Below are 56,633 nucleotides of genomic sequence, written 5' to 3'. Positions count from 1 at the left end.
CCAAACGGTCCGGTCAGCGAGCCACCGGCAAGGCGTGATCCGAGCTGCGTCTGAGCGCGACGCGACAACAAAGGAAACACCAGTTCCGCGAAGCGATACGCCTCTTCCAGATGCGGATAGCCCGACAGGATGAAGTTGTCGAGCCCGAGCGCCGCGTACTCCTCGATGCGCGCGGCCACGGTCTTCGCATCGCCCACCAGTGCAGTACCCGCACCACCACGCACCAGTCCGACGCCGGCCCACAGGTTCGGCGAAATCTCCAGGTCGGCACGCGTGCGTTTCGCGCCGCCGGCATGCAGCGCGGCCATGCGGCGCTGACCTTCGGAATCCATCTTGGCGAACACCGCTTGCGCCTTGATCACGGTCGCGTCGTCGACGCGGCTGATGAGCGACTCGGCCGCGCGCCAGGCTTCGTCGTCGGTCTCGCGGACGATTACATGCAGCCGGATGCCGAACTTGACGGTGCGACCCTTGCGCGCCGCACGGGCCCTGACGTCTGCGAGCTTCTTTGCGACCTCTGCAGGCGGCTCGCCCCACGTGAGGTACGTATCGACCTGCTCGGCCGCGAGCTCGTGCGCCGCCGCCGACGAGCCACCGAACCACACTGGCGGATACGGCTTCTGCGTGGGCGGGAACAGCAGCTTGGCGCCCTTCACGCTCAAGTGCTTGCCTTCGTAGTCGAAGCTCTGCCCGTCGTGGCTGCGGGTGATGATCTCGCGCCAGATGCGAATGAACTCGGCCGACTGTTCGTAGCGTGCGGCATGGTCGAGGTACACGCCGTCGCCTTCGAGCTCGGACTGGTCGCCGCCCGTTACGAGGTTGACAAGCACCCGCCCGCCGGAGAGCCGGTCGAAGGTCGCGGCCATGCGCGCGGCCAGGCTGGGCTGATGCAAACCGGGGCGCACGGCAACGAGAAACTTCAAGCGTTTGGTCGAGCCGATCAGGCTGGCAGCGATGACCCACGGGTCTTCGCACGAGCGGCCAGTCGGGATCAACACGCCTTCGTAGCCAAGGCTGTCGGCCGCGCCGGCCACTTGCTGCAGGTAGTCCAGGTCGACGGCCCGCGCGCCTTCGGCCGTACCGAGGTAGCGGCTGTCGCCATGGGTCGGCAAGAACCAGAAAATTTGCATCGTCATATCGATTCCGTCTTCACGCGAGGTTGACCGACGCGGCTTCGAGCACGTTGATCTTCTTGGGGATCAGCTTCAGCTCGAAAAAGGTGTCGGCGATCTTTTGCTGCTCGCCGAGGATGGCTTTGGTGATCGGGCCGATGCCGTAGGCGGCGCGGCCCACCGACACATCGACGACCGGCTTCGGCAAGCCCCATAGCGCAGACAGTTCGGTCGCGAGTTCGCCCTTGTTCGCGGCGCCCCACACGTCGATCTTGTTGAGCTCTTCGGTCGCGATGGCGAGCACGTCGGCGTTCTTGGCGACGTAGTCGAGCGACGAGAAGTAATAGCCGCGATTGCCCACCACGCCGCTCGCGTCGGCCAGGATGTGCGCGTCGAGCGACTGTTGCGCGGCGGCCAGGAACGGGTCCCAGATCACCCACGCATCGATAGAGCCTTTTTCGAAGGCGGCACGCGCATCGGGCGGCGGCAGAAAGACGAGGTTGAGGTCGGCGTAGCTCAGGCCCGCCTTCTCGGCCAGTTTGACGACGAAGTAGTGCACGTTCGAGCCTTTGTTGAGCGCGACCTTCTTGCCCTTGAGATCGGCGGCCGTGCGGATGGTCGAGCCCTTCGGCACCAGCACGGCCTCTGCACCGGGCCGCGGCACGGTGGCAGCGACGTAGGCCAGCGGTGCGCCTGCCGCCTGCGCGAAGATGGGCGGCGCCTCACCGACATCGCCGAAGTCGATCGAGCCGATGTTGAGCGCTTCGAGCTGCACCGGGCCGGCATTGAACTCGGTCCACTTGACCGAAACACCCAAGGGCGCAAGCCGCTTTTCGAGCGTGCCGCGGCCTTTCAGGATGTTGAGCGTGCCCTTCTGGTTGCCGATGCGAAATTGGCGCGACGGCGCTTGCGCGAGTGCGGCGAACGACGGCAACGCGATGGCGGCTGCCACGCCCTGCACCAGGCGGCGACGCGGAATGGAAACGGTGGTTGTCATGGGTCGGTTTCTTTCAGGCAAAGGCAGTCCCGCACCGCGCTTGGGCGGCGTTGCGAGACATCTGTAAGGATCGGTGCAGAGGCGGCTGGGATTGCCGCGCCTGCTTGCTTCTGCTCGGCTACTTTTGCTTAGCCGTGTAGATCTGATCGAACGACGCACCGTCGGCAAAGTGCGCCTTGTCAGCTTTGGCCCAACCACCGAAAGCATCGTCGATGGTTACCAAAGTCAGCTTGGGAAACTGCTTGTCGTACTTGGCCTTGGCCTTCTCCGATGTCGGGCGATAGAAGTTGCGGCCGGCCACGTCCTGGCCTTCGTCGGAGTACAGGTACTTGAGGTATTCCTCGGCGACGGCGCGCGTGCCCTTCTTGTCGACGACCTTGTCGACCACGGTCACGCTGGGCTCGGCCAGGATGGAGATCGAAGGCACCACGATCTCGAACTTCTCGGGGCCGAATTCCTTCAACGCGAGGAAGGCTTCGTTTTCCCAGGCGAGCAGCACGTCGCCCACGCCGCGCTGCACGAACGTGATGGTCGAACCGCGTGCGCCGGTGTCGAGCACCGGGACGTTTTTGTAGAGGTTGGCGACGTACTCTTGCGCCTTGGCCTCGCTGCCGTATTTGCGCTTGGCGAACTCCCATGCCGCGAGGTAGTTCCAACGCGCGCCGCCCGATGTCTTGGGGTTGGGCGTGATCACCTGCACGCCTGGCTTGGTGAGGTCGTCCCAGTCCTTCAGGCCCTTCGGGTTGCCCTTCTTGACGAGGAACACGATGGTCGATGTATACGGTGCCGAGTTGTGCGGCAGGCGTTTTTGCCAGTCGGCCTTGACCAGTCCACCGTGCGTGACGAGTGCATCGATATCACCGCCAAGCGCCAGCGTCGCCACGTCGGCGTCGATGCCGTCGATGATTGATCGCGCCTGCTTGCCCGAGCCGCCGTGCGACTGCTTGATGGTCACGTCCTGGCCGGTCTTGGTTTTCCAGTACGCAGCGAAAGCCTTGTTGTAGTCGACGTACAACTCGCGGGTCGGGTCGTAAGACACGTTGAGCAGCGTGACCGGTGCCGCGCCCTGCGCGAAGGCGGGCGATGCCGTCAAGCCAGCGAGGGTGAACGCGCTGGCCAGGCCAGCGCCGAGGGAAAGCTTGATAAAGTCGCGGCGAAATTTCATGGTTGTGCTGCTCACAGGCATATCGGTGAAGCTGCGGATTCTGGAACCGGCATATAGAAACTGGAACGACTGAGTTCTCAGTTCTAAATAACGAAATCAACTAAGGGCGCTCCGCGCGACCCAACCACCCCCGAAGGCACCCCAAATGGCAAGAATGGTCCAATGCGTCAAGCTCGGTAAGGAAGCCGAAGGCCTCGACTTTCCGCCTTACCCGGGCGATCTCGGCAAGCGCCTCTGGGCGAGCGTCAGCAAAGAGGCATGGGCGGCGTGGCTCAAGCAGCAGACCATGCTGGTGAACGAAAACCGGCTCAATTTGGCCGACCAACGTGCCCGTGAATACTTGAAGCGCCAGATGGAAAAGCACTTCTTTGGCGATGGTGCCGACGTGGTTCAGGGCTATACCCCTCCCACCGCCTGACCGCAATCTCCGGCGCGCCCGTCGCATGACCGAACCGGTCGACTGGCGTGCCGACGGCGTTCCGCGCAGCGAGCGCTTCGACGACATCTATCACACGGAAACCGGTGCGCTGGCGCAGTCGCGCCACGTGTTCCTCGGTGGCTGCGGCCTGCCCGAGGCGTGGGCCGATCGGCCGCAATGGGCGATTCTCGAAACCGGCTTCGGCCTGGGTCTCAACTTTCTGACGACCTGGCACGCGTGGCGCGCAGACGAGCATCGCCCGCGCCTGCTGCACTTCGTCTCGATCGAGGCGCACCCGGTGGCGCCGGCCGATCTGGTTCGCGCCGCAGCGGCATACCCGGAACTGGCCGGCATGGCCGAAGCGCTCGCAGCGCAGTGGCACGGCCTGCTGCCCGGCTTTCATCGGCTCACGTTCGACGACGGTAAGGTCACGCTCACGCTCTGCGTCGGCGACGCCCAGCCGATGCTGCGGGCGCAGCGCTTCGAGGCCGACAGCATCTTTCTCGATGGCTTCAGTCCGCAGCGCAATCCCGAGATGTGGTCGGCCGACACGCTCAAGCAGGTGGCGCGGTTCGCGCGGCAAGGCACCGGCGTCGCGACCTGGACGATCGCACGGGCGGTGCGCGATGCGCTGGCGCAGTGCGGATTCACGGTCGGCAAACGCATCGGTCTGCCGCCGAAGCGGGACTGCCTTGCGGGCACGTTCGCGCCGACATGGACCGTGCGGCGACGCGATCCCTTGCCGGTACGGGTCGAGCTGCCGGGGCATTGCGCGGTCATCGGCGCGGGCCTGGCGGGTGCCGCTGTGGCAGCGAGCCTGGCGCGGCGTGGCTGGCGCGTCACCGTGCTGGATGCGGGCGGTGGTTCTGCGGCCGGCGCGTCCGGCTTGCCGGTCGGGCTGCTCGCACCCCACGTGTCGGCAGACGATGCGCTGCTCTCCCGCCTCACCCGAGCGGGCATTCGCGCCACCTGGATCGAGTTGCAACGTTTGCTCGAAGCGGGTGTCGATTGGCGGGGCACGGGCGTGATCGAGAGACGCTCGGATGGCGATGTGAGGGTGCCTGCCGCGTGGCAAGCGGCAGGGCCGAGCGAGTCATGGCCAGCCGATGTCGAACGCCTGCAGCTGAGTGGCCTCCCTGCGGATGCGCCGGCACTCTGGCATGCGCGCGCTGCGTGGGTGCGCCCGAGGAGCCTGGTCGAAGCGTGGCTGAACCAGCCTCCAATCACCGTGAGGTACGAAGCGCGCGTGGAGCGACTCGTGCGCCACGCCGCGTCCTGGCGCCTCGTCGATGCGAGCGGCGACATCTTGGTCGAGGCCGATCGCGTGGTCATCGCGGCCGGCATCGACAGCCGCACCCTCGCGCCTGCATTGCCTTTGCAACCGGTGCGTGGCCAAGTTGCATGGGGCCACGCGCCACACGATGCCGATCTGCCGGACATGCCAATCAACGGCGACGGTCATCTGATCGCGCGCGTGCCGGCAACCGATGCCGAAGCAACCGGTTCGCTCTGGCTTGCCGGCGCCACCTTCGATCGCGACAGCGTCGATCTGGAACCGCACGCATCGGACACCGAACGCAACAGCGATCGGCTGACGCGCCTGCACCCAGGCGCCGCAGCATCGCTCGACGTCGCCGCAGCCAACGCATGGGTCGGCATCCGTTGCGCCTCGTCCGACCGCCGCCCGCTCGTCGGCCCGCTCGATGAAGCAGGCTGGCCCGGCGTCTGGGTCAGCACCGCGATGGGCTCGCGCGGCCTCACCTTCTCCGCCCTCTGCGCCGAACTCCTCGCAGCCCACTGGCACGGCGAGCCACTTCCTTTGCCGACGACGCTGGCAAGGGCGCTCGACACACGGCGCCTCGCCAAGCCGGTCAAGGACTGAGGGTGTAGCGTGAGAATGCGGGATGGCCCTTCGCTACGACATCACCCACACCACCACTTACCGCTACAACAAGCCCGTCACCTTCGGCTTGCACCGGATCATGTTCCGCCCGCGCGACAGCCACGATCTGCGTGTGCTGGCGACCGACCTCAAGGTCAGCCTCGGCGCCAACATCCGGCTGATTCAAGACCCGCATTCCAACTCGGTTGCGCTGGTGCAGCCGCTGGGAGAGGCGACCGAACTAAAGATCGTCTGCTCGTTCACCATCGAACAGGTGCCGTCGCTGCTTGACCAGCTGGTGCTGCACCCGGCGGCGGAGTTCCTGCCCTTTGCCTATTCGGTCCAGGACCGGCTCGACCTCGAGCATTACCTGCGTCCGCACCACGACGACCCGCAAGGCGAGTTGATTCGCTGGGCGCACCAGTTTTTGCAGACCGACGCACCCAACAGCACGCGCGATGTGCTGGCGCGCATGAACGCGCACATCGGCAAGAGCCTGACCTATGCAGCGCGCGATGAAGAAGGCACGCAGACGCCGCTCGAAACGCTCCAGCTCGGCAGCGGCAGTTGCCGCGACTACGCGCTGTTGATGATGGAGGCGGCACGGCGGCTGGGCGTGGCGACGCGTTTCGTGTCGGGCTATCTGTACGACGCAGCGCTCGACTCGCGCGCCATCGAGGCGGCGGCAGCGGGTCCGGCGGCCGGCAGTATCAGCGCCACCACAGGAGCCGGCTCTACGCACGCATGGCTTCACGCGTACCTTCCGGGCGCGGGCTGGGTCGCCTACGACCCGACCAACAATCTGATGGGCAGCGCGCAGTTGATCCGAGTCGGAGTGGCGCGCGATCCGTCCCAAGCTGCGCCCATTGCCGGCAGTTGGTTCGGCGCGCCCGACTCGTACGAAGGAATGACAGCAACGGTCGTCGTGACGCGCCGCCGGCACTGATTTTTCAGGCAGACCACGTAAGGGTTCGATAAAAGTTTCGTAGGACGAAAGGCCGACTCCGCCGCGTTGTCGCGCGCGCGATACCACCTCAGGGAAAGTCCCTGCTCCGTTGATTTTGGTGCGCCATACGCTCACCCCGCCGAACGGCACAACAACACAAAGTACGGAGACATTCATGAGCAAAAAGCGCATCCCGCTTCTCGTCATTGCAACGCTGTCCCTTGCCGCTTGCGGCGGCGGCGGCGGTGGTGGTTACAACGGTCCCCTTCCCATCGCAGCAGCGCCAACGCCTGCACCCGCACCGGCCCCTGCGCCCGCACCTGCCCCTGCACCGGCCCCCGAGGAGAAGCGCCTGCAAGATAGCCGCACTTCGTTTGCACCCTCGCCCGCCGATGCAGCCGCGACGACCTTTGCTGCGCTCGTGGTGGACCCGTCCGATACGGTCGTCAACACGACGACCAGCCGCTGGCAAGGCGTGCTCGGCGGTGCGCTCTATCGCGTCGAGGTGCCGGCCAACTGGAACGGCAAGCTGGTCATGTATGCGCACGGCTACCGCGGTCAAGGCAATCAACTGACTGTCGACAATCCGGGCATCCGGCGCTACCTGATCCAGAACGGATACGCCTGGGCCGCGTCGAGCTACAGCAAGAACTTCTACGACGTGCGCGCCGGCATCGAAGACACCAACGCCTTGGCGCTCGGGTTCAACAAGATCGCTGCGGCCAACAATCGCACGCTTGCCGCGCCGAGCAAGATCTACATCACGGGCGTGTCGATGGGCGGCCATATCACTGCGGCAGCCATTGAAGACGAGGCCTATGCGACCGAAAACAACAAGGTCAAGTACAACGGCGCCGCGCCGATGTGCGGCGTGCTGGGCGACACCGAGTTGTTCGACTACTTTGCCGGCGCGCAGGTGACTGCGCAGGTCGAAGCGAGCTTGCCGAAATATCCGTTCCTCAACTGGACCGACATTTCTGCGCAGGTGGTTGGAACGCTGTTCACCCCCAGCTTCCCAACCGCTCCGGTGACCGCAACCGCGGGTGTCGGCGTCAAGTACCAGAGCGTGGTGAAAAACCTGACCGGTGGCGAGCGTCCGATCGCTGCGGTGGGCTTCGCCTACGGCGGTACCTTCCCGATCGTCATCGGCGTCTTTGGCGGCGACGGCACCATCAACGGCATCCTGAACAAGAGCGTGATCGACACCAACCGTTTGACCTACACGATCGATGGCGACGCGGCAGGCTCGACAACGCTCAACGCTTCGGCACTCAAGCTGACCGCGGCGGTCGACGCCAACCGGCTTCGCACCGACGGCCTGCGCTGGATTCCGAAGACCAACGGGCAGTTCAAGATTCCAGTGGTCACGCTCCACACGCTCGGCGATTTCTACGTGCCTTTCAGCATGGAGCAGATCTACCAGCAGCGCGTGGCGGCCAACGGCAACAGCACATGGCTGGTACAGCGCGCGGTTCGCGGCGCTTCGCATTGCGACTTCACCACTGCGGAAATGGCCGAAACCTTCGACGCAATGATCAAGTGGGAACGTGACGGCGTGAAGCCAGGCGGCGACGATGTGGTGACCGCGGCAACTGTCGCCGCACCGGCGTATGGCTGCACCTACACACGTAATACAACGAACCCGAACGACGACACCAATCCAAACGTGGCTGCACTTCGGGGTGCGATTGCGGCTTCGCCCGGCGGCACTTGCCCCCCATGAACGTCGCTTGAAGCGATAGCGAAAAAAAGAGGCCTTTCGGCCTCTTTTTCATTGAGCGCTACACATGCAATCCTCTCCAAATATTGCAATAGTTACTAAATGTGAACTAATGCGCTTGTCCCCTTCGGACGGCAGAACTAAAACCGATGTTCTTCCTGAACGCCCCCGAAAGGACCAAGACGTGAACACCGACCGAGTAGCCCTGATCGTCGACGAACCCATTCCTGGCCACTACTACTGGATCCTGCAGCGCCAGGACGGTGCAGCCTGTCGTGCGGTCGCTGCCGCCGAAGGCCCGCTGCCGAGCCACGGCCTGGCACTGATGGCGGGCACCACCGCGTTGCAGCGCCGCTTGAGTTCCCGCGTGCTCGACCGCCGCCCGCTGCCACCCGTGCTCGACTTCGAACAGCCCCGCATCGACTTCGCGCCGACCTCGCTTCAGTGAATTGCCGGTGCGCCGCAGAGCGCACCTTGCTTTGATCGGCCTCGATCGGGCACTCGACCGGAGAGGCCGTTTTGCGCGCTGTCCAATCGATCGCCGATCCATGTCCAGCGACAGACGCTGACGACAGTCAGCGGTCGCTGTCGACACCCGCTCGCCGCGCCCTTGCCGCGCGCTCGCTAATATCCGGTGCCGATGCGCGCCGCGATTCCTTACCCGAGTCTTTCCTCAGCACGTCGCTCTCTTATCCGAAGCGCGCCCCGAATCGTCCGGCAACCCGCATGGGCGTTGAAGAATATGCTTATCCGCATAAGGCGCGAACCAAAAAATAGTTTGCTTCCATAAGGCGTGCTTTTAAAGTCCGGGCTCCCTGGTTGCAGCGGACCGTGGCACCACGATCGCCCCCAGAACGTTTATCACGATGTACCAATACACAGAATTCGACCGTCAGTTCGTGCACCTGCGTGCAGCGCAATTCCGCGACCAGCTGGAACGCTGGCAAGGCGGCAAACTCTCCGAAGACGAGTTCAAGCCGCTGCGCTTGCAAAACGGCTGGTATGTGCAACGCTATGCGCCGATGCTCCGCGTAGCCGTGCCTTACGGCGAACTGTCGAGCAGGCAAATTCGCGTACTGGCGCGCATCGCGCGCGAATACGACGAGCCGGAGGCCGAGGTCTACAAGACGGCACTCAAGACGCAAGGCAAGCTCGGCACGTTGAAACTGCCGACGCACTATGCGCACTTTTCGACGCGCCAGAACGTTCAGTACAACTGGATTCCTCTGGCCAAGAGCGCCGATGTGATGGACCTCCTGGCGTCGGTCGACATGCACGGCATCCAGACCAGCGGAAACTGCATTCGCAACATCACCAGCGACGAGCGCGCCGGCATCGCCATCGACGAGATTGCCGATCCGCGCCCCTTCGCTGAAATCATGCGGCAGTGGAGCACGCTGCACCCCGAGTTCGCCTTTTTGCCGCGCAAGTTCAAGATCGCCATCACCGGTGCCACCGAAGACCGCGCCGCCACCGGCTGGCACGACGTGGGCCTGCATCTGGTGAAGAACGATGCCGACGAACTGGGCTTTCGCGTTCAGGTCGGCGGCGGCATGGGCCGCACCCCGATCATCGGCACCGTACTGCGCCAGTTCCTGCCGTGGGACCAGATCATGAATTACCTCGAGGCGGTGGTTCGGGTCTACAACCGCTACGGCCGGCGCGACAACATCTACAAGGCACGCATCAAGATCCTGGTGAAGGCCGAAGGCCAGCGCTACATCGACGATGTCGAGGCCGAGTACAAGCAAATCGTCGAGCATGACGGTGCGCCGCACACCATCACGCAGGCCGAATACGACCGCGTGTCCGCCACCTTCGTCCCGCCGACGTTGGCCACGCGAGTGCTGCAGAGCGCCGAGCAAACCGCCATCGACCTGCAAAAGCACGCGGCCGACGATGTGCAGTTCGCACGCTGGCTGGCACGTAACGTGGCACCGCACAAGAACCCCGCCCTGCGCGCGGTCACGCTGTCTTTCAAGCGTCTGCACCAGGCGCCGGGCGATGCGGATGCCGACCAGCTCGACACCATCGCGCAGCTGTCGGACCGCTTCTCGGCCGGCGAAGCACGCGTCACGCACGACCAGAACGTCGTGCTGCCTTGGGTACATGCCGAAGACCTGCATGCGCTGTGGCTCAACGCTCGCGAAGCCGGCTTTGCCAGCGCCAACGTGCGCCTGCTCACCGACATGATCGCCTGCCCCGGCGGCGACTTTTGCGCGCTCGCGAATGCGCGCTCGATCCCTATCGCCGAAGCCATCACCGAGCGCTATCAAGACCTCGACGAGCTCGACGACCTCGGCGAAATCGATCTGCACATCAGCGGCTGCATCAACTCCTGCGGCCACCACCACAGCGGCCACATCGGCATCCTGGGCGTCGACAAGGACGGCAAGGAGTGGTACCAGGTCTCGCTCGGCGGCTCCGACGGCTCCAAGCTCAGCGGCACGCCGCAGGCCGGCAAGGCGGTGGGCCCTTCCTTCTCCGCAGCCGAGGTGCCGGAGGTGATCGAAGCGGTGCTCGGCACCTACCGCGACACGCGCAATGCGGGCGAGACTTTCATCGACACGCTGCGCCGCGTCGGGCACGACCCGTTCAAGGCGTCGGCCAACGGTGCGCGCTTCAAGGTGGAGGCCACTGCATGACCGCCTCCAGCCAAACGAAGTACACATTGCAGCTCGTCGCCAACGAAGACCATGTCGACGACGGCGACCCCAAGGTCATGCAACTCGCCAACGATGCCGATCCGCTCGCGATCGAGGTGTGCCTGGCCGACGTCGAGCGCATCGACCTCAACTTCCCCAAGTTCACCGACGGACGTGCGTATAGCCAGGCCTTTTTGCTGCGCCGCCGTCTCGGCTTCAAGGGCGACATCCGCGCCACCGGCGACGTGCTGATCGACCAGCTGGTGCAAATGGAGCGCACCGGCTTCAGCAGCGCGGTATTGAAAGAAGGCGTGGACGCCTCCGCGGCGCAACGCCAGTTCGAACGTTTCTCAGGCTTCTATCAGGGCGACGCAATACACACCGCGCCGCATTTCGCGACATGAACACCGACCTCGACCTCGACCTCCAGCATGTCAACGCCGAACTCGGCCGCAATGCCCAGGGCCTCGTGGACTGGGCGATCGGCCTGGGCCAGCCCGCGATCGTCACCACCAATTTCCGCCCCTTCGAAGCTGTGATCCTGCACATGGTCACGCGCGCGAAGCCCGACGTGCCGGTGATCTGGATGGACAACGGCTACAACACCGAGGCCACCTACCGATTTGCCGATGAAGTGACAAAGCAGCTGGGGCTCAATCTGCACATCTACCTGCCGCGCCGTTCGCGTGCGCATCGCGAAGCAGTGGACGGCCCGACGCCCGCGCTGGACGACCCGCGCCATGCCGCGTTCACGCAAGAGGTGAAGCTGGAGCCCTTCGCGCGTGCGCTGCGCGAGACCGCACCGAAGGTCTGGTTCACCGCACTGCGTGCCACCGACACCGCCGTGCGTGCACAAATGGACCCCGTCAGCCTCAATCCGGATGGCTTGATCAAGCTCGCGCCGCTGCTTCACTGGTCGTCGAAAGACCTGTACGAATACTGCGAGGCGCATGGCCTGCCCAACAACTTCGACTACGTGGACCCGACCAAGGGCGAAGACAACCGCGAGTGTGGTCTGCACCTCGCGCATTGACGTCGCAACCTTGAACAGCCCCTCCCGATGAACGCCCGTACCGAAGCCGATCTGCTGCTCCCCGACATGCACTCTCCCGCGCGCCTTTCCAACACCCAACTCGATGCGCTCGAAGAAGAGACGATCTTTATCCTGCGTGAAGTCGCCGGCGCCTTCGAGCGTCCCACCCTCTTGTTTTCAGGCGGCAAGGATTCGCTGGTGCTGTTGAAGTGCGCCGAAAAGGCGTTCGGCTCGGGGCGCATTCCTTATCCGCTGCTGATGATCGACACCGGCCACAACTTCCCTGAAGTGACGGCCTTTCGTGATCACCGTGCGAATGAACTCGGCGCGGAGTTGATCGTGCGCAGCGTCGAAGATTCGATGGCGCGCGGCACCGTGCGTCTGGCGCATGCGGGCGAGTCGCGCAACGCGCACCAGTCGGTCACGCTGCTCGAAGCCATCGAAGAGTTCCGCTTCGACGCGCTCATCGGCGGTGCCCGGCGCGACGAAGAAAAGGCGCGTGCCAAGGAGCGCATCTTTTCGCACCGGGATTCATTCGGGCAGTGGCAGCCGAAAGATCAACGCCCGGAGTTGTGGACGCTTTTCAACACGCGGCACGCACCCGGCGAACACTTTCGAGTCTTTCCGATTTCCAACTGGACCGAGCTCGACGTCTGGCAGTACATCGAGCGCGAGAACGTCGAGTTGCCTTCGATCTACTACACGCACAAGCGTGAAGTGGTCGAGCGCCGCGGCCTGCTGGTGCCGGTGACCGAACTCACGCCGCCGCGCGCCGGCGAGCATGTCGAAGTCCGCGACGTGCGCTTTCGCACCGTGGGCGACATCACGACCACCTGCCCGGTCGCCAGCCTGGCAGCCGATGCGGGTGATGTCGTCATCGAAACGCTGACGGTGAATGTCAGCGAGCGCGGCGCCACGCGAATGGACGACATGACGTCCGAGGCTTCCATGGAAAAGCGCAAGAAAGACGGGTACTTTTGATGAACGCAACGACCCTCGCATCTGACTTGACCGAAGTCCAGAACCACGCGGGCGACACCGGTACGGCTTTGCGCTTCATTACCTGCGGCAGCGTCGACGACGGCAAGAGCACGCTCATCGGCCGGTTGCTGGTCGACAGCAAGACCGTGCTGCAAGACCAGCTGGCAGGCGTGCAGCGCGGTGGTGAAACCGACCTTGCGTTGCTGACCGATGGCTTGTCGGCCGAGCGCGAGCAAGGCATCACGATCGACGTGGCCTACCGATATTTCTCGACTGCCAAGCGAAAGTTCATCATCGGCGACGCGCCCGGACACGAGCAATACACCCGCAACATGGTGACCGCCGCTTCGGCCGCCGACGCCGCCGTGGTGCTGGTCGACGCAACCAAGCTGGGATGGGCCGGCGAAGTGCTCGACGGTGAAGTGGTCCAGCAGGACCTGCTGCCGCAAACCCGCCGGCATACGCTGCTGTGCAACCTGCTGCGCGTGCAGTCGATCGTCTTCGCGGTCAACAAGCTCGACGCGATGGACGATGCCGATCTCGCCTTTGAGCGTATCTCGTCGGCGATCAACGGCTTTGCCGAAGCGGCCGGTGTGGCGGTCGCGGCCATCGTGCCGATCTCCGCGCTGAAGGGCTGGAACGTCGCGACGCATTGCACCGAGCGCGCCGACTGGTGCGGCTACAGCGGTCCGACCCTGCTCGAACTGCTAGAGCAACTGCCGGTGACCGCGCAAGACGAAGCCGTGCCGTTTGCCTTTCCGGTGCAGTGGGTCGAAAAGTTCTCGTCATCGGCCGACACCTCGCAAGGCCGCCGCATCTTCTGGGGCCGGGTCGCCAGCGGCCACGTCGAGCCCGGCCAGCGCGTGACCGTGCTGCCGAGCAACCAGACCGCGACCGTTGCGCAGGTGCTGAGCCACACGCGTCAGCCGAAGACCGTGCATGCGGGCCACAGCGCCGGCATCGTGTTGGATCGCGAACTCGATGTGTCGCGCGGCGACTGGCTGCTGGCGCCCGACGCCTTCGAGCCGGTGCGGGAAATCACCGCCACCGTCGCCTGGCTCGACGATGAACCGCTGGTGGCCGGCCGCATCTACTGGGCGCTGCAAGGGCATCGCTGGGTCAAGGCCAAGGTCGCTCGCATCATCGACCGAGTGAACATCACGACGCTCGAATCCGAGCCGACTGCGCAGCTGGAAGCCAACGCCATCGGCGACATCGTGCTGGCGTTGCAACAGCCGCTCGCTGTGCTGCCGTTTTCGCAATCGCGCGCCCTCGGCTCGCTGGTGCTGGTCGACACCGCCACCAACAAGACCTCGGCTGCAGTGCTGGTGCAACCCGCCAGTTAAAATTCAGGGTTTCCCCGATCGCTTTGCCTCTCAAAAGAACATGACACACGTCGTCTCCGAATCGTGCATCCGCTGCAAATACACCGACTGCGTGGACGTGTGCCCCGTCGACTGCTTCCGTGAGGGTCCCAATATGCTGGTGATCGATCCGGACGAGTGCATCGATTGCGCGGTGTGCATTCCCGAGTGCCCCGTCAACGCGATCTACGCCGAAGAAGACCTGCCGGCAGACCAGCTGGCTTTCATCAAGCTCAATGCCGAGCTGGCACTGGCCGACGGCTGGAAGAGCATCACCAAGCGCAAGCCGCCGCCGGCCGACGCCGACGACTGGAAAGACAAGACCGACAAGATCGGGGAGCTGGTGCGCTGACCACTCTCGGCACGCCGATCGAGACCGACGCCCTCATCATCGGCGCCGGCCCGGTCGGGCTGTTTCAGGCCTTCCAACTTGGCCTGCTCGAAATCTCCTGCCACATCGTCGATGCGCTGCCTGCTGCGGGTGGGCAATGCGTGGCCCTTTATGCAGACAAGCCGCTCTACGACATTCCAGGCACGCCAGTTACCAGCGGCCGTCAACTTGCGCAGTCGATGTTGCAGCAGGTCGCACCGTTCAAGCCGGAGTTTCACTTCGGCGAGCAGGTAGCGACGCTAGAACGGCAGGCGGACAACCGCTTCCTTTTGAGCACCTCCAACGGCACCGCATTTCTGGCGAAAACCGTGTTCGTTGCAGGCGGTGTCGGCGCCTTCGTGCCGAAGCGCATCGCCATCGACGGCATCGCGCAATTCGAAGGCACACGGCTTTTCTATCACCCGGAATCGCTGACTGGCTTTGCCGGCAAGACGGTGGTGGTGAACGGTGGTGACGACGTTGCGCTCGACACCGCCATTCGGCTGATCGACATTGCGCAACGCGTGACGCTGCTGCATCGCCGCGACGGGTTTCAGGCCGAAGAAGCCACCGTCGCCCGCTTTCGCATGCTGGTAGACGATGGCAAGCTCGGCTTCAGCGTCGGTCAACCGACTGCGTTCGACGAGCGCCGTCTGCGGATCACGACACCCGACGCGCAAACAGTCGATCTGCCACTCGATGCGCTCATCGGCTGCCTCGGCATTTCGCCGCGGCTCGGGCCCATTGCCGATTGGGGACTGGCGCTCGAACGCAAGCAAGTGCCGGTCGATACGGCAAGGTTCGAAACCCGCGAACGCGGCGTGTTCGCTGTCGGCGACATCAACACCTATCCAGGCAAGAAGAAGCTCATCGTCTGCGGGTTTCACGAGGCGACACTGGCGGCCTGGGGCGCAGCCGAAATCGTGTTTCCGGGCAAGTCGATCCCGCTGCAGTACACGACGACCAGCACGCGTTTGCACACCCTGCTGGGTGTTGATCACCCGCGCTGAACCGGTGCATGGAGTGCGTCTCCACGAAAAGGGCCCGCCGCCAACTGCAACGTCAACATTTCCCCGCATCTTTTTCCCTAACTCAAGGAGCATCGCCATGAACATCCAGCCCTACATCTTCTTCGAAAGTAACTGCGCCGAAGCCATGCGCTTCTACGAGAAGGCGCTTCGCGGCAAGCTCGAAATGATGGTGACGCACGCCGAAATGCCCGACTTCGACGCCACCAAATTCCCGCCCGGTACTGCCGAGCGAATCATGCATGCGCGACTCGTGGTGGATGGCCAGGTGCTGATGGCATCGGACAACGGTTCCGGCATGCCATACGACGGCATGAAGGGCTTTACCGTCACCCTCACCTACCCGGATGTCGCCGAAGGAAAGCGCGTGTTCGACGCGCTGGCGGAGGGCGGACAGGTGCGCATGCCCTTCGGCAAGACCTTCTGGGCCGAAGCATTCGGCATGACGGTCGACCGCTTCGGTACGCCGTGGATGGTCAACGCCGGCTTGTCCGATCCGACATCGCCGAACTGACACATGAGCGGCATTCCCCGCATGAGCAGCTCGCTCGACTCGCGCAAGCGCTGGCTCACGCTGATGGTTCTGTGCCTCGGCGTGCTGATGATCGTGCTCGACACGACCATCGTGAATGTCGCGCTGCCTTCGATCCGCGCCGATCTCAAGTTCTCCGAGACGTCGTTGGTGTGGGTCGTCAATGCGGGCTACCGACAGGCATTTACGGTCGGCGCGTTGTTCGCGGCGGCGGCCGGTGTGATCGGCGCGGTGTGGCTGCGCACCGCCTCGCCGTCGGCCGCGGCATCGCCCTCCTCGTCACCCACCCCGTCCTCATGACGGCAACCATCCAGTAACTCTTCAAGTTCCCCTTTCAACCCTCGTTCAGAAAGTTCTGCCATGGCTCGCTATGTCGATGGATTCGTCGTTCCGGTTCCAACCGCCAAACTGGATGCCTATCGGCGCCTCGCGCGCAAGGCCGGCAAGATATGGAAAGAGCATGGCGCGCTCGAGTCCATCGAGTGTGTCGCCGATGATGTGAAGCCCGGCAAGCTCACGTCGTTCCCGCAGAGCGTGAAGTTGAAAGACGATGAAACGGTCGTCTTCTCGTGGATCGTTTTCAGCTCGCGCAAGCAGCGCGACGCCGTCAACGCCAAGGTCATGAAAGACCCGCGACTGGCTGACATGATGGACCCGAAGGCGATGCCGTTCGACGGCAAACGCATGATCTGGGGCGGCTTCAAGACACTCGTCGAACTCTGATAGGGCTTGCGGGTCGCATCACGACTCGCCCTTGCTTTTCTGTCGCTAGAATCCGGTCACCTTGCGTTCCAGCGCAAGGCCGCTAGGGGTGTTGAAGCGCTGATCTTTTCTGCGCCGAGACTGAGAAAGTCCCTTTGAACCTGATTGAGGTAATCCTCGCGCAGGGAAGCATGTCCAGGGCCGCAGCACTTCTCTCAGTCTGCAGAAAGCTCCGCAAGCCGACCTGCCATCACGTCGGAAGAACGTCATGGCAACCCGCAGTTCCGCCCAGAAGAAGTCTGGCCCCCGATGGCGCACTGCGCCTGTTCCCCAGGCGTTGGCCACTTTGTTCCTGATCGCGGCCGCGAGCGCCCAGGCGCAAACCACGCTCCCCGCCATCACCGTGAACGAGCAGACCGCACCGGTGCAAGCGGACATCAGCGGCTTCGGCGACGTGCCTTTGCGCGAGTTGCCCATCACCGCAACTGTCATCGGCAGCAAGCAGATCCAGGACAGTGGCGCACGCCGACTGGCCGACCTCACAAAGTTCGATTCGTCGGTGACAGATGCCTACAACGCGGCCGGCTACTGGGACTATCTGACGGTGCGCGGCTTCGTGCTGGACAACCGCTTCAACTACCGGCGCGAGGGCTTGCCCATCAGCGCCGAAACGTCGATTCCGCTCGACAACAAGGAGCGCGTCGAGATCCTGCACGGCACCAGCGGCATCCAGGCCGGCACCAGCGCCCCCGGCGGGCTGGTCAACTACGTCGTCAAGCGGCCGACATCGCAAGACCTGCGCGAAGTGCGTATCGAAACAACGAGCCGCGGCAGCGTGCTGGGCGCGGTCGACCTCGGCGGCCGCTTTGGCGACGACAAGCAGTTCGGCTACCGGCTCAATGCCGTCAACGAAAACCTGAAGCCGCCTACGCACAACCTGGACGGCAACCGCAACCTCTTTTCGCTCGCGGCGGATTGGCGCATCACGCCGGACTCGTTGTTCGAAGCGGAGATCGAATACAGCCACAAGGCGCAGCCGAGCCAGAACGGCTACAGCCTGCTCGGCAACGTGTTGCCTCCGGTGCCGAATCCGCGCCTCAACCTGAACAACCAGCCGTGGTCCCAACCCTCGGTATTCAATGCGCTGACCGGCAGCCTTCGCTTCACGCAGGCCATCAACGCCGACTGGCGCTGGAGTGCGCAGATCGGCCAGCAGCGCCTCAAGACCGACGATCGCCTGGCCTACGCTTTTGGCTGCAGCGCCGAAGGCAACTACGACCGCTACTGCTCCGACGGCACCTTCGATTTCTACGACTTCAGGAGCGAAAACGAACGACGTCGACTGACCGCCGGCCAAGTCAACCTGAAGGGCAACGTGATGACCGGCAGCGTGAAGCACGAGCTCGGCTTCGGCATCTTGCAGAGCCGCGTGCGCAACCGGTTCGAAGACCAGGCCTACAACTACGTCGGCACCGGCAACATCTTCGGTACGGCGGTGGTGCCGGCCGACCCGACGATGGACATCCCCAACACCAATCGCGACGAGCGCTCGACCGAGTACACGGTGCAAGACGCCATCCATTGGAACGACAAGTTCACGACATGGCTCGGCGTGCGCTACACGCACCTCAGTCGCGGCAGCGTGCGCACCGACGGCTCCGACCCGACGCAGTACAGCCAGAACATCACCACCCCGTGGGTCGCGGCCAGCTACGCGTTTCAGCCCGGCTTGCTCGGCTATGTGAGCTGGGGCAAAGGCGTCGAGTCGGAGATCGTGCCGAACAGGGCGTCGCAGTACAGCAATGCCGGCGAAGCCTTGCCCGCCCTCACCTCCAAGCAGTGGGAGATCGGCCTGAAGGGCGGCGGCAACGTGGCGGACGGCGCCCTTAATTGGCAAGTGGCGTACTTCGACATCTCGCGGCCGATGACCAACCTCGACAGCTGCGACGCCAGCGGCGCGTTGTGCAACGGTCAATACGACGGCCGCGCCGTGCACCGCGGACTCGAAGCCAATGCGCAATGGACCACCGGGCCGTGGCGCTTTGGCGGGGGCGTGACCCTGATCGACGCCAAGCGTCGCGACAGCACGTTAGACCCTGCCGCCAACGGACAGCATCCGACCAACGTGCCCAACCAGGTAGTGCGCGCGCTGGTCGGTTACCAGTTCGCCGCCGTGCCTGGCCTGAGCACGCAACTGCTGATGTCGCACGAAGGCCGACGCAACGTGCTGCCCGACGGATCGATCCAGCTGCCGTCGTGGACCCGCTTCGACGCCGCGCTGCGCTACGACACCAAGCTCAACAACGTGAACACGAGCTGGACCGTAGGCGTTGAAAACCTGGCGGACCGCAGCTACTGGAAAGAGTCCCCCTACCAGTTCGGCCACGTCTACCTGTTCCCCGGCGCACCCCGTACGCTGAGGCTTGCGTTCACCGCGTCGCTGTAATGCGACGACGCGTGAGCCCCAGCCAGGAAGCCCGAAAAAGCCACGCTATAATCTGAGGCTGTTTTCCTCGATAGCTCAGTTGGTAGAGCGCCGGACTGTTAATCCGTAGGTCCCTGGTTCGAGCCCAGGTCGAGGAGCCAAATCTCTAGTGTTGACGGGCCTTTCAAGGTCTCCGCGAATAGTCCGCCGGTAACGGCGGGTCGTAAATCGCAAGGAGATTCGAAATGGCAAACGTGAACAAGTCCGCCGGTGGCGCTGATGTGTCTGACAGCACACAGAAAACTGGCAACATTGCCCCTGCTACGGCGGGCGGCCTTCCCTTATTGCCCATGCGGGCCGGGGACATGCAGGTATCCAAGCTGGTTTGCCTGTACATGGCGCACTACGCCGGCAGAGACACTACTAGGCTGCAGCGCCTTTCTTGGTGGCTAGCAAAACTCGGCGCCCTCGCCTTGCAGGACGTAACCGACGACCACATACATGAGGCCTTGGAAGGTCTAGCGCAGCAGCCAGCCACATACTATGCAGGGCTCGACGCCTGCGGCCAACCGATCTACAAAGCCAAGCGCAAGGCCATCGCACCGGCCACTATCAACAGGTACAGCGCGAGCATCGCAGCCGTTTTTACCTGGTCGATCAAGCGTCGCATCGCGCCAAAGGGCTTCATTCACCCTTGCCGCAGTGTCGAGCGCCGCGCAGAGAACAACGAAAAGACGCGTTTCCTCTCCGTCGAAGAGCGCGGCCGCGTGCTGGACGCATGCCGCGCATCACCCTGGTCGCGGCTGTACCTGCTGGTGCTCATGGCACTCACTACCGGTGCAAGGAAGGGCGAATTGACTGGGTTACGCTGGGAAGACATCGACCACTTGCACAGCGTCGCCTACGTTGGCCGCAGCAAGAACGGCGACCCAAAGACCCTGCCGCTCGTAGCAAACGTCCTGGAACTGCTAAGAGCCTTCGGCAAGGGCGCCAAGCCCGAAGGCCTACTGTTCCCCTCGCCTCGCATCCAGACGCAGCGCTACGGATTTGAGGAGCGATGGAAGGAGGCGCTAAAGACAGCCAAGGTGCGAAATTTCCGGTTTCATGACTTACGTCACACCTGCGCATCGATGCTGGCGCAAAACGGCGCAACACTACTCGAGATAGGTGACCTGCTAGGGCATAGGCAGCTTCAGGTGACCAAGCGGTATAGCCATTTAGCTACGGGGCACAAGGCCGCTCTTGTAAACCGTGTATTGGGAAGCATTGAATGACAGAAGAAGATATAGCTCTGCAAGCACAGTGGCGAGCACTTATGCAGGCTTCGTCGGGCGGACGCCGCGACGCCCTAGGAAGTCTTGCTGCAATCGAATGCATCCTGACAAGCGGCTCCGCGCTGAATACGAGCGCCATCACCTTTCTGCTTGAGGTCTGTCGGCGAGTCCGCACAGAACATATTGACCCGCTGGGGCTGAGGCGACCGAAGGGGCGTCAAGCTACTGAAGCACACGCCGAAGCCACCTTGGATACGGCTCATGCGGTACACGAGCGCGTTCATTTCGGAGACTCAGTAGACGACGCGGTTTCACACGTAGAACGCGAGCAGCGGCGCCCAGTGCAAGGAACTGGCGGTGTCGTCCACAAAGCCTATTACCGACACCGCGCAGATGCCCTTTACGTCTACAAAATGTTCCCCAACAACGCGGAGGGGCGATTGATGTTCCGAGGCACCTCTAGATTTAAATAGCCGATTTGCGTCGATGGTGGAAAGCTCAGACAGACGCGAAACTTCTCTCAACGACACGCCGTTGTGTCGTGCGGGCCCTGTCAGGCTCGTCATCACTAGAGGAGTTTTGCAATGGATATCACCACACCTTCATCGCTCGCCGATCTGCAGAAGCTGGACGAGTACCAGCGGAGCACGTCACACATTTTCCCCGGCATTCAATCAATTCGCTGGTATGTGAGGCAGCACCGTGAAGACCTAGTGCGCTCCGGTGCCCTGCTGACCATCGCTGGCCGGCACTGGGTGCAGCCCGTGAAGTTCGACCGCTGCGTTATCGCACTGGGTGAAGGGATTGCAGCGTGAGCCCCGCCGACTTCGCAATCACCGGCAAGCGCACCCCTAACGGTATCGACGCAGCCGCGACGTCGATCTTTGCAACCTGCAAGACGTGGCGGGAGCGAAAAGAGATTGTGCGTTTATGTGGCAGGTTCGCAGTCGCCGGCGCACTGCTGGAAATTGTGGACCGCATGCCGGGGGCGATATGGCTCGGCGTGGTGCGTGACCTGTGGTCCACCATTGATGGCGATCGGCGCGAGCTGACTCGGTGCCTTCGCGAAGTCGTCGAAGAGGGCCACCGCGACTTGCGCAATCTCATGAAGTCCGGCGCGAGGCGTAAGCACGCGCTGCTTCCACAAGTCGTGGTGGCCTATCGTGGGTGCTGCGAAGCGATCAACGACGACGGCGCCAGCTACAGCCTCAAAAAAGAGACGGCGGCGAGGTTCCTAGGCCTCATGCGCTACCGCATCGACGATGAAACACCCATCCTGCTCACCCGCCAGTTGATCCCGGACGCGTGCTTTCTAGTGGACGACCGTGGCGAAAATGAAATTGTTGACTTGTGGGCATCGGCCGACATCAATGCGGCTGAGGTCGAATACCTGTCAGAGGCTGTCACGGCATGACAGGCGAACAGAAAGAAGCTCCCCTCGGCCTTGTGCACGAATCACGAAGCACAACGGCACCAGATCGCCGCCGCGAGCTCACTGTCCGGTTCACAAAGTTCGAAAACTATTTTGCAAAGACCAAGAGCCAGTATGAGATGTCATTCGCAGACCTTGCACGACGAGTGCAGAACGCTCCCGTCTACCCGACGAAAGCTTCGTGCCCGCTCATAGTTTTGGCGACCTTTGGCTCTGTAGTCACAGACGAAGGATCGCTGAGGCACACAGATAACGTGGTTGAGATCACTGGCGTAGCACTGGACTACGACGACGAAGTCGTGACGATCGAAGAAGGTGCGCGTCGGCTGAGAGATCGCGGTGTCGCAGCCGTCCTGCACACGACGGGCCGCCACTCGCCCGATAAGCCTCGCTGGCGTGCGCTGCTGCCTTTTAGCATTCCTCACAGCCCAGCCAAGCTGCAAGACCTCGCATCCCTGGCCAACGGTGCTGTAGGCGGCATCGCCGCCGTAGAGAGCGCAACTCTTTCGCAGAGCTTCCATATTGGGCGGGTCCAAGGTGTTCCATATGAGTACATCGTCGTCGAGGGGACGCCAATCGACCTGCAAGAAATGTTCATCACGTCAATACCGGTGAAAACCTCGCCGAAGCGATCGGCCGCGGCAAACGACAACGAATTCGACCTGCTCGCCCCTGATGAACGACCAAAACCATCGTTGAGCATCATCGCCTTCGCGGCGGCTGCCATTCCCAATGATGGGGTGCACCCGCAAGCGATCAAGGACTGGAATGAATGGCGCGATATCGTCTTCGCGATCAAGGATGGCGCAGGCGAAGCCGGCCTTGAAGTAGCGCTCGAATTCTCGCGGCGTCACCCGAAGTTCGATCAACGTGAATTTGATGACCGTTGGAGACGCTCCAAATACAAATTGGAGGGTATCGGGGTGGGGACTTTGCTCGCGCGCGCAGGGGCATGCGGATGGGCCGACCCTCGACACGCCGCGCCCAGTGCCGAAGGCTTCGAAGACGTGCCCGTACTGGCAACTTCGCTGCCGCACTTCACGCGGAAAAAGGACGGCACCATCCTCGCAACGATTGGCAACCTGCTGGAAGCATGTCGTCGGCCGGATATTTGTGACCTTCGACTCGGCCACGACACTTTTAAAGACGAATTGATGTGTGCTCGTCCATATACCGACGAGTGGCGCCAATTCAACGATGCGGACTACACATGGCTGCGTGACCGGCTCGCCCGTCACGGCTTCGCAGAGGTTGCGAAAGAAGCCATTCGCGATGCGGTGCACGCGATCGCTGAAGAACACGAATTTGACTCGGCAATTCTCTGGATCGAATCGCTGGTGTGGGATGGCGTCAAACGCGTCGGGACGTTCCTATCCACATACGCCGGCGCTGGCGATACGCCCTACACACATGCAGTTTCGCGGTATCTGTGGACAGCGCTCGCGGGGCGCGTCTTGCAGCCCGGGTGCAAGGTCGACATGGCGCCGGTGCTGGTCGGCGCCCAAGGCGCGCGGAAATCATCGCTGGTGGTCGCAATGGTGGAAAGCATGGAGCATTATGTGGAAGTTGACCTTCGTGAAAAAGACGACAACCTGTCGCGTCGGATGCGCGGCTGCCTGATAGCAGAACTCGGCGAACTGCAGGGCATGGGCGCTAGGGAGATCGAAAGCGTCAAAGCGTTCATTACCCGCAGCCATGAAAACTGGGTGCCGAAGTTCAAAGAGTTCAAGACGACCTTCCCGCGTCGCCTGGTCTTTATTGGCACTACGAACAAAGATCAGTTTCTTTCTGACGAAACCGGAAATCGTCGCTGGCTGCCCGTGCGCGTCGAAACGATGTGCGATCCCGATAGTGTGGCGCGCGACCGCCTGCAGTTATGGGCTGAAGCGGCTTCAATGTTCTGTGCCGAGGGGGTCTGCTACAAGGATGCAGAACGCCTGGCGGTGGTTGAGCACGTCGAATTCGTCGAAGTCGACGTGTGGTGCGAGACCATCGCGACGTGGCTCGCATCGCCCGGCCCCGACATGGCCGCGGGGGTCACCACTTGGCAGGTAGCTTGCGGCGCATTGGCTATCGAGAAGCAAAAGATGGATCGTGCCAAAGAGACCCGGATTGGCAAAGCGTTAAAGACCATGGGGTTTGCGCGCAAGCGGATGCGCATAGAGGGCGTGCTCACGTATGTATACACGCGCGCTCCTACCGTACTCACCTAGTTCCCACCTCAACTCGAACAGGTAGGAACAGCGATTTACCAAGCGGAAACACATCGTTGTTCCTACTGTTCTTACCTAACTACCAAATAGTTGTCAGATAAAAAGCTGTAGTTCCAGGCAGGGCAATGTTGGGGGCATTAATAGGAAATCGTTAGGAACAGTGAGTACAGTGGGAACACCGCGCCCTCAACATTCTCGCGGTCGAATCGCGCACGCAGATCGTCGACAGCGCACTCAGGTCTTCAGGCTCGACACATGAATAGTGTTTTCCATTCGTCCGCCTAACAAGTCAGGCGTTCCAATGTGCCGTGCGGACTCTCAGGCGCCCGAAGCGGAATATGCACCGCCACCACCGACGCCTGTCTGATCGCATCGCAACGGCCATCCTGGCGCCCTTCACGCGGCCATCTGAGGGCTCGACACCGCCACACGCCGGGCGTCTAGACCCGGGGTCCCTGCGCATTAAATTTAGGGGCCGCGGGGACGAAGAATCGCTGGGGACACTTGGCCTAAAAGACAGCAAATATGAATGCTATCAAATTGATAGCAGGTCGATTCGTGCGTGCGGACTCTAGGAAATTGATCCGCATCTCACGCCATTCAGTGCGTCCGTAGCAATACGAAATTGGGCCGCAGTGCTCATCTGAGCCGACGACCGCACACTGTGGGACATGAGCACTTCAATCACCCCTCAAGGTCCCAGCGCACTCATCCCGGTCGACGCTGCCGCAGCAATCCTAGGCGTTGGCGTAAAGCGATTCAAAAACGCTGTCGACGCTAAGCAGATGGGCCGCATGTGGCTCATGCAGATCGGAAATACCACCTACGTGCATCGGCACCACCTCGACGCCTTCGTCGCAGGGAAGTCCGACCTTGAGCAGCTCAACAATTGACCCACCCTTCGAAAGAAATCAAATGAACCTGAAACACGTGAACAACTTGACCACCACCGACGACATCGCCGCGATCGCAGCAGCGCAGCCCGTACTCGGAGACTTTGGATTTGACATGGAGCTGCCGCTATCCAAAAACGCTAGTTTCCTCGCTCAGGTCGACGCTGCACGGCGATACATACTGTGCGTGCCGAATGCTGGTGTGGAGATGGTTGGCCGCGGCGCCTACTACCTAAAGCATCAGGCCGAACAGCATGCACGTACCTACGTGAGCGTCGGTGCATTGATCGTCGGCGCGATGCTCGAAGGCCTCAAGCCAGTGCGCGACAAGTACGGACCCAATTGCCGGTTCGCAAAGACCTGATCGTTAATTTCTCCGTCAGATCCGCGAGCACCGGCGCGCGCCCTAATTGACGAAAGTCTGCAGTACAGCGCAGCGCACTCGATCGGATGAATAGAGCGATGCCAAAGCATTCGATCGGTTCAATCGAGCCGACTTCCCATCTACTTTCGGTGCGGAGCAGGTGCCGCACAGGACGGGAAATGCCTGAGAGAACGCTGCCATAGAAAGCTTCTTCAAGTCAATTCAGATCGCAGCAGGTGATGCCAAGCTCAATCTACTGCGCAAATGTTCCGCCAGCGCTGGATCGGTGCAGTACACATAGCATCCCTTCATGCCTCTCGTCATGAGTGTTCGATACGTGTTCTTCACGATCGAGTCCGCCAGCGCGCGTGCGCCCTCCGGATCGTTTTCCAGCATCCTCTTTAGTCCTCGAACCGACTGATCCGACGACGCTCGTTTTGTCGCGTCGGGCACGACGTGTTCGTCGCCATAGACGAGGTCCGGACCGATGATCACGCCGACATAGTCCAGCTCTAGACCCTGGCAAGTGTGGATGCAGCCCACCTGTTCGACCGAGTCGGGCGCCACGATCCAGAGGCTGCCGTCCTTATCGAGATTCCAGCGACGTTTGTAGTCAAACTCCGGCATCTCGATGTCCCAAGCTTGCGTGTCTTTCTTGCTTGGCCATTTCCAGCAATACCCCGCCACAACGCGCGAGCGGTTGTTCGATTCATTCTTCAGCGCAATGAGCGCGTGCATTTCCGCAGGATTGTCGAACACCCGAAAGTCATAGTCAGCGCTGTCCAGCATGGGGTTCTCAGTAGCGCGGATCTCCAGGGTGTTGTCCAGCCATGCAAGGTAACCATCTGAGCCGTTGCAGCGGAACTGCGATGAAAGCTCCATCTCCGTCACCTCGGCACCCATTGCGCGAGCATGGCGGCGCAATTCCTCGGTGTGGCCAATGTCGAGCAGCGTGACGCGCTGGTCGTCGTCCACGAAAAATACCGTGCACCGAGCCGATCGAATCAGCTCCTTGACCTGGTTGTCGCCGAGGTTGCGGTAGAGCCCGCTCTTTTCGTTGAGGCGGTGTGCTTCATCGACGACAAGGGTGTCGTAGCTGTCTGCCGCGTCATTGACGAAAGCGCCCGAGCCGCTAAAAAGGTTGCTGATGCGGCTTTTGGTGAAACTTCCCGTGAGCTTGGCTTCGTAGACCGCGCGCGGCGCTGCGTTCTTCGACACATAACGCACGTTGCGCTTGCGCGCGATGAGCGCGCCCAGCAGGTTGATTGCGATGACCGATTTACCCGTGCCCGGTCCGCCTTGAACAATCACAACCTGTTTGCGCTCGTTCGCGCGAGCGTCGGCCTGCAGGATGGTTTCATGCACGACCTTTTGATCATCGAGAAGGACGAATTCCGGCTTGCCCTGCAAGAGCCCCGCGACGCAGTCGACCAACATCTTGGATGGGCGGATGCGACCGTGCTCTATCGCGTACAGCGCGTTCTTGCGATCGCCGTACCGCACATGCTCGCGAATGAACGCTTGCAGCTTTTCGCGGTCGGGATGCAAAAACAAGGGCGCGCGGTCAAGATGATCGCGGTAGTGCGCGTGATCGATCTGGCCATCACGCGGGTGGTTGTGCAGGTAGGCGCAGGGTTGCAAGGTCATACCACCGTCTTGCACTGCGGCGTTGAAGTCCTGCAAGAAGGCGGCGTACGACCAAGCCTGATACGAAGGATGCGTGCCTTCGCGCTCGCCTGTGCGACCTCCGCGGTGCGCCCAGATGATCGCGTCCTTGTCGCTGCGGCGGGACGCCGACCATTGCTTGAGCTCGACGATCACGACTTTGGTTCGGGCGTGCGCGTCTTCACCGGTGATGATGAAGTCGATCCGCTTGGAGGTTTGCGGCAGTTGATATTCGATCGCAACGCCAACGTCCTCCGGGATCTCCTCGTCCAGCAGTACCTTGGCCATCGCAAGCAGCGAATGCTTCCATGCCTGAAATTCGGACGGACCGACGCCGTAGCCCGTGGCGCTACGGAACTGGCGTTCCACCACGTCTTCGATGTTGTCTCTAAGAGCGTGGTGAAGGAACTCGCGCTTGTTGGCCTGGTAGATGATCACGTGGGGGCTGCGCTCACGGTGCGTCGTACTTCTTGCTGCTGCCGCGCGCCCGGTCAATTGGGTACTTTAGGCCGTTGAGCTTGATTTTGGCCTGGGCTGCGACGATCGGGTCGATGCCCAAGGCGCTTGCCAACTGGATCAAATACAGCAGAACATCAGCCACTTCGGCGCCCACGGCTTCCAGCCGCTCCGGGGACAATTGGCGGCTCTGCTCTTCCGTGAGCCACTGAAAGTGCTCCAGGAGTTCCGCCGCTTCGACGGACAGGGCGGCACTCAGGTTCTTCGGCGAGTGGAACTGCTCCCAATCGCGCTCGTTTGCGAACTGTTTTAGCTGGCTGGCAAGATTGTTGAGGGAGTCCATCATTGCTCTTGATATTCAGGCGCGGGCAAGTTGCTCGCCCCGGCACCAATACAGATTAGTTGCGCTTGGTAGGTCGTCAAGTATGCCTTTGCCCATGACATGTCTTGGCCGTCGGGGTCAGCGAATGCTGCTCTCGTAAACTACTCTGTCCACATGCCAAAGCAAATGACGCTAACCAAGGGCTATTGAAGTGAGATTCTGGAGCTGGATAAGATAAGTCTGGAATTCTTTGAGCGGCCGCAAGCTGGTGCGTCAGTTGGCCAAAATGGAAAATGGACTTTATCGATTGGGCGGCGATGGTGGCCCGCGCCGCATAGACCCGGATGTCACGCGGTAGCGGTGATGTGTTGCGGTTCCCGTTGATCGTGGACATGCTCACGTGCCGGAAGTCCAGTTGGCCACCTTGCATCCTGGTGGTTGTTAGTTTTGAAGAGTTTCAAGCCAGACAGCTTTTCAGGCGGGCGACAATGCATGTGTTCTCACCCTGCGCCATCGGGGCGACGCTCCCAGTTCTTTTATGCCCCTGTCCTCAAGTTCAAATTCTTCGCGCACGCTGTTGCTCGTACTGGCTTTTTCGCTGCAGGTCGGCTGCGCGGTGCCGCCTTCCGAACGCCCCGCCGGCTCGCTGTCGTCCTTGCAGACTGGCGCCCGGATCTATGTCGCTTTCTCACCTGAGGCAGGCGCAGAGGCACTGGTGCTCAAAGTTATCGACAGCGCCCAGCGATCGTTACGCCTCGCCGGCTATTCCTTCACGTCTCCCGCCGTCGTCCGTGCACTCGTGAACGCGCGCAAGCGCGGCGTGGACGTCAAAGTCCTTCTGGATGACCGGGGCAACCGCGGCAAGGCCAGCATCGCCGCTATGAACCTGATCGCAGGCGCCGATATACCGGTCAGGGTGATCTCGAGCTATGCCATCCACCATGACAAGTACATCGTGGTCGATGGCCGGCACACGGAGACGGGTTCCTTTAACTACAGCCAGGCGGCCGCACGGTCCAACTCCGAGAACGTGCTCGTGGTCTGGAACGATGAACGCGTCGCGTCGAGTTATCTCGCGCACTGGGACAGCCGCTGGGCTCAAGGGGTTGCGGTGGAAGTGAGCTTCTGAGCATGGACGGCTCGGACGGCTTTCCGGAAACAGTCGACGCAGCTGTTCGGCTGCTCATCACGATGGTGCCGAAAGCAGAACAGGCACGAATCGCAGCCATGGCGCGGGACGAACTGGTGGTATTGCATTTCGGTTTGGGCCTGTGGATCCGAAACAACCTCGGGCTGTGGCAAGGCAACCGGGCGTTGCTCGAAGCTTGTGGCGTCCAAAGCGCTGACGATGCTTCGACCTTCCTCATCGAGGCGTTTTGGCGGGAGCGGCGTGCCCTCGAGCCAAAGCTTCACTGAACACTGACCGGCGCCACCCGACTGCTTCCAGGAGCGGCTCGGACGCCGTGACTTATTTCCGCAGTGCGTCTGTGTCCAAGTCAATCCCTTCGTGCGGGGGATTTCACAATTTAGCTGTGCCCATTGTCCACAGTGAGCGTGCATAACATTGTGGACAACTGCGCTGGCACAGGGCCGAATCGTTGCTGTGCGGGCCTTCGCCGGTAGTGCTCTGTATTTAGGCACCGACCTGGGTAAGTCTGCGAGCCTTGCACGGAGGGCGCTAGGGTGCTTTGTCACTGTCGTTGGACGCGACCAGCGTTGCTGGTGCAACGATGGGCCCGGCGACAAACACGTCCACCGACGCGAGTCGCAACATCTGCTTGTCTTCCTCGACGGTGCCAGTCAGCCACTGGTCGACATCACCCGCCTCGATGGGAATCACGCTGCGCTTGTCCTGGGCGTCGGGCCCTGCTTTGGGATCGGGCTTGTGCATGCGGCGCATCAGCGCGTGTTCGTCAGCGTTGAGCGTGAGCATCGTGTAGCTCTCGTGTACCTCGCCGGTGTCCTTGTTCGTCCAGACGTTCCAGAGGCCCGCCAGACCCCACGGCGCGCCATCCGCACGGCTGAACTGCCACCAGATGTTCTTTCCCGTCTCCCAGTTCGGCTCATCGAACGATGCGGCCGGAATGATGCAGCGCTGCCCGCGCTTCCATGGATCTTTGTAGCTGGCCTTCGCCGCCAGCTCTTCGCTGCGCGCGTTGTTGGTCGGGTATTTAAGTTTCGGCTCTTTGGCGAACCAGGGGATCAGCGCCCACTGGCCGGTAACGAGCTCGCGCTCGTAGCCTGTCGAGTGCCGGGCGCGCCGGATGAAAGGCCCTCGTGATCGAGGAAACACTTCGCGCGGAAACAGCGGCGGCTGGTTTGTCGGGCCGAGGTGCCAGAACCGTTCCATCTCAGCTTGGGCCGGCGTGACGTGGCGATTGCACATGGATTCTCCTGCGATGGGCCTTGGAACGCCCACGACATCGGCTTCATCTGAAGCGCCGCACAACCGCACGAGCTTCGCGTATTGCTCTGATGCAGCACAGTGCTCGGGGAGCTTCCTAGGTTTTGAGAATGCAGTTACGCGCTGACCGCCACCGCTTCTGTATGCCAGCTAGTGGCGACACCGTTCTCAGCGACAACGCAAAACACAGAAAACGTACGGTCTGCAATCCGGATGTGGCCATCCGCAAGGTGTTGCGCGACAAACGCCATGAGCTGCGTGGTCGGAATGCGGCCACCAACTTTTCGATGACCCTGTACCAACACCTGCTCGATGCCTCGATCGATAAAGTGCTGCGCGATCACCGCGTGGGCTGGCTCATCCAACAAGCGACCTTGCAGACCCGCGATGTTCGTCCACACCTGATGCACTGGAGCGGCCGTCGGGAAGTGTGCCCGCATGAGTTCGTGGACGCGTCGCTTGTTCATGGTTGAGGGGCAAAGTGCAAAGCATGTTGATCAAGAGCATCAGCCTACATCGGCTTTTGATTGTTGGTCGAAATCTCCAAGGATCTTCGTCGACCAGTTCGCACAACAAACTGGAACGGTTGAAAGCGCAATCCCGGCGCACGACCGAAGGGCTCCTTGTTTGCCTTTTCACAGCCCATGGCCATAGTGATCCTCTTCGACATCGCAAGGGCAGTATTCCTTGCTCTGGGAACATGCCGTTCGACGCACCCCCCGCATCGACTCATACCCATACCGTTGCTTTGCCCCGCAGGCGCACCAGGCGCTGAATCGAAAAACTTCACTGCCCGGTCGCCTCCCCACCCTATACTGGATAGATGAACAGTATTCCGGCGTCCGCCCTGCTGGCGGTCTTAACGCCGGAAGCCGTGCTCGTGCCCTTCGTTCAAGGCAAGCTGGCAGCAGGTTTTCCGTCGCCGGCCGATGATTTCCTGGTCAAGCGCCATGACCTCAACGAGCTGCTGATCAAGCATCCGCAGGCCACCTTCTTCTGGCAAGTCAGCGGTCAGTCAATGCGCGAGGCGGGCATCGACGACGGGGATATCCTGGTGGTTGACCGGGCCTTGAAGCCACGCCACGGCTGCATCGTGGTGGCGCAGGTGGATGGCGACTTCACCGTCAAGACATTGCACAAGCGCGCCGACCGGGTGAAGCTGGTGCCGGCGAACCCGACCTTTCCGGAGATCACGTTCCGCGAAGGCCAGCAGTTGATCATCTGCGGCGTTGTCACCGCCTCGATCAAGCGCTTCGCCCCATGAGTGGACAGTTCAACGGTGTGATGCTGGGTGCGCGTCCGCCCTGCCCTTGCGTGCCTGCCTAGAGTCACCGTATGTATGCACTGGTCGACGGCAACAACTTCTATGTGTCCTGCGAGCGCGTGTTCCGCCCGAGCCTGCAGGGACGGCCCGTGATCGTCCTCTCGAACAATGATGGTTGTGCGATCGCCCGAAGCAACGAGGCCAAAGCTTTAGGCATCGCCATGGGGGCACCCTGGTTCCAGATCCAGCGCGAACTGCCCGACTCTGGCGTGCTAGCACTCAGCGCGAACTTCACGCTGTATGGCGACATGAGCAGCCGCATGATGTCCATTGCCGCTGGTCTGGGACCCGACCAGGAGATCTACAGCATCGACGAGTCCTTCATCGGTGTGGAAGGCATCCGCGACGTGACGCGCCGTTCGCAGGCAGTACGCGAACGTATCCTGCAGTGGACCGGCATCCCCTGCGGCATCGGCATCGGGATGACCAAGACCCTGGCAAAACTCGCCAACCACGTGGCCAAGTCGGCGGACCGAAAGCCTGGCAGCTACCCGGTGGAGTTCGCCCGCGTGGCCAATCTGGCCGCCCTCCCCGCCTCGGACATGGACGCCGTGCTGCAGGCCACGGCGCTGGGCGAGATCTGGGGCATCGGCCGGCGCATCGGCGAGCAGCTGCGCGCCGAGGGCCTGCACACTGCTCTCGACGTCGCACGCCTGGATCCGGCGGCGGTGCGACGCCGCTGGTCGGTGGTGCTCGAGCGCACAGTGCGCGAACTGCAGGGTCAGCCCTGCATCGGCTTCGAATCTGTGGCGGCAGTCAAGAAGGAGATCGCCTGCACGCGCAGCTTTGGTCACCCGATCGAACAGCTCAAGGACCTGATCGAGGCAGTCACCGACTTCTGCAGCCGCGCTGCCGAAAAGCTTAGAAAACAGGAGGGCCATGCGGTCCAAGTGCTGGTGTTTATTCACACCTCGCCTTTTCGTACAGAAGACCGACAGTATTCGCGGTCGGTCACCGTGCCATTACGTCGGCCGACTGCGGACACCGCACTCATCGCCGCCTCAGCCATCAGAGGCCTCAAAGCCATTTTCGAACCCGGCTACAAATACGCGAAGGCCGGTGTCATGCTGCTCGACCTTCAGGCTGCCAGCGTCGAGCAGGGCGAACTCGGTTTCGATAATCCGGAGCGGGACCGCAGACCGCTCATGTCCGCCGTCGATGCCATCAACTTGGAGCACGGGCGCGGCGCGATCCAGCTAGCCAGCGCGGGGACGGCTGGAGCCAAGCGGCAGTGGGTGATGCGCCAGTCGCTGAAGACGCCGAACTACACTACATGCTGGGCCGATCTACCCGTGGCGCGGGCATGATAAATGACCTTGCCGCCTGATGCACGCGCACGCGATCAATCAAACGGGTCGTCTGCTCTCAGTCGACAACCGCGATGAATGCGCGCGCATCGCAGTGGAGGGCTACGCTGCTGCGCGCCTTCCTGCCTTCTATGATCCGTCGGGACAAATCTGCAGCACCTTGCAGATCGGCTCAGGGTCGTCTGTGCCGCGTTACGCATCGATAAATTGATTTATGACTCGATTCGGCGGTCGAGCTCCGCCTCGGCGAAAAAGGCGCTGGCCGCCGTCAGTATCTCGTTGGCCCAGCGCAAGTCCTTGCCTTTGTGCTCGAGGTTCGTGATTCGCTGTGTCTCGCTGGTAGCGTTGCGTTCGCGCACGTCGCCGTCGAGACCTCAACACGCTTGACCCATTGGAACAACGCCTGTGGCACCCAGCCGATCTTCGCTACGATCGACTCGACTGCTGTTCACAGGGATGGGTACTCTTTGCGGTGACCTTGCACAATTCTCACTGCCCACTCACGGACCTCGGGTGAGAACTGTGTCCGGTACTTTTTCGTGGAACACCATGAAGTTCGTCCACCTTCTAGACGTCATTTCAAAGACGAGGCGATTCCGTTCAAGCGCGTGACGATCCCGACAGCTTTGCTTTGTTTGCCATGATCAGACGGTGATTTTTGCCCGCTGCGTCCGCAACCGAGAGCACCGTTGGGCAGCTTCCGAAGAGCCAGAACGGCGTTACCTCGCAGGCTTTGACCAGATCGCTAAGGATCGACTTCATGACGTGGCACCTGTCACGGAGACGGCCTCCCATGGCAGATGCAAATCGGTGCGGCCGAAGTGCCCGTACGCAGCGGTCTCAAAGTAGATTGGCCTGAGCAGGTCAAGCCGCCGGATGATGCCCGCCGGCGTCAGATCGAACTCTTCACGCAGCATCGCCGCGATCTCCGCGTTGCGCGCCGCGCTTGCTCCTTCCGCATCCACCAGAAAGCTCACCGGCTCGGCTACGCCGATCGCATAAGCAAGCTGCGTCAGGCACCGTCGTGCCCATCCTCTCCCCACCACCTGTTTTGCCAGGAAGCGTGCCATGTACGCAGCCGAGCGGTCGACCTTCGACGGGTCCTTTCCCGAGAAGGCCCCTCCCCCATGCGGTGCTGCTCCGCCATACGTGTCCACGATGATCTTGCGCCCTGTCAGTCCCGCATCGCCCTTCGGACCGCCGATCACAAAGCTCCCGGTCGGGTTGATCAGCTCGCAGTAGTTGTCGCTGCGCATCGACGCCGGAATGACGCTGTCGATGATGTGCCGGCTTACCTCCGCCCGAAGCTCGTTGGTGTCGATGCCGTCGGCATGCTGCGCGCTCAGGACCACCGCCTCGATGGCGACGGGTCGACCATCCTCGTAGCGGAAGCTCACCTGCGATTTCGCATCCGGCCGCAGCCAAGGCAGCTCACCCGAGCGGCGCAGCTCTGCCTGCCGCCGCACCAGCCGGTGGGCGAAGACGATCGGCGCCGGCATCAGCACCGGCGTCTCGTCGCAGGCATAGCCGAACATCAGCCCTTGGTCACCTGCACCGATGACGCCATCAACGTGGTCCACGCCCTGCGAGATGTCGGCCGACTGGCCGTTGAACCGTACCTGCACCTCGCACCGGTCCGGATCGATGCCAGTCGCAGCGTCGGTGTACCCTGCACCCCGCAGCACCCCTGCAACGATCGACACGGCACGCTCACGCACGTCACGAAAGACAGCAGGATCTTTCGTCTTGAACTCCCCGGCGAGTACGACGCACTGGTCGGCGATCAGCGTCTCGCAGGCCACTCGGGCGGTGGGCTCGAGACGCAGGAACGCGTCGAGGATCGCATCGGAGATGCGGTCGGCGAGCTTGTCGGGGTGTCCCTCGGACACGGACTCGGAAGAGAAAAGGCCATCGCGAATGGACATGAACGAACTCCAAAAACAACCCAGCCCGTGGGTAACCGGCACAAGCCGGTCACCAGGGGCTGTATCTGGGCCGACCGTTTAGCTGAACTTGTGAATCGCCCGCAAGTAGTCCTAACTCGGCGATGTGATGAATGTACGGCGGCAATGCCGGCCGTGATGTCGGTTCTTCCCTAACTGGCGTCCCGGAAACGAAGCGGCAGACCAAGCTCCGCCGCCTTGGCATTGGCCTCGTCGATTCCCCAGTGCAGCTGGGCACCAACATACGAACTGCCGGGCTGATCGCCGTCGACAATCTCGATGTCGAGCGCGCTCCGTACGTCTTCGTCCAAATCCTCGAAGAAGCCCAGCGCAATGCCCTAGCCGCCGGAATACCGGGGGAAAGTCTCCAGCAGCTCCCATTCGATGGAGTAGCCCAGCCATTCCTGCACCATGGCCCGGAACATCGGCCCAGCCGTTCTCTTCGTCTTCCAGGTCAGCCTCAAGGGCTCGCAGGCCCTTCCGCGCCCTGGGTTCAAGAGTGGCTTTTCCGCGCAGGAGTTGATCGCGTACATCCTCCAGCTCCGAAGCCGCCGTCATCCGGAAAACGGCCGTCAGCGGTGCATAGCGCTCAACCTCGTTGATCAGCCCCGTCGTCGTTGCAAGGTCTGCCTCAGAGATATGGAAGAGATCCGAATAGACCGACGGCTCGACCGCGGTGCTCTCCGAGATCGTGCCGTCCACATCGATGATGTCGAAGAACCAGGGGTCGGTGGCAAGGCGCTGCCACTCGAGGTCGACCAGATGCTTCGAAGCCTGCGCCACAGGCGACGCGAACGCCACCGAAGCGCCGACGCCCAGCAGGCCAGCCAGGATCTGGCGGCGGTTCAGGAGGATGGGCACGGAGGCTTTCAGGGGGTGTCGATGAGGCAGAGGAGAGACGCGGCCGTGAAGGTGGCCAGACGGGCTCAGGAGCGCTTCTGGCGGTAAAGCTGTGCCGGCCTGAAGGCGCCGGTCTTCATCGCGCCCTCGACCGGTTCGAGCAGGTCCCGGTCCGCCAGCTTCCGCCGGAAGCTGGACTTGTCGAGCGGTCGGCCCAGCAACTCGGCGCAGGTCAGTTGAAGTTCGCTCAGCGTGAAGTGCTTTGGCAGGAAGCCGAAAGGCAACCGCAGCTCTTCCACCTCCGACCGGGTGATCCGGGCGGCCTCCTCCACCAGAGCGGCGTGATCAAACGCCAGAGCCTTGTCGGCCGCCGCTTCCATCACTGCACGCCATGCCAGCGCTTCGATGCGTTTTCCCGGCGCTGGCGCGAGCGAGTCGAACGGCACCATGGCCCGGTAGACCACGCTGAGCGCCCAGGGTGCACGGGGGTCGCGCGTCGGACCGCCCACCGCCGTGAGCTGCCGCAGGAAAGGCATCTGCATACCAAGCCGTTCCTGCATGACACGCTGGGCAGCGGTATCGAGCGAGCAGTCGAGGTCGATCCTCAGTACGCCCCCCGGCAGCGCCCACCTGCCGGCGTATGGCGCCTCTGCCCGGCGCGCCAGTAGAACGTGCAGCTCGCCCTCGATCAGGCTCATAGCGGCGATCTCGATGCGCGTGAAAGGCATCGGGTAGCGTTTGAGCTGGGAGCTGGTGTTTGAAGTGGTCATAACAACTTAGTTGCATTGTCGAACTAAGAAGATCATACTCAGTTCGTTGCACAAAGCAACTAACAACGCAACCAACAATGAAAGCAGACTCCATGGGCTTCGACTTCATCGGTGACATCCATGGCCAGGCGGGCAAGCTGGAGGCTCTGCTGGACAAGCTCGGCTATGTGGAAACCGGCAAGGCCATCTGGGTACCGCCGCAAGGCCGCCAGGCAGTGTTCCTGGGCGACATGATCGACCGCGGGCCGGAGCAGGTCAAGGTCGTGAACATCGTGCGCTCGATGGTCAAAGCCAAGACGGCGCTTTCGATCATGGGCAACCACGAGTTCAATGCGATCGGGTATGTCACGAAGCGCACGGAAGTCCCCGGCGGCTTTCTGCGCAGGCACAGCGACAACAACGTTGCCCAGCACGCCGAGTTCCTGAAGCAGGTCGGCGAGGGCTCAGAGCTGCACAGGGACATGGTCACCTGGTTCAGGACGCTGCCGCCCTTTCTGGACCTGGGCGGTGCGCGCGTGGTGCACGCCTGGTGGCACCAGCCTTTCGTCGATGTGGTGAAGCGCGGCTGGCCGGCAGGAACATCTATGAGCGAAGAATTCCTGCGCGCTGCCTATGCGAGAGGCTCACCCGAGTTTGAGGCAATGGAAGGACTGACCAAGGGACTGGAGATCACCTTGCCGGACGGATATTCATTTGTCGATCACAGCGGCAAGGAGCGAACCGAGGTTCGGACGCGCTGGTGGAGGGAAGACGCTCGCAGCTACCGCGATGTCGCCATCGTCGGCGCCGAGCACGAGCACCGGATGCCGGAGACCGACATCGTCGACGGGTATCTCGCGACGCCCGTGACCGGGTCGCCGGTGTTCATCGGCCACTACTGGATGGAAGGGTTGCCACAACTGCTGTCGCCGAAGGTCGCCTGCTTGGACTGGTCTGCCGCCAAGGCAGGACCGCTGGTGGCGTACCGCTGGGATGGCGAACAGGAACTCGATGCCGGACGCTTTGTGGCGGCTGGCTGAGTTTGAAACAATCGCAGGAGATGGAAATGAGCTACGTGGTGATGGTCGACGACAACTTCCACTTCATGGACAAGGGCAGCCGATACCGCTTGGGCGACTTCGAGGACGCAGACACAGCGATCAGCCACTGCCGGCGCATCGTGGATGATTACCTCGCGTCGGCGCTCGAGCCAGGCATGACCTCCGGCGCGCTGTACAAAAGCTACGCGATGTTCGGTGAGGACCCGTACATCTGCTGCGTGGACGTCCCGCCAGTGTCCTTCAGCGCATGGGGCTACGCCCAGATACAAGCGCAGGAACTTTGCGGAGATGGACACGCATCGGCGCGGTCGAATACGTAGTGCTGCGATCAGTTGATCGTGCGTACACCCCGAAAAAACGACGGCGTTTTGAACTGTCTTTCTCGCTAAAGAAACCATGTTCAAAAAGCTTTTGAGAATCGTGAACGCCCTGATTGGGTTCGTCGCGGGCATTGCCAGGGCCCTGATGCTCCTTGGCAGCATCGCCTCTGCCTGGAGCAGCCCACGCGCGGGCGATGAGTGCGGACCCGCAAATCACTGGCAGTACGTCGGCGGCCCCCAAAACTCTGACCTGAGATGCGAAAAAGATGCCCGCTAAGCCGGCGGACCACAGCAACTACCCGGCTTGGGTGGGGGTGCATGTACCGCACGATTCAACGGATGTGCCACCGACAGTGCGCAGGCAGTTCCCGCTTGACGACCAGCAACTGGCCGATGAACTAGTGAAGATGACGGATCACCACACGCAAGCGCTGTTCGTCGGACCGGGCTCCGATGCTGTGGACATACGGGCGCCGGTTAGCCGGCTGGACGTGGATGTGGAGCGCTTTCCGGACGACGAATCGGAGCCGATGGCGACCCGCGGCATGGGCGCGGTCTATGCCGTCACTTCGGAGCTGCAGCCGCTACGCCGGGCCTTGGGCGGCGACGAGCGTGAAGCTTTGATCCAGGCCTACCCAGCGTTGTACTGTTCCTCGCATCTGATATAGGGCAATCTACGCCGCTCGCAAAACAAACAGATAGGAGAAATTTCAATGGGTTCAATTCAAACTGACGCGGCGCTGATTCCAGACTGGGCGCACTGCTTTGGAAAAAGTCCGGCTTGCGCAAAATGCCGTTCGCCCGGTCTGAGCAACTTATGAGTGCCGCGCCTAGCACCTCGACTTTTGCCGCCAAACCAGTTCCGTCCATCAAGGGCTTGGGCGACAAGGTCTTGCGCTACTTTCGGGAATTCCTCCAAACTGATTTCAAGCGACAGGCAGCACCGCGCCGAAAGATTCACTTAAAGACGAAAGAGGGCTACCGCTGCGCCGTAGACCTACGCAAGTATCCAAGCTTTTTTAAAGACGCTTGGCAACTCGCCGCCAAGCCGCCGCAGGAGATGCGTCTGACTATCGGGCACGCCAAGTACAAGGCTCAGATCAGTCCGGTACTGCGCAACCTGATCCAGCAGTTTGTCGCCCAGTTGTCCGAGCAGGAATTCGTCGACATGCGCGCGGGCGCGGTCCGCTCCGCGGTCGAGATGCGGGTGAAGGGCAGTGACAACCCCGAGCAATACGTGGAGTCCGTCTCCAATAAGTTCGCTGAGCTGATGGCCGCCCGGATCGTCCACCCTTTACTCACCTTGCTGGAGGGGCCGTTCAAGGAAGCGGCCTACTCTCCCGAAGACTCAATCTTCGAAGTCGAGGCAGATCTGACCGAGGCCCTGTGCGCGGGGGCGTGCGAGCACATGGTCGCTGCCATCAACACCTTGCTGCTCAGCGGCAACGCACAGTCGCTGGTTGAGGTGTTGGACGAGTTCTTCACCCTTCCTGCGGCGCAGGCCCAGTTGGTCGAATTCTTTGAGAGCTTCGCTGCCGCGGACGCCTATCAAGAGGTGCGCGATGTCATGAACTACATGCGCTCAGACGACGTACTCACCACGTACCTTTACTTCGGCGCGATCAAGTTCGGGACAAGTGACTTTCCGCTCTTTTACCTGCCGGTGACCGTGGCAAACGAGGAGGGAGGCTCCGCGTACAACCTGACGGCCGACCCGACGCTCTACATCCACAAGCAGGCGATCGAGTTCATCGTGTCCGAACTCAAGCGCGACGCCCAACGCGTTGGTGTGGCCGTGGTCCCAGAGCGCATCGTGCACCTGGACAGCGAAGTGACGGCGCACCAGCGCATGGTGACCACCATGCGTGAGCTCACGCGCTCGCTGGATGTGATCGGTGGCATTGACTTTGAGGAAGCGCGCATCCAGGTATCCAGAAGCCCGCAATTGCGCGCCTCCAATGCGGTCTATCTGGCCGTGGCAGATCGAAGCGACGAGAGTCTCGTGAACGACTACGAGGCGCTTCTTTCGAGCTTGGACGCGGACCATCAAGCGGCCGCCGGCATGTTCCATGGCATCGTGCAGGCCATGCTGTTCGAAGAGCCGGTCAGTGTCTCGGCCGAGGTCCGGGCCGACTGGCAAGCGATGGACACTTCAGCGCGCCTGGTCACCTCGTCGCCGATTCCGCTCAACGAAGAACAGATCCGAATCGACTGCGCCCGCAAAAAGCCGAACTGCCGCTTTATCGCAGTCGAAGGGCCGCCGGGGACCGGCAAGTCCCACACGATCACAGCCTTGGCCTTCAACGCCATCATGGAGCACCTTTCTGTGCTTGTGATTTCCGATAAAAACGAGGCTCTGGACGTGGTTCAGGACAAGTTGGAGCAGGCGCTTGAGAAAATCCGGGGCGTAGACGACTTCCCGAACCCGATCCTTCGCCTGGGCAAGGACGGCACCTACCGGCAACTGATGTCCGGCTCGGCCAGAGGGCGCATCATGAGCCAGCACAAAGCGCAGGAAGCGAACATGCCGTCCGTGGAGTCGGAGTTGTCGCAGGAGACCCGGCGGCTGTCCTCGCGGATCGAACAGACCGTTACCGCGATGACGCAAGTCGAACTGGTCGAGATTGCCGAGCTCAATGCCCTGGAGGCTCAGATCAATGCGCTGGGACTGGGTGCCGCGGGTACCGGAGGTCAAGGCTGGGCTGAGGAAATGCTCGCGCAAGGGCATCGCAGCCAGCCGGCGCTCCACGCGATCGGGCAAGCCTGCGAGGCGTACCTAGTGCTCGGAGCTCTGGCCACTGCAGAGATCCAGCGCACCTACTCCACAGAGCCGTCCTTGGACGCGCTGTTGCAACGACTGCGCGCCGCTTCGGCGGCTGCTGCGCTCAAATCGACGCTGAATAAACAGCAGATCGACGGCCTCGGCCTGTTTCGCCCGATGCCTGCCGCCATGTCGGCAGTTCTGTTGAAGTACATAGCCCGCATCGAAGAGCTGCGCCGACCGATCATCGGCTTCGCGTTCCAGAACGCCAAACTGGCTGCCTTGGATGCGGAGATCGCACAGGTTCTGTCTTGCACCAACCCGGTGGGTATTTGCAGGAAGCTCCCCGAGCTGAAGGCGGCCGTGAGCGGCCTGAGCCAACTGGCCAGCGTATCGGAATCGGCTGGGATACCAGAGACCCAAACTTCAGACCTTTACGCGCTAGTCATGGACAAAAAGGCCATCCCGCCCGGTGTCCAGGCAGCATTCCAACTGGTTTGGGCATTGCAGCTGGTGGCGAAAGACATATGCATCGGGAAAGCACGCGCAAGCCCACACGCCGGCGCTGAGGGGTCAATGGAGATAGCCGTTCTCCTGGCTCGTTATCTGACGCTGGAGGATCGGCTTCAAAAGCGCTTCGCCAGCGTGCCTGAGGTCGACTTCGTGGGCGAGAAAGGTCGGCTGGAGGCACTCAATACCGTTCGCCTAGCGCACCGGCTGGACAGTCGCTTCCTGAAATTCGCCGAGGAGAACCGTGCCACTGCAGCCGCGCTGGGCGGCGTCATCCGGCAGCGAAGCCAGTTTCCAACCGAGCAGTTCAAGACCCTGCGAGATGCCTTCCCTTGCGTGATCGCCGGAATTCGCGAGCTTGGTCAGTTCGTACCGTTGAAGACACAAGTCTTCGATCTACTGATCATCGACGAGGGCTCGCAGGTCTCGGTCGCCCAGGCCATACCGGCGATGCTGCGCGCCAAGCAGGTAATCGTCTTCGGCGACCGACGGCAGTTCAGCAACGTGAAGAGCCACAACGCCTCGAACGCGATCAATGCCGGCTACGTCACCGAGTTGCAGTCCTATATGCGGGACAACATCTCGGCGGCCGTCGACAAAATCGAACGCCTCCAGCGATTCGACGTGAAGCGCTCGGTACTAGAGTTCATGGGGCTGCTGGCCAACCACACAGAGATGCTTCGCAAGCACTTCCGGGGCTATCCCGAACTGATCTCCTACTCTTCGAAAAACTTCTACGACGGGCAGCTGCAGGCAATCAAGATCCGGCCAGTGCCGATAGAGGAAGTGCTCAAGTTCGAGGTGCTGGAGCACGACGGCCGCAGCGAACAAAAGCCGAACACGAACAGCCTCGAGGCGCAGCGGTTGATGGAGCTCCTCGAGTCCCTCCTTGAGGGCCCAGCAAGTCCGAGCGTCGGGATCATTACCCCGCACAGAGAGCAGGCAGTGCTGATCGGCTCGATGGTGATGCGGCACCCCAAGGGTGAGCGCTTCGAGCGGGAACTGCGTCTGAAGATCATGACGTTCGACAGTTGCCAGGGCGAGGAACGCGACATCATCATTTACAGCATGGTGGCCACGCGCCAGCGTGATGTGCTGAACTACGTTTTCCCGGTGGAGATTGTCGCTGGCGGCGAGGATGCCGAGGAGTCGATGAAGGCGCAGCGCCTGAACGTTGGATTTTCGCGCGCAAAGGAATGCATGATCTTCGTGCTGTCCAAGCCTCCCGAGGAGTTCAGGGGCACGATCGCGAAAGCGCTGCTTCACTACCAGCGTGTCCTGAATGAGCGCGTCATGGCGGAAGACATCGATACGGACGCCGCCTCGCCGATGGAAAAGAAGGTGCTTGGGTGGCTGAAGGCCACCAGCTTCATGCAGACGCAGGTCGAACGCGTGGAGTTGATTGCCCAGTTTCCCGTGGGCGACTACTTGCGCCAGCTCGACTCTGGCTACAAACATCCTGCCTACAGGGCGGACTTCCTGCTTCGCCACTTCGGCGAGGAGACGACCTCGAATGTCATCATCGAGTACGACGGTTTCACCGAGCACTTCACCGACCGCGATCGCGTGAATGCGGGCAACTACGAGCGCTACTACAGGCCAGAGGACGTCGAGCGGCAGTTCGTGCTCGAATCCTACGGCTACCGCTTCCTGCGCATCAACCGATTTAATCTGGGCGCCGACCCTATTGCCACACTCGACGCTCGGCTGCGCTCCATGATCACCGCAGAGGCATCCACAGACGTCCAAGCGGTGGGCAGGATCAAGCAGCAAGCTCAGTCGTTGGACCACGGCGAGTCGAAGGTTTGCGGCCGATGCAAGACGATCAAAGCCCTGACCGACTTCTTCGACGAGTCACTTGCAAGCGGCGCCGGTGGGCATGGCCGCGTGTGCATGACATGCAAGACGCCAACGAGGCCGGAGCCAACCACGCCGGCAAGCGAGGGATACGGCAACAATCGCCGACGCTCGCGGTCGCATAGATACTAAACAACGGTTGAATACAAAACTCGATCCAGGTTGTGCCCCGCGCTTCGATGCGCTTTTTCACGCCGTGGTGGCCAGCGTTGCCGAAGGCCGCCTGCTCCAGACCATGCAGCAGCGCGCCATCTTCGAGCGCAATCACCGCTGCTATGGCTATCGTCGGGTGCGGGCGTCACTGAGCAGCCAGTGCGTGCACATTTGTGAGAAGTTGGTGCTGCGCTTGATGAATCATGAGCGCCTGGTCGCTGCGACGCCCAAGCGGCGTCGGTATGGTTCCTACCCGGGCGAGATCAGTCCAGCGCCAGACAACCTCGTCAACCGCGACTTCACCGCGGGTGCTCCCAACGAAAAATGGCTCACCGACATCTCGGAGTTCCGCATTCCGGCAGGCAAGCTGTATCTGTCGCCTGTGATCGACTGCTTCGATGGCAACGTGATCAGTTTGACGATCGGGATGCGCCCGGACGCACAGCGCGTGAACACGATGCGGGATGCCGCTATCGAAACGATCGACAGCACCAGCCGGCCTGTCGTGCATTCGGATCGCGGTGCCTACTATCGATGGCCGAGTTGGCTCGCACGCATCGCGGATGCGAAGCTGACACGTTCAATGTCCCGCAAAGGCTGTTCGCCCGACAATGCGGCTTTCGAGGGCTTCTTCGGTCGATTGAAGACCGAATGGTTCTGTCCTGGTGATTGGTAACCTACGACTGCCGAGCAGGTCGTCCCGGCCTTGGACTCTTACATCCACTGGAACAACGAGAAGCGCATCAAGATGTCCCTGGGCGCGCACAGTCCTCTTGACTACCGTCGAAGCGTTGGGCCCATGGCATATAACCAGTTCAAGTTTTTAGCCGCAACCCCGGTGGGTCAATTTTCGGCCGGCGCCACACCTCAAGGCGATGGAGCAGCAGCGAGGAACCACGCAGTGAGCACACCTGCCGGGTCTCTCAGAAAGTAGTCCGGGTTTTCGACGAAATCCGGTTTACTCGCCGATAGTCGGCTTCCGGTCAACGGTACCAAACTGACCGTCTAAAGCTGCGACGCGTCGCATGTTTCCTGCAATGATGCCCGGGACGGCTTTGCGATCAGGACTTGACTGAGTCACCGTGGGTGCGTATTCCGTCAATCTAACAAGATTGTTCAACGGCACGCCCTGCACGTCGCTCCATCGCATAGCTTGCGCTGCCTCGGCGCTGGCAAGCCGACGCTCGGACGCGCGTACCGTCGCCAATATGTCTTGCAACACTTCGGCCTGATCGGGCTTCGGAGGGGGCGGTGTGTTCGGCGGGTTGTCCGCTAGGGCCCTCACATAGTCGTCGTGGAAAGCTTCCCAATGCGCAGCGAACGACTTTTCAAGCTGTTGCACCGACAGCTGTTGTTCGCTCTCGACTGCTGAATTCAATGTCTTGACCAGCTTCAGCATGTCCGATCGCGTCGGTAACGTGTGATTGAACTGTGCGAGCGGCATGTCGACTTCGCCGTGTTGCATCTCGATCAGCAAAGTGCATATGCGAGCTGTGTCGCGTCCTTTCGCCACAGCGCCTGCCTCGAACAATATCCACGGGCTGTCCTTGTTCTCAGGTGTAAGGCAGAAGATGCCAATCGTCGAGTCTTGTAATTTGTTGTTGATAGCGGTCATCCAACTGGCGCCCCGATCGATCTCATCTGACAACCAGGGCCGTGCCGCTTGGATGACCAAGCCCACCCAATCCTGTAGAACCTCGGCGACCGCTTTGCTGCGCGCGCCGGACCAGCTGATGAAGACGTTCATAGCGTGTTTTCGTTTTAGTGCTGCGAAGTCTAGCTGGACCTCGATCGGGTACGGCCGCGCTTGCGCACCAGCGCAAGGTGCCGAAAAGCGACAGCAACAAGTTACGAAAAGGCAAACTCTCGGGGGTGGCATGTGTCTTTTCGTTACGCTGCACGTAAAGTCGGGGCTCTAAAACCGAACGGAACCGTGAATCGTGACCTTCTCTGACGACGATATCCTCTTCCAAATCGGCGACGACATGCATGCCCGGCACAGCAGCGCCCTGGCCGGCCCGACGATGACCGTGCACGACGGGACGCACCACCCGATGCGATCGCTCATGCTCCACTTCGACGATCCCGAGCACGCCCACTGCGAAGGCATCCACAAATGGATGCTCGGCGTCTACATGGGCGAGCACGGCATAGCGCCCAAGCAACTCCGCGCCGCATGGCTGGACCAGTCGGCCGCCTATCTCTACTGGACCGCGCTGACGGCCGACGATTCACGCATCGCGCGCCCCGATGACGTAGCTAGTGCCGACGCGGCGCTCCGCGCCATCGCGGACGGATGCGTGGTGCCTGATGACGAGCCGTACTACCGCGTGCGGCCGGCGCTGATGCAGCATGCGACCGCGGCGGCGGATGCTGTACCGGCTTGACCGTCGATGCCCTGCGATATGCTTTTTCATCAATAGGAGAAGACGCATGAAAAAGAGGGCGAAGCATCTAGCGCTCGTGGCGGCGCTCATCGCAGCCTCGCCTGCGTGGGCGGTCTACCAATGCAAGGTCGACGGGAAGACATCGTTCCAGGACGCGCCGTGTGCAACTGGGCAAGTGCAGACAGATGTCAAGGTGATCGCCCATGCACCCTCCGATGATGCACCGGAGCGCAGTGGAGACATGGCCACTGCCGTCGACAGGGCAATCTTGTTCCATGTGCCTGTAAAAGGCATGACGAATGCCGAACTGCAGCGCACCCTCGGCAACCCGCAATCGGTGAACACGTCGAACGGCGCCGCGGGCTATAGCGAGCAACGTGTCTACTACACTGACAGTCGGACTTGGTATGTCTACACCGACGCGCGCGGCATGGTCACATCGACTCAAAGTTCCGACGTCGTGCGCGCATCGACGGCGCAACCTGTGCCTGCACAGGCGCGGCAATGCCCGACTTTGTTTGAAATCAAAAACGAAGAGGTTTCAGCAAACAGCATCACGCTCACCGACGAGCAGCGCAGGGAGCGGCAAAAGAAGATCGCCGCCATGCGAGAGTGCCGCTGAAATCGACCCCCACGCGGAGAAAGCGCATAGGACCAAAAGTGTATGGGAGGGCCTTTCGTATAGAGGGGTTGGGTCCTCGGGCAGCCTCAAGACTATTGGAAATTATTCAGGCCTTCACCGTGAAGAAAACAGCGCGCCGAGCATCAGTGAGGAGAAAACAGGCTCAGCCGTCATAGACCATGTGGAGGCCACGCGGCGGCAGCTTTTGAACGAAGGAGAACAGTTTCCCGGATTCTTAGAAGAGAGACGAACCGGTGAGATTCGTGTGTGGGTGGGCACGCATCCGGACTTGGGCGTCGCGGCGTACCCCGAAATTCCGGTATCGCTTGCAGAGAATAAGATCGAGGTTCGCTACGGCAACGGCAGCAAGGTCGCGATCATGAAGCGCAATGCTTTCTTTGGACGTCTTCTATCAATCCCCCACCTCCCGAACCCGGGCACGGCGGACTCTCTCTGCGATGGCTTACACCCCCACATAGGAGGATAGCTGCTCAAGCCGATCTAGGTCGGTCCGCCGCATTCCGCTTTTTTGAGCAGGTGTTTCTGCGTGTACGATTGAGCCTCGCGGAGCACTTGGCGGGTCTGTTAATCCGTAGGTCCCTGGTTCGAGCCCAGGTCGAGGAGCCAAGATAAGCCGCATAGGCATCGAAGAGCTTGCTATCAATTTGGTAGCAGGCTCTATCCGTTTGTGCTTGCCATCGAGCCCATGTAGCCAGCGGTACTGCTTTTCGCACACGCCTCGCGTGCGCGCGCGGAACGATCAGGATGGCCGGTCAGTCGATCCGACCATCCGAAATTTCCAAAGAGGGCCACTAACCAGCCTACAAAACCTACAAAAGGTTCTGCTGGTGCCAATTGGCGGAAAGCTTGCAGATAACCACGTCTGTTGACCGTCGCCGATCGGGATGGCTAAACACGGGGGGTAAACAAGTACGTCGCCAGGCGCACTGGACAAGGCGTGTCGAAGAAGGAGATCCATCGCATCGTTGCCTCAAGCGCTATATCGTTCGCGAGCTATACCCGTTGATACTTGCTGATTTGGCGGACTCTGCTCGCGCCGCTTGACATAGGAGCGTCAACGCTTGCGGTGAGACGTTCTTCGGGTCGTTGAAGGTTGAGCGACTGCACGGCAAACGATTCAAGACCCAGCGCGAGGCGAAGGACGAAACCATCAATTGGCCGCTCTGGTACAACCGTGACCGGCTGCACTCTACGCTGGCATATGTCAGCCCGATGCAGTTCGAGCAGGACTGGCTTGCCAATCAGCCACAGCAAGCCAACTCATGAACTCGGCGATGGGGTACGGATTCCAGGGACAAGGTCAGTGCAGATTCGCCGCCCATCTGCACCTTCACCATGTTCATGATCCCGAGGATCCGACACAGCATCTACGCACGCTCAAAGTGAGAGCGTTGCAGGCCGGCACCTGAAACTCTGATGCTGGCCTCCGAGCGACAGCGTGCGAATACGAGACGCAGCCGCATCACCTCTATTTCTCCGACCACCTCCAAACACCAGACTGAACCGCCTCAAGATGCGCTGGGGGCCACTTGACGCTCTGCATCATGCGGTACTTCGGGCAGCGCCCTGCCTGCCAGCGCCAAGGCAAGAACGGCCGGTGAAGGATTGAGGCTGTCGACCATCGAACTGGGCAACAGGATGGTCGCACCACGTTCCTTGGTGGTCTCGTAAATGATATTCATCGCGCGCAGCTGCAGCGCTACGGGATGCCCGGCGTAGGTGTTGGCCGCTTCGACGAACTGTGCCGCGATCGCGGCTTCCGCCGAGCCGAGGATGACGCGCGCCTGCTTCTCGCGTTCGGCCTGCGCCTGGCGTGACATCGCGTCCTGCAGTGCCACGGGAATCGCAACGTCGCGGATTTCGACCGAGGTCACCGAGATGCCCCAGGGCGCGGTCTTGCGGCCGATTTCTTCCTTCAGGTGTTCATCGGCATCCTTGCGATCGGACAGCAACGAGGCGAGCATCGACGAGCCGATCATCTCGCGCAACGATGTTTGCGCCACGCGGTCGATCGCCTCGCGGTAGTTGGTGATGGCCAACGCTGCCTTTTCGGCGTCAGTCACATTCCAGAAGATGATCGCGTCGACGTTGACCGGCACCGTGTCTTTGGTGAGGGCCTGCTCGGCGTTGAACGCAGTGGTCTGGATGCGTTGATCGATCACGGCGGCCACGCTGTCGATGATCGGGATGATCACGAACATGCCGGCGCCCTTGACGCTCTGCAACTTACCCACGCGCAGGATGACAAACTTCTGCCAGACATTGGCCATCTTCAGCGACGCGGCCACGAACGCTGCGACGATGAAAAGCGCTATCGCGACAAATAGATTGCCCCAATAGGCAGAGGCAATGCCTGCGACGAGGAAAAGGAACACGAGAAACGATGTGACTGGATTCATTACGGATTTCATTGATGCGGTAGTGAGAGCCGTGCGGCGAATGCGTTGAAGCTAAGCCGCGAAGACGCTCGGGTCTGTGCGCTGACGGACAGAGGCATGGGGGGGTCAGCGCGCCAGGTGCAGCCAGATCTCGTTGCGACGCATGAACCAGGGCGTGAAAGGCGCGTTGTAGCGCGCGTACACCGGCTCGCCCTTCCCAGCCAAGTCGGCATCGCGCAATACCGACTGCAATTTGGCAAGGTGCTCTTCGTAGTTCGACTGAGACCAAAAACCTGAATAGCGGATGACGGCCACCCCCGCGGGCACTACTGCACGCACTTGAACGCGAGCGTCCAGGGGCTCGGGCGCACTGGCCACCGTCACGCCCTTGGGCAAGACGAACTGCACCACGAAACCGTCGGGCGCGGCGCTCTGCGTGACCGGCGCAGCCATCCGCATCTTCACCGGTGCGGCTTCCTGCGTCACGGGTGCCGTCATCGCAAACTTCCGCTTGCCCTTGTTCTTGCCGAAGATGTAGCCCGCGAGGATCGGGAACGCCTGACTGCCTGCTGCGTCTGCCGGGTCCGCCACCAACACCTCGGCTACGGCATACGCCGCGTATTGGCGCACCTCGATGTCCGCAAGCTCGCGAACGACCTGGTATTGCGGCTCTTCCGTAGCGTGACTGGGCATGGGCACGGTGCTCAAAGTAAGCATCAATAAAGCGACGGTACCGCGTGCAACCGCATGGCTACGCGGTTCGCTCAATCGACATGGACTCGTCAGGCAATCATGGCACCGGCGACTCATTCTGGCTCTCGGGTCCGACTGATGACCCTTGCTGGTACTCGCAAGACAGCGTGTCCGCACATCGCGCCAACCCACGATCTGTTCATGCGCAACACCTGCGCTATGTCTCTCAACGAACGGACGGCCGAGAGGTGGCGCCGCACACTTGCAAATAACGCACGCCGGACGCGATCGGGAGACGACATGCGCTACGCCGTGATTTAACGAATGCAAGGAGTACTTCGATGGCCCAGCCGAAATTTACGGATCTGTCGAAGCGGCAGACAGATCCCATTCTGGAGGAAGTGGACATCTGGTTACCGAGCAGCTCCGGATTCGTCGCGATGGTTGCTGCCGATCGGATCGACGGCGAGCAGCACATCGTGCCGCGCGCTTCAGCGAGCCAACAGGTCAGGGCTGCGGCCTGAAGGTTGCTTTGGGACAACGCCACTATCCCGACAAGCCACGTGTCTATATCGACATGGACGGCGTCATCGCCGATTTTGGCGCGGAGTGCGTCAAGCGTGCCATGACGCCGAACCAGCTCAAAAACCGCCGTGATGCCTACAGATGGCTATCGCCTTTTCCCGGCGCCAAAGAAGGTTTGGCAGCACTCGAGGGCGCGGGCATCGAGGTTTTCGCGCTCACCAAGATTCCCTCGACGAATCCCTACGCCGCCACAGAAAAGCTGCTCTGGATGCGCGATCACTTTCCGAAGCTCGCAGACCGCGTAGTCATCACGCCCGACAAAGGGTGCGTCGGTACATTGCGCGACGTGCTTGTGGACGACCATCCTGAATGGGCCAACGCAGACCACTTTCAGGGCACGGTGGTGCCTTTTGAAGGCGACTGGGCTCGGGCGCGGTCGGCTGTCTTCTCGGCACTCGACTCACGTTGCCCGCCGTGACGCCGCGCACTTCTCCGGCAGCCTTGCCGCAACGTACGTTGTCGCACAGACACCGTGCACCCGACCGCCGAGGATGATTTTCAGGCACCGTTTTCGACCAGGCACTCCGATGCTTCGACAGCGCAACTCGGTATCCGCGTGTCTGCCGGGTTTTCTAAGCTTGGAGGCAATTCGACCAATATGGTCTACGACTACGACGCTGTCGTGGACCCATTCTTCGCGTCACGACGGCATTCATCGCCACCACGCGTTGGCAGACGCCCACGCCTTGCGTGCCGGCTATCGGGCCCTTGAAAACGTGCGCATCGTTCCTACCGATGACGATATCGCTCCCTTCTAGACCCAATCGATTTCCAACTCACCAAGGATCTTTCCATGACTCTGAGGCACGCAGCCGTTCTGATCGACCACCACAGCGCACAGGTTTTGCACTTCAGTGCCGAACAGCTTCAGTCATCAAGCGTCAAGGAGCACGTGCACTACACACGCCAACATGGGAGCAAGGTGCGCTCCGAGCATGAGTTCTTTGGCGACGTTTGCGATGCGCTTGCAGGAATCCCGGCGGTGCTGATCGCGGGATCGCATATCGCCCAAGCCGACTTTCGCCACTACGTCGAGAAACACCGCCCGGCGCTGATGGCCCAGATCGCGCACTGGGAAACAGTGGGTCATCCCACCAAGGGAGAACTCGTCAAGCTCGCACGGACCTACTTCGCCGAACAGGGCGAAATGCCTGCAACGCCTCGCCTCCCCTGAGCGTTGCGAATAATCAACGTTTCAATATGGGATCGACATCCTGTGACGCGTGTCGGGCTTCGGCAACTCATCTACGAGCATGTCGACCTGCGAGTTGCGTGCGAAGCGGACGCGGAGCCCCAGCCGCTGGATATGTTGCTGAACCACGAGATCGACATTCTCTTGCTCGACCTCCCGCAATCGGTCCATCCGTAAATAGATGCGCTGTCGTCAATACAGTGCAGTGCGCGGCGCCCGGTTTGAGGGTGCTTGTCTTCACCTCTTATTCGGTGCAGCACGGTGCCCTTGCCTCGTTTCTTGCGGGGGCCCGCGGATACCTGAACAAAAGTTGTGAGTCGTACGAAATAGTCCAGGCGATACGCACCATGGCACTGGGCAACCGGTTCTTCTCCCGCGAGGTCACCGACATGCTCGCGCGCCAGCTGAGCCAGAACGGCAAACGGGCGCCCCTTGAGCATCTTTCGGGGCGCGAGTTACACGCCGACTCGGTCACCCTCCTTGACGGCCGTGACGCCAGCGCCAAGCGCCGTGACGATGCCTTCGTGGCCCGGCGTAAACGGCAGCGGCGGCTTCAAGGGCCAGTCGCCAGTGGCGGCATGAAGGTCGGTATGGCAAACGCCACAAGCTTCCGTCTTGACCAGAATCTGGCCCGTGCCGGGCTTGGGCACGTCGAGTTCCTTCAAGACCAACGGTTGGCCGAAATGTTCGACCTGGGCGGCTTGCATCTTGCGTGTCATGGGGAGTTCCTTGCAGGCTTCGTGTCCAGGTCGGGCCCGTAGCCCACGGGGCCGTAGTGCCGGTGCAGGTCGAGGTCCATCTGGTGACTCCATTCGGCGGTGGGGTCATAGACAGGTGCAGCCTTTACCGCCTCACGGCTCAGGTCCACGGCGACGGTCTTGCCCGACCAGTGCACACCGGTGATCCATCCCGGTGCCACCAGCACCTTGTGACCCATCCACCAGTTGCTGGTGTCCACGATGAGATAGCGGATGGCCCAGGTGTGCTCGTCGACCAGATAACCCGCAACATGACCGATCTCGCCGTCGGTCGCGCTGAGGTGGTAGCCGGTGACGGCGTTGCAACTGCGCAGATGTGGATCGTCGTTGCGATGTCGGGCACTTTCGGCTTGGAGATCCGCCGCGAGTTCTCGCTCGCGCTCGCCGCGATTCGCGCCGTATCCAGCGTATCCGGCATAGCCAGGGTCCATCGCATAGGGGAACATGCCTCCACCCCACAGGCCCGCATCGCCCCAGTAGTTGCCATAGCCGTAGTAGCCCAGGTACTGCTCTTCGTTCTGCCGCGACACGGGCTGGTCGGTGTCGATGCTCGGGCTGTTCCCGACCTGATCTTTGGTGATCGAAACCGCCAACGTCCGCGCGCTCCAGTCAGGCTCTCGGATCGAGATGGGCGAGATCAGCACCTCGCGACTCGTGAGCCATGAGCCGGCATTCACCACCAGATAGCGGATGACCCAGGCGTCGTCGTCGAAGTAGAAGTCCTTGACGTGTCCGATCTCGCCATCGGTGGCCTCGATCGCGAAGTTCTTGATCTGCTTAGTGTCGTGAAACATGGAGTGGGTCCTTTTCTATATGCCGGACGGATTCGTCGGCGGAATGCGTCATCGCGGTTTGGAAACCAATGTCGTCGCCAGAGCGTGTGGCGTCTGTTCGCTGGCGGACATGGCGCGCACGAACGTGCGGTTGGCACGCTCGGCCCGGCTCGGCTCGGCAGTCGTGGCGCGCTCGCTAAGCCGCGCGTTTCCGCCGGATGCCTGTGAGCAAGGCGTGCCACGACTCGGCGAAGGCATCGACCCCTTCGCGCTGCAGGCGCGCAGCGAGCGCCTCGTCGTCGACGCCTTCACGACGAAATTCTGCGATCACGTCCTCGGCATGTCTGTCGCCCGGTTTCAGGGCGTGTTCCACGAGGCCGTGGTCGGCGAAAGCCAGCAGCGTCTTCTCGGGCATCGTGTTGATGGTGCCGGGTGCCTCGAGCGCCTGCACATACAGCGTGTCGGGCGCCGCCGGGTCCTTGGTGCCGGTGCTGGCCCAAAGCAGGCGCTGCGGTTGGGCACGTGCCGCCGCGAGCCGCCTCCAACGCGCCGAGGCCATCGATTCGCAGTGGGCCTGGTACGCGCGCATGGCAACGGCGATCCCCAGGCGGTTGTGCAACGGCGATGCGACCTCCTCCTTCACCGCCACATCCCAGCGGCTGACGAAGAGCGACAATACCGAAGGCACTTTGGGGTCCAGCCCGACCTCCAGCCGACGCTCGATGCCGCGCATGTAGGCGTCGGCAGCGGCCTGCACATGCGCGCTGGAAAACAGCAATGTGACGTTGACCGGCACGCCATTGAAGATGGCCTCTTCGATCGCCTCGACGCCCTCCGCCGTGCCCGGGATCTTGATGAACAGATTCTTCAGACTGGCCTTTTTGTGCAACCGGTTCGCGTCCCGAATCGTGTGTGCCGCGTTGTGTGCCAAGAGCGGCGAGACTTCGAGTGAGACCCATCCATCCACCCCGTCGGTGGCGTCGTAGATGGGACGGAACAGGTCGGCGGCCTGGGTCAGGTCTTCAAGGGCGAGCTCGAAGAACAGGTCTTCGTCGGACAGGCCCGCTGCAGCCAGCACGCGAATGCTGGCGTCGTAGCTGTCGCCACCGCCGATCGCGTGCTCGAAGATGGTCGGATTCGATGTCAGTCCGGTGACCGAGAAGTCGGCGATGTAGCGCGCCAAGGTGCCGCTCTGCAGCAGCTCGCGCGTGATGTTGTCAAGCCAAAGGCTTTGGCCGAGCGAGTGAAGTTGCTGTGTGGGGTTCATGTCTGTGCTCCTGTAGATCCACTCATGCTGCTCGGGGCGATCCGCATCCGTCTGTGCGGCGACAGACCCAACTTTTTCGGCCGCGTCGACGTCGAGCAGAAGACCACGTCGGCCGTCACCGTCCGGGTCTGGCTTTCGAGGGCGACGCGTCGGTGGGCAGGTCGATGGGCACGTCGCTGGCCGGGTCGTGCCAGCCGCCGTCGCCCGCGGTGAGTCCATCAGCCTCGGCCGGTCCCCATGTTCCGGGGCCGTACGGCAGCGCAGGGCCATGCGCAGCCAGCACCGGCTCGACCACTGCCCATGCCGCCATCACCGCGTCCTCATCGGTGAAGAGCGCGCCGTCGCCGGCCAGGGCATCGCCGAGCAGCCGTTCGTAGGGCGCCATCGTCTCCGGCTCGTCCTGCGCAAGGTACAACTCGCGCTGGACGCCGACGAACTCCCTGCCGGGGCGCTTGATGCGTGCCGCCAGCGCGACGCCCGCGCGGGGTTGCAGCCGGAAACGGACGTAATTGGCACGTCCGCCCGCCGGCCCTGCATCGTCGAACAGCTGCTGCGGCGGTGGTTGCATCTGAACCTGCACTTCGACCACCGACGCAGGCAACTGTTTCCCAGCGCGCAGGTACCAGGGCACACCAGCCCAGCGTGGGGTATCGACGAACAGTCGCAGCGCGCAGAAGGTCTCGACATCGGAGTCGTGCGCGACCGCCGTTTCCTCGTGGTAGCCGATGTATTGACCACGCACCAGATCGGTGGCACTCAGCGGCCGCATCGCGCGCAGAACGCCCAGCTTGGCGCTGTGCACCGCCTCAAAGCTCTGATAGGCCGGCGCATCCATTGCGAGCAGCGTGACGATCTGGAACAGGTGGTTCTCGACCACGTCGCGCAGGCAACCTGCACTTTCGTAAAAGCCCCCGCGCTCACCGATACCAAAATCTTCGCCCAGCGTGATCTGCACGCCGGCGATGTGATCGCGGTTCCACACCGGTTCGAGGAACGAGTTGGCAAAGCGGAAGTAGAGGATGTTCATAATCGCCTCCTTGCCGAGGTAGTGGTCGATGCGGAATATCGACGACTCGGGGAACACCGAGTGCGCCACCGCATTCAGCTCGCGTGCCGACGCGAGGTCGCGGCCAAAGGGCTTTTCGACGACGACGCGCGCGTCCTGCGCAAGGCCCGCCAGGCCGGCATGGCCCAGGCTCTGGATCACGGTGGCGAACAGCGACGGCGGAATGGCCAGATAGAACGTCGGCCGCTCGGCGCTGCCCAGCGCAGCTTTCAGTGCCGTGAACGTGGCTGCGTCGTTGTAGTCGCCGCTGACGTAGCTCAGCAACGACATCATCCGGTCGAAGGCGGCTGGGTCGTCGATGCCGCCTTCATGGCTTTTGTGCAGCAGGCTATCGCGCACGTGACCATGCCATTCATCGACACCCCACTTGGACGAAGCGACGCCGATCACCGGCACCGTGAGGCGACCCTTCTTTGCCATCGCATAAAGTGCCGGAAAGACCTTCTTGCCCACCAGATCGCCGCTGAAACCGAAGACGACCAGCGCGTCGGAACGGGCCCGCGGCCCCGCCGCGCCGGTGCGTGTCGCGACGGTCATCATGGCGCCTTCGCGGGCTTTTCGACATGGCCGCCAAAGGCGTGGCGCATCGCCGACAGCAACTGGTCGGCGAAGCCTGCATCGCCGCGCGACGCGAAACGCTCGTACAGGGCCGCGCTCAGCACTGGCGTCGGCACCGCCTCGTCGATCGCCGCCTGGATCGTCCAGCGGCCTTCGCCCGAATCGGACACGCGACCGTCGTAGGCTTCGAGCGACGGGTCTTTCAGCAATGCCCCAGCCGTGAGGTCCAGCAGCCATGACCCAATCACGCTGCCGCGGCGCCAGACCTCAGCGACGGCGGGCAGATCCAGCTCGTAGCGGTAGAACTCGGGGTCGCGCAGCGGCGTGGTCTCGGCGTCGCTGGTCTGTGGACGTAGGCCGATGTTGGCGTTGCGCAGAATGTTCAGGCCCTCGGCATAGGCGGCCATCAGGCCGTACTCGATGCCGTTGTGCACCATCTTGACGAAGTGCCCCGCACCCGACGGCCCGCAATGCAAAAAGCCCTGCTCGGCAGGGGCGAGCGCACCGCTGCGACCGGGCGTGCGCTCTGCGCTACCGGCGCCAGGCGCCAGGGTCGCGAAGACCGGCGTGAGATGGTGCACCACGGCTTCTTCGCCGCCAATCATCAGACAGTAGCCACGTTGCTGGCCAGCCACGCCGCCACTGGTGCCGACATCGACGTAATGCACGCCGGCTTTCTTCAGGCTTGCGGCACGGCGCATGTCGTCACGATAAAAAGAGTTCCCACCGTCGATCACGATGTCGCCGTCATCCAGGTGCGGTGCCAGCGCCGCGAGTTCCTCGTCGACGATGGCGGCGGGAACCATGAGCCAGATGGCTCGCGGCCGCGCCAGGCCAGCCACCAGCGCCTCGATCGAAGCCGCGCCAACGGCGCCTTCGGTCTGCAGTGCAGCGACTGCGTCTGGCCGGGTGTCATGCACGACGCAATGGTGTCCTTGCTTCATCAGCCGCCGCGCCATGTTTGCGCCCATTCGGCCCAGGCCGATCATTCCGAGTTGCATTTCTTGCTCCAATGTCTAGGTTATGGTCACTGTCGTCGCTGTCGTCGCTGTCGGTGCGCGACGTTGACGAGCACTTCATGTGCGTGGCCGTCGTCGATGAGCGTTCAGCTATCGCCCGCCGTGCGGATGCCGTCGACGACGGCCACGCACATGAAGCTGTCTCT

At 61.9% G+C, this 56,633-nt stretch carries 54 protein-coding genes, 1 tRNA gene, 4 pseudogenes, 1 riboswitch and 1 other annotated feature (1 of these 61 running past the window's edge); of the genes and pseudogenes, 41 read left to right on the top strand and 18 right to left on the bottom strand.

Annotated elements, in window-relative coordinates:
* The 3 genes from ssuD to QN413_RS06850 all read right to left on the bottom strand — a co-directional run.
* Positions 1–1,130, bottom strand: the 5' portion of a protein-coding gene (ssuD, locus tag QN413_RS06860; protein WP_323496056.1) for an FMNH2-dependent alkanesulfonate monooxygenase. 52 nt of this gene lie to the left of the window's left edge; 1,130 of the gene's 1,182 nt are visible here — the first part of the coding sequence; its start codon is at positions 1,128–1,130; the stop codon falls past the left edge of the window.
* A 19-nt stretch (positions 1,131–1,149) separates the two neighbouring features.
* Positions 1,150–2,109, bottom strand: coding sequence for a sulfonate ABC transporter substrate-binding protein (locus tag QN413_RS06855; RefSeq protein ID WP_323495875.1), 960 nt, complete (start codon positions 2,107–2,109; stop codon positions 1,150–1,152).
* 118 nt (positions 2,110–2,227) lie between these two features.
* Positions 2,228–3,274: a sulfate ABC transporter substrate-binding protein gene (locus QN413_RS06850; protein ID WP_323495874.1), complete on the bottom strand. Its 1,047-nt coding sequence runs from the start codon at positions 3,272–3,274 to the stop codon at positions 2,228–2,230.
* 145 nt (positions 3,275–3,419) lie between these two features.
* Between QN413_RS06850 and QN413_RS06845 the strand changes: the two genes are divergently transcribed.
* From QN413_RS06845 to QN413_RS06735, 23 genes and pseudogenes are all read left to right on the top strand, one after another.
* A complete protein-coding gene (locus QN413_RS06845) occupies positions 3,420–3,692 on the top strand; it encodes an oxidative damage protection protein (RefSeq protein WP_187051782.1) in 273 nt (90 codons plus the stop codon).
* Positions 3,693–3,717: 25 nt separating this feature from the next.
* Entirely contained in the window at positions 3,718–5,574 is a 1,857-nt protein-coding gene (gene mnmC / locus QN413_RS06840; RefSeq protein ID WP_323495873.1) for an FAD-dependent 5-carboxymethylaminomethyl-2-thiouridine(34) oxidoreductase MnmC, read from the top strand.
* A 22-nt stretch (positions 5,575–5,596) separates the two neighbouring features.
* Positions 5,597–6,520: a transglutaminase family protein gene (locus QN413_RS06835; RefSeq protein ID WP_323495872.1), complete on the top strand. Its 924-nt coding sequence runs from the start codon at positions 5,597–5,599 to the stop codon at positions 6,518–6,520.
* Positions 6,521–6,695: 175 nt separating this feature from the next.
* Entirely contained in the window at positions 6,696–8,243 is a 1,548-nt protein-coding gene (locus QN413_RS06830) for an alpha/beta hydrolase (RefSeq protein ID WP_323495871.1), read from the top strand.
* 181 nt (positions 8,244–8,424) lie between these two features.
* Entirely contained in the window at positions 8,425–8,688 is a 264-nt protein-coding gene (locus QN413_RS06825) for a hypothetical protein (protein WP_187051778.1), read from the top strand.
* A gap of 418 nt (positions 8,689–9,106) precedes the next feature.
* Positions 9,107–10,885, top strand: a complete 1,779-nt coding sequence (locus tag QN413_RS06820) for a nitrite/sulfite reductase (RefSeq protein WP_323495870.1) — start codon at positions 9,107–9,109, stop codon at positions 10,883–10,885.
* A complete protein-coding gene (locus QN413_RS06815) occupies positions 10,882–11,289 on the top strand; it encodes a DUF934 domain-containing protein (RefSeq protein ID WP_323495869.1) in 408 nt (135 codons plus the stop codon). The genes QN413_RS06820 and QN413_RS06815 overlap by 4 nt, the downstream gene beginning before the upstream one ends.
* Positions 11,286–11,918, top strand: coding sequence for a phosphoadenosine phosphosulfate reductase family protein (locus tag QN413_RS06810; protein ID WP_323495868.1), 633 nt, complete (start codon positions 11,286–11,288; stop codon positions 11,916–11,918). The genes QN413_RS06815 and QN413_RS06810 overlap by 4 nt, the downstream gene beginning before the upstream one ends.
* A 27-nt stretch (positions 11,919–11,945) precedes the next feature.
* Positions 11,946–12,899 carry a sulfate adenylyltransferase subunit CysD gene (gene cysD, locus QN413_RS06805; protein WP_323495867.1) on the top strand — a complete coding sequence of 318 codons (954 nt, stop codon included), beginning with the start codon at positions 11,946–11,948 and terminating at the stop codon, positions 12,897–12,899.
* Positions 12,899–14,245: a sulfate adenylyltransferase subunit 1 gene (locus QN413_RS06800; RefSeq protein WP_323495866.1), complete on the top strand. Its 1,347-nt coding sequence runs from the start codon at positions 12,899–12,901 to the stop codon at positions 14,243–14,245. The genes cysD and QN413_RS06800 overlap by 1 nt, the downstream gene beginning before the upstream one ends.
* Before the next feature lie 40 nt (positions 14,246–14,285).
* Positions 14,286–14,615, top strand: coding sequence for a ferredoxin FdxA (fdxA, locus tag QN413_RS06795; RefSeq protein WP_323495865.1), 330 nt, complete (start codon positions 14,286–14,288; stop codon positions 14,613–14,615).
* A complete protein-coding gene (locus QN413_RS06790; RefSeq protein ID WP_323496055.1) occupies positions 14,573–15,643 on the top strand; it encodes an NAD(P)/FAD-dependent oxidoreductase in 1,071 nt (356 codons plus the stop codon). The genes fdxA and QN413_RS06790 overlap by 43 nt, the downstream gene beginning before the upstream one ends.
* A gap of 97 nt (positions 15,644–15,740) precedes the next feature.
* On the top strand, positions 15,741–16,175 hold the full coding sequence (locus tag QN413_RS06785) for a VOC family protein (RefSeq protein ID WP_323495864.1): 435 nt from the start codon (positions 15,741–15,743) through the stop codon (positions 16,173–16,175).
* A 21-nt stretch (positions 16,176–16,196) separates the two neighbouring features.
* Positions 16,197–16,361, top strand: a pseudogene (locus QN413_RS06780) (MFS transporter); the annotation flags it as partial.
* A gap of 192 nt (positions 16,362–16,553) precedes the next feature.
* On the top strand, positions 16,554–16,916 hold the full coding sequence (locus QN413_RS06775) for a DUF1428 domain-containing protein (protein ID WP_323495862.1): 363 nt from the start codon (positions 16,554–16,556) through the stop codon (positions 16,914–16,916).
* Positions 16,917–16,990: 74 nt separating this feature from the next.
* Positions 16,991–17,100: riboswitch (TPP riboswitch) on the top strand.
* A gap of 63 nt (positions 17,101–17,163) precedes the next feature.
* A complete protein-coding gene (locus tag QN413_RS06770; RefSeq protein WP_323495861.1) occupies positions 17,164–19,341 on the top strand; it encodes a TonB-dependent siderophore receptor in 2,178 nt (725 codons plus the stop codon).
* 64 nt (positions 19,342–19,405) lie between these two features.
* Positions 19,406–19,481 (top strand) — tRNA-Asn (locus tag QN413_RS06765).
* 84 nt (positions 19,482–19,565) lie between these two features.
* Complete coding sequence (locus QN413_RS06760; RefSeq protein WP_323495860.1) at positions 19,566–20,594, top strand: site-specific integrase; 1,029 nt, start codon at positions 19,566–19,568, stop codon at positions 20,592–20,594.
* Between the two features lie 584 nt (positions 20,595–21,178).
* Positions 21,179–21,409, top strand: coding sequence for a hypothetical protein (locus QN413_RS06755; RefSeq protein ID WP_323495859.1), 231 nt, complete (start codon positions 21,179–21,181; stop codon positions 21,407–21,409).
* Positions 21,406–22,008, top strand: a complete 603-nt coding sequence (locus QN413_RS06750; protein WP_323495858.1) for a hypothetical protein — start codon at positions 21,406–21,408, stop codon at positions 22,006–22,008. The genes QN413_RS06755 and QN413_RS06750 overlap by 4 nt, the downstream gene beginning before the upstream one ends.
* Positions 22,005–24,239 carry a VapE domain-containing protein gene (locus tag QN413_RS06745; protein WP_323495857.1) on the top strand — a complete coding sequence of 745 codons (2,235 nt, stop codon included), beginning with the start codon at positions 22,005–22,007 and terminating at the stop codon, positions 24,237–24,239. The genes QN413_RS06750 and QN413_RS06745 overlap by 4 nt, the downstream gene beginning before the upstream one ends.
* A 671-nt stretch (positions 24,240–24,910) precedes the next feature.
* Entirely contained in the window at positions 24,911–25,132 is a 222-nt protein-coding gene (locus QN413_RS06740) for a hypothetical protein (protein WP_323495856.1), read from the top strand.
* 22 nt (positions 25,133–25,154) lie between these two features.
* Positions 25,155–25,496, top strand: coding sequence for a hypothetical protein (locus QN413_RS06735; RefSeq protein ID WP_323495855.1), 342 nt, complete (start codon positions 25,155–25,157; stop codon positions 25,494–25,496).
* A 222-nt stretch (positions 25,497–25,718) separates the two neighbouring features.
* On the opposite strand, the gene QN413_RS06730 is transcribed toward QN413_RS06735, so the two are convergent.
* A complete protein-coding gene (locus QN413_RS06730; protein ID WP_323495854.1) occupies positions 25,719–26,861 on the bottom strand; it encodes a DUF2075 domain-containing protein in 1,143 nt (380 codons plus the stop codon).
* Here QN413_RS06730 and QN413_RS06725 point away from each other — a divergent pair.
* The gene (locus QN413_RS06725; protein ID WP_323495853.1) at positions 26,856–27,677 is read left to right on the top strand and encodes a hypothetical protein; all 822 of its coding nucleotides are present in this window, start codon (positions 26,856–26,858) and stop codon (positions 27,675–27,677) included. The genes QN413_RS06730 and QN413_RS06725 overlap by 6 nt on opposite strands.
* Here the strand turns inward: QN413_RS06725 and QN413_RS06720 are convergent.
* Positions 27,613–27,963 carry a nucleotide pyrophosphohydrolase gene (locus tag QN413_RS06720; RefSeq protein WP_323495852.1) on the bottom strand — a complete coding sequence of 117 codons (351 nt, stop codon included), beginning with the start codon at positions 27,961–27,963 and terminating at the stop codon, positions 27,613–27,615. The genes QN413_RS06725 and QN413_RS06720 overlap by 65 nt on opposite strands.
* 514 nt (positions 27,964–28,477) lie before the next feature.
* Here QN413_RS06720 and QN413_RS06715 point away from each other — a divergent pair.
* Together QN413_RS06715 and QN413_RS06710 are read left to right on the top strand one after the other, a co-directional pair.
* Complete coding sequence (locus tag QN413_RS06715) at positions 28,478–29,068, top strand: phospholipase D family protein (protein WP_323495851.1); 591 nt, start codon at positions 28,478–28,480, stop codon at positions 29,066–29,068.
* A gap of 2 nt (positions 29,069–29,070) precedes the next feature.
* Positions 29,071–29,355: a DUF6794 domain-containing protein gene (locus tag QN413_RS06710; protein ID WP_323495850.1), complete on the top strand. Its 285-nt coding sequence runs from the start codon at positions 29,071–29,073 to the stop codon at positions 29,353–29,355.
* 262 nt (positions 29,356–29,617) lie between these two features.
* Here QN413_RS06710 and QN413_RS06705 read toward each other — a convergent pair whose 3' ends face one another.
* Entirely contained in the window at positions 29,618–30,325 is a 708-nt protein-coding gene (locus QN413_RS06705; RefSeq protein ID WP_323495849.1) for an SOS response-associated peptidase, read from the bottom strand.
* A gap of 128 nt (positions 30,326–30,453) precedes the next feature.
* On the opposite strand from QN413_RS06705, the gene QN413_RS06700 reads away from it, so the two are divergent.
* The 3 genes from QN413_RS06700 to QN413_RS06690 all read left to right on the top strand — a co-directional run bounded on the left by QN413_RS06700 (position 30,454) and on the right by QN413_RS06690 (position 32,974).
* Positions 30,454–30,816 carry a hypothetical protein gene (locus QN413_RS06700; protein ID WP_323495848.1) on the top strand — a complete coding sequence of 121 codons (363 nt, stop codon included), beginning with the start codon at positions 30,454–30,456 and terminating at the stop codon, positions 30,814–30,816.
* A gap of 350 nt (positions 30,817–31,166) precedes the next feature.
* Positions 31,167–31,607 carry a translesion error-prone DNA polymerase V autoproteolytic subunit gene (locus QN413_RS06695; RefSeq protein WP_323495847.1) on the top strand — a complete coding sequence of 147 codons (441 nt, stop codon included), beginning with the start codon at positions 31,167–31,169 and terminating at the stop codon, positions 31,605–31,607.
* Positions 31,608–31,678: 71 nt separating this feature from the next.
* Positions 31,679–32,974: a Y-family DNA polymerase gene (locus QN413_RS06690; protein ID WP_323495846.1), complete on the top strand. Its 1,296-nt coding sequence runs from the start codon at positions 31,679–31,681 to the stop codon at positions 32,972–32,974.
* A 142-nt stretch (positions 32,975–33,116) separates the two neighbouring features.
* Positions 33,117–33,232: a sequence feature (AL1L pseudoknot), on the bottom strand.
* A 342-nt stretch (positions 33,233–33,574) separates the two neighbouring features.
* Here the strand turns inward: QN413_RS06690 and QN413_RS06685 are convergent.
* The 3 genes from QN413_RS06685 to QN413_RS06675 form a co-directional block, all read right to left on the bottom strand.
* Positions 33,575–33,736, bottom strand: a complete 162-nt coding sequence (locus tag QN413_RS06685; RefSeq protein WP_323495845.1) for a hypothetical protein — start codon at positions 33,734–33,736, stop codon at positions 33,575–33,577.
* A complete protein-coding gene (gene metK / locus QN413_RS06680) occupies positions 33,733–34,899 on the bottom strand; it encodes a methionine adenosyltransferase (RefSeq protein WP_323495844.1) in 1,167 nt (388 codons plus the stop codon). The genes QN413_RS06685 and metK overlap by 4 nt, the downstream gene beginning before the upstream one ends.
* Positions 34,900–35,069: 170 nt before the next feature.
* Positions 35,070–35,228: a hypothetical protein gene (locus tag QN413_RS06675; protein WP_323495843.1), complete on the bottom strand. Its 159-nt coding sequence runs from the start codon at positions 35,226–35,228 to the stop codon at positions 35,070–35,072.
* A gap of 100 nt (positions 35,229–35,328) precedes the next feature.
* Between QN413_RS06675 and QN413_RS06670 the strand changes: the two genes are divergently transcribed.
* Positions 35,329–35,865, top strand: a complete 537-nt coding sequence (locus QN413_RS06670; RefSeq protein WP_323495842.1) for a hypothetical protein — start codon at positions 35,329–35,331, stop codon at positions 35,863–35,865.
* Here the strand turns inward: QN413_RS06670 and QN413_RS06665 are convergent.
* Complete coding sequence (locus QN413_RS06665) at positions 35,844–36,527, bottom strand: NUDIX hydrolase (RefSeq protein ID WP_323495840.1); 684 nt, start codon at positions 36,525–36,527, stop codon at positions 35,844–35,846. The genes QN413_RS06670 and QN413_RS06665 overlap by 22 nt on opposite strands.
* A 77-nt stretch (positions 36,528–36,604) precedes the next feature.
* Between QN413_RS06665 and QN413_RS06660 the strand changes: the two genes are divergently transcribed.
* The 5 genes and pseudogenes from QN413_RS06660 to QN413_RS06640 form a co-directional block, all read left to right on the top strand.
* Positions 36,605–37,546, top strand: a complete 942-nt coding sequence (locus QN413_RS06660; protein WP_323495839.1) for a metallophosphoesterase — start codon at positions 36,605–36,607, stop codon at positions 37,544–37,546.
* Positions 37,547–37,572: 26 nt separating this feature from the next.
* Complete coding sequence (locus tag QN413_RS06655; RefSeq protein ID WP_323495838.1) at positions 37,573–37,887, top strand: hypothetical protein; 315 nt, start codon at positions 37,573–37,575, stop codon at positions 37,885–37,887.
* Positions 37,888–38,153: 266 nt separating this feature from the next.
* The gene (locus QN413_RS06650) at positions 38,154–38,555 is read left to right on the top strand and encodes an N-formylglutamate amidohydrolase (RefSeq protein WP_323495837.1); all 402 of its coding nucleotides are present in this window, start codon (positions 38,154–38,156) and stop codon (positions 38,553–38,555) included.
* A 149-nt stretch (positions 38,556–38,704) separates the two neighbouring features.
* Positions 38,705–43,147 carry an AAA domain-containing protein gene (locus QN413_RS06645; protein ID WP_323495836.1) on the top strand — a complete coding sequence of 1,481 codons (4,443 nt, stop codon included), beginning with the start codon at positions 38,705–38,707 and terminating at the stop codon, positions 43,145–43,147.
* A 115-nt stretch (positions 43,148–43,262) separates the two neighbouring features.
* A pseudogene (locus QN413_RS06640) lies at positions 43,263–43,964 on the top strand (IS3 family transposase); the annotation flags it as partial.
* Positions 43,965–44,126: 162 nt separating this feature from the next.
* Here the strand turns inward: QN413_RS06640 and QN413_RS06635 are convergent.
* Entirely contained in the window at positions 44,127–44,915 is a 789-nt protein-coding gene (locus QN413_RS06635; protein WP_323495835.1) for a TIR domain-containing protein, read from the bottom strand.
* Between the two features lie 193 nt (positions 44,916–45,108).
* Here QN413_RS06635 and QN413_RS06630 point away from each other — a divergent pair, with 193 nt between their 5' ends.
* The 3 genes and pseudogenes from QN413_RS06630 to QN413_RS06620 all read left to right on the top strand — a co-directional run.
* Entirely contained in the window at positions 45,109–45,555 is a 447-nt protein-coding gene (locus QN413_RS06630; RefSeq protein WP_323495834.1) for a hypothetical protein, read from the top strand.
* 76 nt (positions 45,556–45,631) lie between these two features.
* The gene (locus tag QN413_RS06625) at positions 45,632–46,177 is read left to right on the top strand and encodes a DUF4124 domain-containing protein (RefSeq protein WP_323495833.1); all 546 of its coding nucleotides are present in this window, start codon (positions 45,632–45,634) and stop codon (positions 46,175–46,177) included.
* A gap of 1,077 nt (positions 46,178–47,254) precedes the next feature.
* A pseudogene (locus QN413_RS06620) lies at positions 47,255–47,464 on the top strand (IS3 family transposase); the annotation flags it as partial.
* A gap of 242 nt (positions 47,465–47,706) precedes the next feature.
* Here QN413_RS06620 and QN413_RS06615 read toward each other — a convergent pair.
* Positions 47,707–48,597: a slipin family protein gene (locus QN413_RS06615; RefSeq protein ID WP_323495832.1), complete on the bottom strand. Its 891-nt coding sequence runs from the start codon at positions 48,595–48,597 to the stop codon at positions 47,707–47,709.
* Between the two features lie 105 nt (positions 48,598–48,702).
* Positions 48,703–49,269: a heme-binding protein gene (locus QN413_RS06610; protein ID WP_323495831.1), complete on the bottom strand. Its 567-nt coding sequence runs from the start codon at positions 49,267–49,269 to the stop codon at positions 48,703–48,705.
* A 341-nt stretch (positions 49,270–49,610) separates the two neighbouring features.
* On the opposite strand from QN413_RS06610, the gene QN413_RS06605 reads away from it, so the two are divergent.
* The 3 genes from QN413_RS06605 to QN413_RS06595 all read left to right on the top strand — a co-directional run bounded on the left by QN413_RS06605 (position 49,611) and on the right by QN413_RS06595 (position 51,028).
* The gene (locus QN413_RS06605) at positions 49,611–49,793 is read left to right on the top strand and encodes a hypothetical protein (protein ID WP_323495830.1); all 183 of its coding nucleotides are present in this window, start codon (positions 49,611–49,613) and stop codon (positions 49,791–49,793) included.
* Between the two features lie 8 nt (positions 49,794–49,801).
* Positions 49,802–50,272 carry a 5' nucleotidase, NT5C type gene (locus QN413_RS06600; protein ID WP_323495829.1) on the top strand — a complete coding sequence of 157 codons (471 nt, stop codon included), beginning with the start codon at positions 49,802–49,804 and terminating at the stop codon, positions 50,270–50,272.
* Between the two features lie 375 nt (positions 50,273–50,647).
* Positions 50,648–51,028 carry a hypothetical protein gene (locus tag QN413_RS06595; protein WP_323495828.1) on the top strand — a complete coding sequence of 127 codons (381 nt, stop codon included), beginning with the start codon at positions 50,648–50,650 and terminating at the stop codon, positions 51,026–51,028.
* Positions 51,029–51,504: 476 nt separating this feature from the next.
* Here the strand turns inward: QN413_RS06595 and QN413_RS06590 are convergent.
* From QN413_RS06590 to gnd, 5 genes and pseudogenes are all read right to left on the bottom strand, one after another.
* Positions 51,505–51,765 (bottom strand): annotated as a pseudogene (locus QN413_RS06590) (alcohol dehydrogenase catalytic domain-containing protein); the annotation flags it as partial.
* Positions 51,762–52,598, bottom strand: a complete 837-nt coding sequence (locus QN413_RS06585; RefSeq protein WP_323495827.1) for a PRC-barrel domain-containing protein — start codon at positions 52,596–52,598, stop codon at positions 51,762–51,764. The gene QN413_RS06585 and the pseudogene QN413_RS06590, both read right to left, overlap by 4 nt.
* Positions 52,599–52,773: 175 nt before the next feature.
* On the bottom strand, positions 52,774–53,844 hold the full coding sequence (tal, locus tag QN413_RS06580) for a transaldolase (protein ID WP_323495826.1): 1,071 nt from the start codon (positions 53,842–53,844) through the stop codon (positions 52,774–52,776).
* A gap of 115 nt (positions 53,845–53,959) precedes the next feature.
* Positions 53,960–55,447: a glucose-6-phosphate dehydrogenase gene (gene zwf, locus QN413_RS06575; RefSeq protein ID WP_323495825.1), complete on the bottom strand. Its 1,488-nt coding sequence runs from the start codon at positions 55,445–55,447 to the stop codon at positions 53,960–53,962.
* On the bottom strand, positions 55,447–56,469 hold the full coding sequence (gene gnd, locus QN413_RS06570; RefSeq protein WP_323495824.1) for a phosphogluconate dehydrogenase (NAD(+)-dependent, decarboxylating): 1,023 nt from the start codon (positions 56,467–56,469) through the stop codon (positions 55,447–55,449). The genes zwf and gnd overlap by 1 nt, the downstream gene beginning before the upstream one ends.
* Positions 56,470–56,633 lie beyond the last annotated feature (164 nt).

This window comes from Variovorax sp. LG9.2 (assembly GCF_035018885.1).
Lineage (GTDB): Bacteria > Pseudomonadota > Gammaproteobacteria > Burkholderiales > Burkholderiaceae_C > Variovorax.
This window is presented reverse-complemented; position numbering and strand designations above follow the sequence as displayed.

Bases quoted from the DNA above. Each gene is read 5' to 3' on its own strand.
- QN413_RS06850 (WP_323495874.1), bottom strand. From the start codon at position 3,274: ATGAAATTTCGCCGCGACTTTATCAAGCTTTCCCTCGGCGCTGGCCTG.
- QN413_RS06775 (WP_323495862.1), top strand. From the start codon at position 16,554: ATGGCTCGCTATGTCGATGGATTCGTCGTTCCGGTTCCAACCGCCAAA.
- QN413_RS06695 (WP_323495847.1), top strand. From the start codon at position 31,167: ATGAACAGTATTCCGGCGTCCGCCCTGCTGGCGGTCTTAACGCCGGAA.
- QN413_RS06855 (WP_323495875.1), bottom strand. From the start codon at position 2,109: ATGACAACCACCGTTTCCATTCCGCGTCGCCGCCTGGTGCAGGGCGTG.
- QN413_RS06720 (WP_323495852.1), bottom strand. From the start codon at position 27,963: ATGATGGACTCCCTCAACAATCTTGCCAGCCAGCTAAAACAGTTCGCA.
- QN413_RS06705 (WP_323495849.1), bottom strand. From the start codon at position 30,325: ATGTGCAATCGCCACGTCACGCCGGCCCAAGCTGAGATGGAACGGTTC.
- QN413_RS06770 (WP_323495861.1), top strand. From the start codon at position 17,164: ATGGCAACCCGCAGTTCCGCCCAGAAGAAGTCTGGCCCCCGATGGCGC.
- QN413_RS06635 (WP_323495835.1), bottom strand. From the start codon at position 44,915: ATGAACGTCTTCATCAGCTGGTCCGGCGCGCGCAGCAAAGCGGTCGCC.
- zwf (WP_323495825.1), bottom strand. From the start codon at position 55,447: ATGACCGTCGCGACACGCACCGGCGCGGCGGGGCCGCGGGCCCGTTCC.
- QN413_RS06615 (WP_323495832.1), bottom strand. From the start codon at position 48,597: ATGAATCCAGTCACATCGTTTCTCGTGTTCCTTTTCCTCGTCGCAGGC.
- QN413_RS06760 (WP_323495860.1), top strand. From the start codon at position 19,566: ATGGCAAACGTGAACAAGTCCGCCGGTGGCGCTGATGTGTCTGACAGC.
- QN413_RS06800 (WP_323495866.1), top strand. From the start codon at position 12,899: ATGAACGCAACGACCCTCGCATCTGACTTGACCGAAGTCCAGAACCAC.
- QN413_RS06700 (WP_323495848.1), top strand. From the start codon at position 30,454: ATGCAGTTACGCGCTGACCGCCACCGCTTCTGTATGCCAGCTAGTGGC.
- fdxA (WP_323495865.1), top strand. From the start codon at position 14,286: ATGACACACGTCGTCTCCGAATCGTGCATCCGCTGCAAATACACCGAC.
- QN413_RS06785 (WP_323495864.1), top strand. From the start codon at position 15,741: ATGAACATCCAGCCCTACATCTTCTTCGAAAGTAACTGCGCCGAAGCC.
- cysD (WP_323495867.1), top strand. From the start codon at position 11,946: ATGAACGCCCGTACCGAAGCCGATCTGCTGCTCCCCGACATGCACTCT.
- QN413_RS06650 (WP_323495837.1), top strand. From the start codon at position 38,154: ATGCCCGCTAAGCCGGCGGACCACAGCAACTACCCGGCTTGGGTGGGG.
- QN413_RS06740 (WP_323495856.1), top strand. From the start codon at position 24,911: ATGAGCACTTCAATCACCCCTCAAGGTCCCAGCGCACTCATCCCGGTC.
- QN413_RS06690 (WP_323495846.1), top strand. From the start codon at position 31,679: ATGTATGCACTGGTCGACGGCAACAACTTCTATGTGTCCTGCGAGCGC.
- QN413_RS06655 (WP_323495838.1), top strand. From the start codon at position 37,573: ATGAGCTACGTGGTGATGGTCGACGACAACTTCCACTTCATGGACAAG.
- QN413_RS06820 (WP_323495870.1), top strand. From the start codon at position 9,107: ATGTACCAATACACAGAATTCGACCGTCAGTTCGTGCACCTGCGTGCA.
- QN413_RS06810 (WP_323495868.1), top strand. From the start codon at position 11,286: ATGAACACCGACCTCGACCTCGACCTCCAGCATGTCAACGCCGAACTC.
- QN413_RS06710 (WP_323495850.1), top strand. From the start codon at position 29,071: ATGGACGGCTCGGACGGCTTTCCGGAAACAGTCGACGCAGCTGTTCGG.
- QN413_RS06670 (WP_323495842.1), top strand. From the start codon at position 35,329: ATGGCCCGGAACATCGGCCCAGCCGTTCTCTTCGTCTTCCAGGTCAGC.
- mnmC (WP_323495873.1), top strand. From the start codon at position 3,718: ATGACCGAACCGGTCGACTGGCGTGCCGACGGCGTTCCGCGCAGCGAG.
- QN413_RS06660 (WP_323495839.1), top strand. From the start codon at position 36,605: ATGAAAGCAGACTCCATGGGCTTCGACTTCATCGGTGACATCCATGGC.
- QN413_RS06685 (WP_323495845.1), bottom strand. From the start codon at position 33,736: ATGAAGTCGATCCTTAGCGATCTGGTCAAAGCCTGCGAGGTAACGCCG.
- gnd (WP_323495824.1), bottom strand. From the start codon at position 56,469: ATGCAACTCGGAATGATCGGCCTGGGCCGAATGGGCGCAAACATGGCG.
- QN413_RS06835 (WP_323495872.1), top strand. From the start codon at position 5,597: ATGGCCCTTCGCTACGACATCACCCACACCACCACTTACCGCTACAAC.
- QN413_RS06645 (WP_323495836.1), top strand. From the start codon at position 38,705: ATGAGTGCCGCGCCTAGCACCTCGACTTTTGCCGCCAAACCAGTTCCG.
- QN413_RS06815 (WP_323495869.1), top strand. From the start codon at position 10,882: ATGACCGCCTCCAGCCAAACGAAGTACACATTGCAGCTCGTCGCCAAC.
- QN413_RS06595 (WP_323495828.1), top strand. From the start codon at position 50,648: ATGACTCTGAGGCACGCAGCCGTTCTGATCGACCACCACAGCGCACAG.
- QN413_RS06665 (WP_323495840.1), bottom strand. From the start codon at position 36,527: ATGACCACTTCAAACACCAGCTCCCAGCTCAAACGCTACCCGATGCCT.
- QN413_RS06755 (WP_323495859.1), top strand. From the start codon at position 21,179: ATGGATATCACCACACCTTCATCGCTCGCCGATCTGCAGAAGCTGGAC.
- tal (WP_323495826.1), bottom strand. From the start codon at position 53,844: ATGAACCCCACACAGCAACTTCACTCGCTCGGCCAAAGCCTTTGGCTT.
- QN413_RS06735 (WP_323495855.1), top strand. From the start codon at position 25,155: ATGAACCTGAAACACGTGAACAACTTGACCACCACCGACGACATCGCC.
- QN413_RS06745 (WP_323495857.1), top strand. From the start codon at position 22,005: ATGACAGGCGAACAGAAAGAAGCTCCCCTCGGCCTTGTGCACGAATCA.
- QN413_RS06715 (WP_323495851.1), top strand. From the start codon at position 28,478: ATGCCCCTGTCCTCAAGTTCAAATTCTTCGCGCACGCTGTTGCTCGTA.
- QN413_RS06610 (WP_323495831.1), bottom strand. From the start codon at position 49,269: ATGCCCAGTCACGCTACGGAAGAGCCGCAATACCAGGTCGTTCGCGAG.
- QN413_RS06725 (WP_323495853.1), top strand. From the start codon at position 26,856: ATGCACGACCTTTTGATCATCGAGAAGGACGAATTCCGGCTTGCCCTG.
- QN413_RS06830 (WP_323495871.1), top strand. From the start codon at position 6,696: ATGAGCAAAAAGCGCATCCCGCTTCTCGTCATTGCAACGCTGTCCCTT.
- QN413_RS06605 (WP_323495830.1), top strand. From the start codon at position 49,611: ATGGCCCAGCCGAAATTTACGGATCTGTCGAAGCGGCAGACAGATCCC.
- QN413_RS06845 (WP_187051782.1), top strand. From the start codon at position 3,420: ATGGCAAGAATGGTCCAATGCGTCAAGCTCGGTAAGGAAGCCGAAGGC.
- metK (WP_323495844.1), bottom strand. From the start codon at position 34,899: ATGTCCATTCGCGATGGCCTTTTCTCTTCCGAGTCCGTGTCCGAGGGA.
- QN413_RS06585 (WP_323495827.1), bottom strand. From the start codon at position 52,598: ATGTTTCACGACACTAAGCAGATCAAGAACTTCGCGATCGAGGCCACC.